The sequence below is a fragment of the Streptococcus oralis genome (assembly GCF_021497885.1).
Taxonomy (GTDB): Bacteria; Bacillota; Bacilli; order Lactobacillales; family Streptococcaceae; genus Streptococcus; species Streptococcus oralis_BQ.
Genome location: NZ_CP046523.1, coordinates 167501 through 225171, shown reverse-complemented (window position 1 = coordinate 225171; position 57671 = coordinate 167501). Strand labels below are relative to the sequence as shown.

Below are 57671 nucleotides of genomic sequence, written 5' to 3'. Positions count from 1 at the left end.
GGCAGCATTGAGTTTCGCTTCCTGAACTTGGCCATTTCCAGTTTCAATCTTGGTCAAAATATCCCGTTCTAAACTCATCATAGTGGTTTTCTTGGTTTTCGGATTGACTGTCAAAAGAATCATGGAATCACTATTCCCCGCCCAAGGGTCGGTACGTTCTACATTTCCCGTATCTACCCCCATCAAAAGAATGGTCAAAGGCTCTGTCGCCTCAATCACGTTGGTTTCTTCACCAATTTTCCTATAAGTTTTTTTACTTAAGGTTTCAGTTCCTTGATAATAAATAGTATAGGCATACGCACCTACACCTAAAGCCGTTACTGTTAGAAAAGCTAGTAGCATTCCGATTATTTTTTTTACCATCTTATCATTTATCTATCAGTCTACCCATCAGGTAAACGTCTAAAAATATCCCTTCTTTTAAATAGGCTCCTCTTTCTTGTAAGCCTTCTGTAACAAATCCAAATTTTGAATAGAGGTGGATAGCTGCCTCGTTGCGCTTTTGTACACTGAGCTGCAAACGACACAAAACTCCACTGGTTTTAGCCCACTCAATTCCCTCTTCAAGGAGTACGCTTCCTAAGCCATGATTCCAAAACTTCCTTTGGATGACCAAAAAGATATCCCCGATGTGGCGAATCCGTATACGTTGCTCTGCCGTGATGTTCAAAACACCTGCAATTTCATCATTCAGGAGGGCTAGGAGAGTGATTTGGTTATCTGAAGTCGCTTGCTTTTCAATAAAAAGCGCCATTTCAGAAGCTGTCATCAGGATACCATTTTCATCTAGACTGGTGAAATCTGTCTCCTGTCCAACTAAATCCAAGAATGCAACCAAAGCAGCTGCATCATGAGCTTCAGCCTCACGAATACAAAGTTCATACTCCATCTTGAAGCTCCTTAATCAATTCCTCAGCACGAGAACCCTGAGCGGTAAAATAGAGGCGACGACCCTCAGCCTCTTTCAAGAGTTCCAACTCCAAGTAAGAATCTGGTAAATCCTCACCCAAAAGATGGCCCCACTCAATAACGGTCACACCACCACCGAAGAGAAACTCATCCAAGTCAATCGAATCAGCATCCCCCTCAATCCGATAGACATCCAAGTGGTAGAGCGGAAGGCGACCCTCATACTCTCTCACGATGGTGTAAGTTGGACTTTTGATCATCTGACGAATACCCAAGCCCTTGGCAAGACCCTTTGTAAAGGTTGTTTTACCAGCACCCAATTCCCCAGACAAGATCAAAACATCATTTTTTTGGAGCAAGGTTCCTAGGCGTTCTCCCAGATTGATCAGCTCTTCTTCATTTTTTGTGTACATGCTACTATTATACCAAAAAGTTTTCTTTTGTGTGAATTTTCTTTACAAACTTACTATAACAACTTTGGTAAAATAAGGGATTTTTATTGATAGACAAGTGTTTTTAAAAAAATATACACATGGCGCTGACAAGTAAAATATCTCGGATTACATGCCCGTAAAAGGAAAATTCTCTTCTCATAGATTTTGGAAACAAAAACCGAGCAAAAATGAAGCCTAAACCAACATAAAAAACAATAGATAAAACCGTCATTGGATTTCTTAAGAACAGCAAGGTTGCCAGAACTGTTAGGATAACTGTTTTTTTCTTATTGAGAGTGGTTCCCAAATCTCGGCTGTATTTTTCAAATGGTAAAAAGACAAGTAAATCAATGCCAAACAAGAAAAAGAAGGAAGGCAAGAAAAGATCTACCAACTCTTGCTGAAAAGCTGTCTGTGTTAAGATAGTCTCCGATAACACCAGACAGACACCTACTAGGTTTAAGACCAACAAGATACTATAAAATAGTTTCACTTTTTTCTGACTGCTTATAATGCTATGAACATCCTGATCTCGAGTATAAAAGAAATTCATCCCTGCGCACAGACCTGATGCCAATACGATAAACACTAGAAAATAGGCGCTTGATTGCTTTAAGGTTAAGATGGCTCCCTTCCACAGTAAACAGCTACTCAGACTAATCTGGATCAAAGCCAGCAACAATAAGATGCGAATTGATTTTATCATTTTCAGTTCTCCCTTCGTATACATGATTATACTCTGCGAGAAAGATAAAATCCCTCCCCTCTTCTCAAATGTCCTGTTTTAACGCTCAACTGACAAAAATGGAAAATTATTAGTGAGGATTATTTTTAAGTTCTGACAGACCCCTATCCGATATTTTTTTACTTTTTGAAAATGAGCCATAAAAAATGGTTGAAGCGATTTGAGAGATATTGCGTCGTGCTCACCTAACCCCAATAGGCAGAAGTGTAAAACAAAAGAGAGCCCGAAGGCCCTCTTATTTGCTTTTTATTCTACTGTTTCCTCAACTTGGATCTCCACAGCATCCTCTACTGGAGCATTTTCTGTCTCTTCTTGTTCTGGAGCCAGATATGCTGCTTCATTGATAGCCTGTGGTTCAAGGTTACGGTAGCGAGCCATACCAGTACCTGCTGGGATGATCTTACCGATGATAACATTTTCCTTGAGTCCAAGGAGATGGTCTTTCTTACCACGGATAGCCGCATCTGTAAGGACACGAGTTGTTTCCTGGAAGGAAGCTGCTGACAAGAAACTGTTGGTTTCAAGTGAGGCTTTGGTGATTCCCATAAGGACTGGACGACCTGTCGCTGGAACTCCACCTGCGATAAGAACATCCTTGTTGGCATCTGTAAAGTCGTTGATATCCATGAGAGTACCCATGAGAAGATCTGTGTCACCTGGATCCATGACACGGACTTTACGGATCATTTGACGAACCATTACCTCGATGTGCTTATCACCGATTTCTACCCCTTGGCTACGGTAAACTTTTTGTACTTCACCGAGGAGGTAGGTTTCAACTGACAAGACATCGCGAACAGCAAGGAGACGTTTTGGTTGGATAGATCCTTCTGTAAGAGCTGCACCGCGAGAAACTTGGTCTCCAACTTCAACACGCATACGTGCTGTAAACGGAACGACGTATTCACCTTCGCCAGTTTCACCCTTAACAAAGACTTTCTTGGTACGAGTTGAAGCATCTTCTTCGATAGCTGTAACTTGTCCTTTGACCTCTGTAATAACTGCTTCCCCTTTTGGATTGCGGGCTTCAAAGATTTCTTGGACACGAGGAAGACCTTGAGTGATATCGGTATTTGAGGCAACCCCACCCGTGTGGAAGGTACGCATTGTAAGCTGTGTACCAGGTTCCCCGATAGATTGGGCAGCAATTGTACCAACTGCTTCACCAACTTCAACCGCATCACCAGTCGCCAAGTTGATACCGTAACAGTGACGGCAGACACCATGACGAGTGTTACATGTAAATACAGAGCGGATAGTAACTTCTTCCACACCAGCTTTGACAATTTCACGCGCCTTGTCTTCTGTAATCAACTCATTTGGACCGATGATCACTGCACCAGTTTCTGGATGTTTAACAGTTTTCTTAGTATAACGACCATTGAGACGTTCTTCGAGAGACTCGATCATCTCTTTTCCTTCTGCGATAGAACGGATCAAGAGACCACGGTCTGTTCCACAGTCGTCCTCACGGATGATAACGTCTTGGGCAACGTCAACCAAACGACGAGTCAAGTAACCTGAGTCGGCTGTCTTAAGGGCCGTATCGGTCATACCTTTACGGGCACCATGAGTTGAGAAGAACATTTCGAGTACTGACAAACCTTCGCGGAAGTTTGAAAGGATTGGCAATTCCATGATACGTCCATTCGGAGCGGCCATCAGACCACGCATACCGGCAAGCTGTGAGAAGTTTGAGATGTTACCACGGGCTCCAGAGTCCATCATCATAACGATTGGGTTCTTAGGATCTTGGTTGGCAACCAAACGTTTCTCCAATTTTTCACGGGCTGCACGCCATTCAGCTGTAACAGCGTTGTAGCGCTCGTCGTCTGTGATCATACCACGACGGAATTGTTTGGTGATTTGTTCTACACGTTTGTGTGATTCTTCGATGATTTCAGCCTTGTCTTCAACAACTGGGATATCGGCAATACCCACTGTCAAACCTGCAAGAGTTGAGTGGTGGTATCCGAGATTCTTCATGCGGTCAAGTAGGGCAGAAGTTTCTGTCGTACGGAAACGTTTGAAGATTTCGGCGATGATATTCCCAAGGTTTTTCTTCTTGAATGGAGGATTAAGTTCAAGGTTGCGAATAGCTTCCTTGATATCTCCACCTAGTGGCAAGAAGTACTTAGCTGGAACACCTTCTGTTAAGTTAGCATTTGTTGGTTCTTGCAAGTAAGGCAGACCCTCTGGCATGATGTCATTGAAGAGGATTTTACCAACTGTTGTCAGCAAGACCTTGTGTTTTTGTTCTTCAGTCCAAGGTTTGTTGAGACTATCTGTCGCGATACCAACACGTGAATGGAGGTGAACATAACCATTGCGGTAAGCCATAACCGCTTCGTCACGGTCTTTGAAGACCATTCCTTCCCCTTCACGACCAGCTTCTTCCATGGTCAAGTAGTAGTTACCCAAAACCATGTCCTGAGATGGAGTAACAACTGGTTTACCATCTTTCGGGTTCAAGATATGCTCAGCAGCCAACATCAAGATACGAGCTTCTGCTTGAGCTTCTTCTGAAAGCGGTACGTGGATGGCCATTTGGTCCCCGTCAAAGTCGGCATTGTAGGCTTCACAGACAAGCGGGTGCAAGCGAAGGGCCTTACCATCAATCAAGACTGGCTCGAAGGCTTGGATACCCAAACGGTGAAGGGTCGGTGCGCGGTTCAAAAGTACTGGGTGTTCTTTGATTACTTCTTCAAGAATATCCCAGATACGTTCATCTCCACGTTCTACCAAGCGTTTAGCAGCTTTGACGTTTTGCACAATGTCGCGGGCAACGATTTCACGCATGACGAATGGTTTAAAGAGCTCAATCGCCATTTCACGTGGCACACCACATTGGTACATCTTAAGAGTTGGACCAACGGCGATAACGGAACGTCCTGAGAAGTCAACACGTTTACCGAGCAAGTTTTGACGGAAGCGTCCTTGTTTACCTTTAAGCATGTGGCTCAATGATTTCAGTGGACGGCTACCTGGTCCTGTGATCGGACGACCACGACGACCGTTGTCAATTAAAGCGTCAACCGCTTCTTGAAGCATACGCTTCTCATTTTGAACGATGATACCTGGTGCATTCAACTCAAGCAAGCGAGCCAAACGGTTGTTACGGTTGATAACACGACGGTAAAGGTCATTCAAGTCAGATGAGGCAAAACGACCACCATCCAACTGCAACATTGGACGAAGATCTGGTGGAATAACCGGAAGGATGTTGAGAATCATCCATTCAGGTTTGTTTCCAGACTTGTAAAAGGCATCCAAAACATCCAAACGGCGGATGGCTTTGACACGTTTTTGTCCAGTAGCTGTTTTCAACTCTTCTTTGAGTTCAGCAATTTCTTTTTCAAGATCTACTTGTTTCAAAAGGTCTTGGATGGCTTCGGCACCCATTTTGGCAACGAATGAACCATAACCATACTCACGCAAGCGCTCACGGTATTCGCGCTCTGTCATGATAGACTTGTGCTCAAGTGGTGTATCCTTCGGATCAATCACCACGTAAGCCGCAAAGTAGATAACTTCCTCGAGGGCACGAGGGCTCATATCAAGGGTCAAGCCCATACGACTTGGAATCCCCTTGAAATACCAGATGTGAGATACAGGAGCTTTCAACTCGATGTGCCCCATACGCTCACGACGAACTTTCGTACGCGTTACTTCAACCCCACAGCGGTCACAAACAATTCCTCTGTAACGAATGCGTTTGTACTTCCCACAAGCACATTCCCAGTCCTTTGTAGGACCAAAGATGACTTCGTCAAAGAGTCCTTCACGTTCTGGTTTCAAGGTACGGTAATTGATTGTTTCAGGTTTTTTGACTTCTCCATAAGACCATGAACGGACTTTGCTTGGAGAAGCTAGGGTGATTTGCATACTTTTAAAACGATTTACATCAACCACTATTTCTTCCCTTTCTATTCTAAGTGAACTGCTTATTCTTGTTCAGCAGTTTCTTCTGTTGCTTCCGCTTTTGTTGCTTTCTCTGCTTCTTCAGCTTCAAAGGCTGCTTTAGCCTCTTGGGCTGCTTTTTCGCGGGCTTTTTCAAGGTCATCTACGTGGATGACATCTTCGTCCATTCCTTCATCCAAGTCGCGAAGTTCCACTTCTTGGTCATCTTCGTCAAGAACACGCATGTCAAGACCAAGAGATTGCAATTCTTTGACAAGAACTCGGAAGGATTCTGGAACACCTGGTTTTGGAATTGGTTTTCCTTTTGTAATAGCTTCATAAGCTTTCAAACGTCCGTTGATATCGTCAGACTTGTAAGTCAAGATTTCTTGAAGGACATTTGACGCACCGTAGGCTTCAAGAGCCCAAACCTCCATCTCACCGAAACGTTGTCCACCAAACTGAGCTTTACCTCCGAGTGGTTGTTGAGTAACGGTTGAGTATGGTCCGACTGAACGCGCGTGCAATTTATCATCAACCATGTGGTGGAGTTTGATCATGTACATGACACCAACTGATACACGGTTGTCAAACGGCTCACCTGTACGTCCGTCGTATAGGATTGTCTTAGCATCGCTGTCCATACCTGCTTCTTTAACAGTGTCCCAAAGGTCTTCAGAACTTGCTCCGTCAAAGACTGGTGTTGCGATGTGGATACCGAGAGTACGGGCTGCCATACCAAGGTGGAGTTCCATAACCTGACCGATATTCATACGTGATGGCACCCCAAGTGGGTTCAACATGATGTCGACTGGAGTTCCGTCTGGAAGGTAAGGCATGTCTTCTACAGGAACGATACGAGAGACAACCCCTTTGTTTCCGTGACGTCCGGCCATCTTATCTCCGACCTTGATCTTACGTTTTTGAGCGATGTAGACGCGAACCAGCATGTTGACACCTGATTGCAACTCATCTCCATTTGCACGTGTAAAGATCTTAACATCACGAACGACACCATCGGCACCGTGTGGTACACGAAGAGAAGTATCACGCACTTCACGAGACTTGTCTCCGAAGATAGCGTGCAAGAGACGTTCTTCAGCTGAGAGGTCTTTCTCACCTTTAGGGGTGACTTTACCTACAAGGATATCGCCTTCTTTAACCTCAGCACCGATACGGATAATCCCCATTTCGTCAAGGTCTTTAAGGGCATCTTCACCAACGTTTGGAATTTCACGAGTAATTTCTTCAGGCCCAAGCTTTGTATCGCGCGTTTCTGATTCGTATTCCTCAAGGTGGACAGATGTGTAGACATCGTCTTTGACCAAGCGTTCGCTCATGATAACGGCATCCTCGAAGTTGTAACCTTCCCATGTCATGTAGGCAACGATTGGGTTTTGTCCAAGCGCCATTTCCCCTTTTTCCATAGAAGGTCCGTCAGCGATAAAGTCGCCTTTTTCAACGACATCGCCAACTTTTACGAGAGTGCGTTGGTTGTAGGCAGTACCTGAGTTTGAACGACGGAATTTTTGGATGTGGTAAACGTCCAATGAACCATCTTCACGACGAACTTCTACCTTGTCAGCATCTGCGTATGTAACTTTACCATCATACTGAGCAATGACCGCTGCACCAGAGTCATGAGCTGCTTGGTATTCCATACCAGTACCAACGTAAGGTGCTTTTGGATCAATCAAAGGCACAGCCTGACGTTGCATGTTGGCACCCATGAGGGCACGGTTGGAGTCATCGTTTTCCAAGAAAGGAATACATGCAGTCGCAACGGCAACTACCTGTTTTGGTGACACATCCATGTAGTCAACCACTTCTGCTGGATACTCTTGGTTGACCCCTTGGTGACGTCCCATGACAACTTTCTCAGCAAAAGTACCATCTTCGTTGAGGCGAGAGTTAGCCTGCGCTACAGTAAATTCATCTTCTTCATCGGCTGTCAACCAAACGATTTCATTGGTAACAACACCTGTTTCACGGTCAACCTTACGGTATGGTGTTTGAACAAATCCATACTTGTTCAAGTGTCCGTAAGATGACAAGTTATTGATCAAACCGATGTTAGGTCCTTCAGGTGTCTCGATTGGACACATACGACCATAGTGAGTGTAATGCACGTCACGTACTTCATATCCAGCACGGTCACGTGTCAAACCACCAGGTCCCAAGGCTGACAAACGGCGTTTGTGAGACAACTCAGAAAGTGGATTGTGTTGGTCCATGAACTGTGACAACTGTGATGAACCAAAGAATTCTTTAACCGCAGCTGTTACAGGACGGATGTTGATGATTTGTTGTGGTGTTAAAACTTCATTGTCCTGAACAGACATACGTTCACGGACATTACGTTCCATACGAGAAAGTCCAAGACGTACTTGGTTAGCAAGCAATTCACCAACTGCACGGATACGACGGTTCCCAAGGTGGTCGATATCATCCACACGTCCAATACCTTCCGCCAAGTTGAGGAAGTAGCTCATCTCTGCAAGGATATCCGCAGGAGTTACAACACGAACCTTGTCGTCAGGATTGGCATTTCCGATGATGGTTACAACACGGTCTGGGTCCGTTGGGGCAACAACCTTGAATTTTTGAAGCACAACTGGTTCTGTAAGAACAGCTGCATCGTTTGGAATATAAACGATCTTGTTCAAGTCGCCATCCAAGTGACTCTCGATACTTTCGATCACGCTACGAGTCATAACGGTGCCAGCTTCTACCAAGATTTCACCAGTCTCTGGATCTACCAATGGCTCCGCAATGGTTTGGTTAAGCAAGCGTGTCTTGATGTTGAGTTTTTTATTGATCTTGTAACGACCAACGGCTGCCAAATCGTAGCGGCGTGGATCAAAGAAACGTGCCACAAGCAAGCTACGTGAGCTTTCAGCGGTCTTAGGTTCACCTGGACGAAGGCGTTCATAAATTTCTTTCAAGGCTTCGTCTGTACGAGAGTCCATTGGATTCTTGTGGATATCTTTTTCAACGGTATTGCGAACCAATTCGCTGTCACCGAAGATATCAAAGATTTCATCATCACCTGAGAAACCAAGCGCACGAACCAAGGTCGTAAATGGAATCTTACGAGTACGGTCAATACGAGTATAGGCGATGTCTTTTGAGTCACTTTCAAGTTCCAACCAAGCTCCACGGTTAGGGATAACAGTTGAACCGTAACCGACTTTCCCGTTTTTGTCCACTTTATCGTTAAAGTAAACACCTGGTGAGCGGACCAACTGAGATACGATAATACGTTCACCACCATTGATGATGAAAGTACCCATTTCGGTCATGATTGGGAAATCACCAAAGAAGACTTCTTGAGTCTTGATTTCGCCTGTTTCTTTATTGATCAAGCGGAAGGTTACAAAAATAGGTGCTGAGTAGCTAGCATCATGGATACGAGCTTCTTCTAGCGTGTATTTTGGTTCCTTGATTTCATAGCCAACAAATTCCAACTCCATAGTGTCTGTGAAGTTTGAAATTGGCAATACATCTTCAAACACTTCCTTAAGACCATGGTCTAGGAAAGCTTTGAATGAATCCGTTTGAATTTCAATCAAATTTGGTAAGTCAAGAACTTCTTTGATTCTTGAAAAACTACGACGGGTACGATGTTTCCCGTATTGAACGTCATGTCCTGCCAAGATGATTCTCCTTTGTAAATAAAGTTTCAAGCCTTGTCAATCAGGCTTTTCTAATCGTCATATGGTTTTAAAAAACCTTATCACCATGTCCTTCTGATGAATTTTCAGAATCTTTAAATCTTTGTTACAAGCACTCGAAAACCTGAAAAAAAGCACAAAAAGAGCAGCTAAATCTGACTTTTTCAGAAGATTTAACTGCTGTGAGTCTTGTCTGGACAATATTTCAGACAAAACCTACGACAAATGATTATTCATATTATACCTTATTTAGCTAGATTTTTCAAGATTTTTTTACTATTTTTTAAACAATCTTTTCCTATATATTATTTTAAAATTTCAAGAGAATGAAGCATTATATTTTCTCTCAAAAACTAGGAAAACGCTTGCACTAATGTTTACCTCGTGCTATACTGATAAGGAACAACTACACAAGGAGAATTGTGATGAAAAAGATCCCATCTCAAACTGAGAAAAAAATGATTTATGGTATCCGTTCCTTGAAGAACGGAACTGGTTCTGTCCTTATTGGTGCCAGCATTATCCTGCTTTCTGCTGCAATGCCAACTATTTCGGCTAACGAAAACCTGCCTCAAACTCAGGAAAATACCAGCGCTGTGATCAAGGCCCCTACTGAGACTGAAACGAGTCAAACTCAAAAGGAAACGCCTATTTCTGAACAAAAGAATGCAAACGCTTCCCTTGATTCTAAAAAAGAAGCTCCAGCTGTGGAAACTACTACAGCGCCAGAAACACCCAAAACAGAAGATGCTACTACAAGCCAGGCTAACAGCAAGGAAGAGAAAGTAGATAACAGCACTGCAACGCCAAGTTCTGATCAAAAACCACAAGCTGACACATCCTCTGAAGAACCCATCGCAGACAACCACTTCCGTATCCATGTAAAAAAACTCCCTGAAGAGAACAAAGATTCTCAAGGTCTTTGGACTTGGGACGATGTTGAAAAACCATCTGAAAACTGGCCCAATGGAGCCAAGTCCTTCAAGGATGCCAAGCAAGATGACTACGGCTATTATCTAGATATCAAACTCAAAAATGAGCAAGCCAAGAAAGTCAGCTTCCTCATCAACAATACCAAGGGGGATAACCTGACGGGAGACCGTTCTGTAGAGCGCCTCTCTCCAAAAATGAATGAGGCCTGGCTAGATGAAAACTACAAGGTATACAACTACCGCCCTCAACCAGCAGGAACTATTCGTGTCAACTACTACCGCACCGATGGAAACTATGACAAAAAATCTCTCTGGTATTGGGGCGATGTTAAGAATCCAAGCAGTGGAGAATGGCCTGACGGTACGGACTTTACCGCAACTGGAAAATATGGCCGTTACATTGATATCCCACTCAATGAAGCTGCAAGAGAATTTGGATTTTTATTACTAGACGAAAGCAAGAAAGGCGATGATGTGAAAATCAGAAAAGAAGATTATAAATTCACTGATCTAAAAAATCACAGTCAGATTTTCCTCAAAGATGATGACGAAACCATCTACACCAACCCCTACTACGTTCACGATATCCGTATGACTGGTGCCCAACACGTGGCTAAATCTCGTATCGAAAGCAGTTTTTCTACCCTCGTTGGAGCTAAGAAAGACGATATCCTCAAACACTCCAGCATCACTGATTACCAAGGGAATAAAGTAGCTATCACAGACGTGGAAGTGGATGAGGCAGGTAAAAAAGTGACCTACATCGGCGACTTCTCTGACACTCAACACCCTTACACTGTCAGCTACAATTCAGACCGCTTTACCACACGTTCAAGCTGGCGCCTCAAGGATGAGTCCTACAGTTACGATGGTCCACTCGGCGCAACTCTAAAAGAAGATGGCAAGCGTGTTGACCTCACTCTCTGGTCTCCAAGTGCTGATAAGGTTTCTGTCGTTGTCTACGACAAGAAAGACCCTGAAAAAGTAGTCGGAACTGTTGCCCTTGAAAAAAGAGAAAAAGGCACCTGGAAACAAACTCTGGATGCAAACTCAGGTCTCAGTATCAGCAACTACACTGGCTACTACTACCACTACCAAATCGAGCGCCAAGGTAAAACTGTCCTCGTTCTTGACCCTTATGCCAAATCATTAGCGGCTTGGAACAGTGACCTAGCAAAAACAGATGCCGCTCATAAGGTCGCTAAAGCTGCCTTCGTCGATCCATCCAAACTAGGTCCGCAAGACTTGACCTATGGGAAGATTCGCAACTTCAAATCGCGTGAAGATGCGGTCATCTATGAAGCTCATGTTCGTGACTTCACTTCGGATCCTGTCATCGCAAAAGATTTGACCAAGCCATTTGGTACCTTTGAAGCCTTTATCGAAAAACTAGACTATCTCAAAGACTTGGGTGTGACCCACATCCAGCTCCTTCCAGTCTTGTCCTACTACTTTGTCAATGAATTGAAAAACCATGAACGTTTGTCTGCATACGCTTCAAGCAACAGCAACTACAACTGGGGATATGACCCTCAAAACTACTTCTCCTTGACTGGTATGTACTCAAGCGATCCTAAGGATCCAGAAAAACGAATCGCAGAATTTAAAAACCTCATCAACGAAATCCACAAACGTGGCATGGGGGCTATCTTGGACGTGGTCTACAACCATACTGCAAATGTTGACATTTTTGAGGATATTGAGCCAAACTACTATCACTTTATGGACGCAGACGGAACTCCACGTACTAGCTTTGGAGGCGGTCGTTTGGGAACTACCCACTACATGTCTAAACGTGTCTTGGTAGACTCTATTAAGTATCTGGTTGAAACCTACAAAGTAGATGGTTTCCGCTTCGATATGATGGGTGATCACGATGCAGCTTCTATCGAAGAAGCATACAAGGCTGCACGCGCCCTCAATCCAAATCTTATCATGCTAGGTGAAGGCTGGAGAACCTATACTGGCGATGAAAATACGCCTGTACAACCTGCTGACCAAGATTGGATGAAGAAAACAGATACTGTCGCTGTCTTTTCAGACGACATCCGCAACAACCTCAAGTCTGGCTATCCAAACGAAGGCCAGCCTGCCTTTATCACAGGTGGCAAACGCGATATCAATACCATCTTTAAAAATCTCATTGCCCAACCAACTAACTTTGAAGCTGACAGTCCTGGAGATGTTATCCAGTATATCGCAGCCCATGATAACTTGACCCTCTTTGACATCATCGCCCAGTCTATCAAAAAAGACCCAAGCAAGGCTGAGAACTACGCTGAAATCCATCGCCGTTTGCGACTTGGAAATCTCATGGTCTTGACTGCTCAAGGAACTCCGTTTATCCATTCCGGTCAGGAATATGGACGTACCAAACAATTCCTTGATCCAGCCTACAAGACTCCTGTCTCAGAGGATAAGGTTCCAAACAAGTCTCACTTATTGCGTGATAAGGACGGCAAGCCGTTTGTCTATCCTTACTTTATCCATGATTCTTACGACTCTAGTGATGCTGTCAACAAGTTTGATTGGACCAAGGCTACAGATAGCAAAGCATATCCTGAAAATGTCAAGAGCCGTGACTACATGAAAGGTCTGATCGCTCTTCGTCAATCTACAGATGCCTTCCGACTCAAGAGCCTACAAGATATCAAAGAGCGCGTACGACTCATTACTGTCCCAGGCCAAAATGGTGTTGAAAAAGAAGACGTGGTCATCGGCTACCAAATCACTGCCCCAAATGGAGATATCTACGCTGTCTTTGTCAATGCGGATAGTAAGGCTCGCGAATTCAACTTGGGAACTGCCTTTGCTCACTTGAGAAAGGCCGAAGTTCTCGCAGATGAAAACCAAGCAGGACCAGTAGGAATTGCCAATCCTCAAGGTCTCGAATGGACCGAAAAAGGCTTGAAATTAAACGCTCTCACTGCTATCGTTCTCCGCTTGTCTCAAGGTGGTGCCATTGTCGCTCCAGCTGTGGAAGAAAAACCAGAATTTGATTTTCCTAGCTTGAAAGTTGAACCAGAACAAGGCCAAGCTCAAAACCTAGCAGCCAATCCTGAAACTCAAGAAACTGCTGCAGAGGCTCACTCTCAGAACCTCCTTCCAAACACAGGAACTGAGAGCAAATCCCTCCTTGCCCTTGCTGGATTCAGCATCCTTGCCCTTCTTGGACTTGGATGGTTGATAAAAAGCAAGAAAAAGAACTAACACTCAATGAAAGTCAAAGAATAAACTAGAAAGCTAGTCGCAGACTGCTCAAAGCACAGCTTTGAGGTTGTAGCTAAGGCGAAGCTGACCTGGTTTAAAGAGATTTTCGAAGAGTATAACCTAGCCCTCCTATAGAGAAAACACTTCATGATTAGAAAAATCTTCTAGTCATGGGGTGTTGTTTGCAGGCTCTATAATATTTGTAGTGGGTAAATCCCCTATGGATATTATGGAGCCTATTTTGTTGTAGAAAAAAAGTCCCATATGACCTATAATGAAAAGCGACTAAACAACTCATTAGAAAGATTCATATGGAACCATTACATTTTATCATAAAACTACTCGATATTAAAGACCCTAATATCCAGATTCTAGATATCATCAATATGGATACTCACAAGGAAATCACTGAAGAAATATGATTTTCAAAAACCGTCTAAGATTCCTTCCCCTGAAACGACTGGCATGCCTACTAGAATTCTCCTTAAAAACGCCGTTTAAAGTGCTATCATTGCTCAAAAACTAGTTGAAAAAACTTCTATGACCGATATCGCTCACCAGCTTTCCATTTCAACTTCAACCGTCATTCGGAAGCTCAATGACTTTAGTCGACTTCATAAGACTATGTCCTGAGACGAGTACGCCTTTAAAATGAGTTTTATCCGTACAAGGCTTTAAGAATCTCAATATTATCACTGTCCTTGAATGCAGAACACAAGCGATTATTCGAAATCACTTTCAGGCTGTCTTTCAAACCTTTCTCAAGGACAAAGAAAAAATCATTACTGCCCTTGAATCACTCTATTCCAAAGCCAAACTAGAAGCAACTAATCATCTCATAAAACTCATCAAACGCAATATCTTTGGCTTTCGGAACTTTGACAATTTTAAAACTAGAATTCTCGTCGCTTTGAATATCAAAAAGGAGAGGACTGATTTAGTCCTCTCCAGAGTATGACTTTTTGGTAATCCACTACAGTTGACAAATAGCCAAAAAAAGATACTCACTTAAGTATCTTAGTCAATAAATCAATCGGGAAGACAGGATTCGAACCTGCGACACCTTGGTCCCAAACCAAGTACTCTACCAAGCTGAGCTACTTCCCGAGTTAAATAGAAAAAATGCACCCTAGAGGATTCGAACCTCTAACCGCCTGATTCGTAGTCAGGTACTCTATCCAGTTGAGCTAAGGGTGCTCATTATTATATGCCGAGGACCGGGATCGAACCGGTACGATCGTTTCCAATCGCAGGATTTTAAGTCCTGTGCGTCTGCCAGTTCCGCCACCCCGGCCTCTCTAAGCGAACGACGGGATTCGAACCCGCGACCCCCACCTTGGCAAGGTGGTGTTCTACCACTGAACTACGTTCGCATCGACCTCTTCTAGTTCTAATGCCGGCTACATGACTTGAACACGCGACCCTCTGATTACAAATCAGATGCTCTACCAACTGAGCTAAGCCGGCTAATTTCTACTATGCGGGTTAAGGGACTTGAACCCCCACGCCGTTAAGCGCCAGATCCTAAATCTGGTGCGTCTGCCAATTCCGCCAAACCCGCAAATATGACCCGTACTGGGCTCGAACCAGTGACCCATTGATTAAAAGTCAATTGCTCTACCAACTGAGCTAACGAGTCTAAAATAACTTCTGTTATCTTACGGTCCCGACGGGAATCGAACCCGCGATCTTCGCCGTGACAGGGCGACGTGATAACCGCTACACTACGGGACCTATATGGGAGTTAACGGGATCGAACCGCTGACCCTCTGCTTGTAAGGCAGATGCTCTCCCAGCTGAGCTAAACTCCCTAGAGCTAAGCGACTTCCATATCTCACAGGGGGCAACCCCCAACTACTTCCGGCGTTCTAGGGCTTAACTGCTGTGTTCGGCATGGGTACAGGTGTATCTCCTAGGCTATCGTCACTTAACTCTGAGTAATACCTACTCAAAATTGAATATCTATCAAATAATTAGAAAAACCATACGCTAAGTTTTCTCAGTTACTTTGGATAAGTCCTCGAGCTATTAGTATTAGTCCGCTACATGTGTCACCACACTTCCACTTCTAACCTATCTACCTGATCATCTCTCAGGGCTCTTACTGATATATAATCATGGGAAATCTCATCTTGAGGTGGGTTTCACACTTAGATGCTTTCAGCGTTTATCCCGTCCCTACATAGCTACCCAGCGATGCCTTTGGCAAGACAACTGGTACACCAGCGGTAAGTCCACTCTGGTCCTCTCGTACTAGGAGCAGATCCTCTCAAATTTCCTACGCCCGCGACGGATAGGGACCGAACTGTCTCACGACGTTCTGAACCCAGCTCGCGTGCCGCTTTAATGGGCGAACAGCCCAACCCTTGGGACCGACTACAGCCCCAGGATGCGACGAGCCGACATCGAGGTGCCAAACCTCCCCGTCGATGTGAACTCTTGGGGGAGATAAGCCTGTTATCCCCAGGGTAGCTTTTATCCGTTGAGCGATGGCCCTTCCATGCGGAACCACCGGATCACTAAGCCCGACTTTCGTCCCTGCTCGAGTTGTAGCTCTCGCAGTCAAGCTCCCTTATACCTTTACACTCTGCGAATGATTTCCAACCATTCTGAGGGAACCTTTGGGCGCCTCCGTTACCTTTTAGGAGGCGACCGCCCCAGTCAAACTGCCCGTCAGACACTGTCTCCGATAGGGATAACCTATCCGGGTTAGAGTGGCCATAACACAAGGGTAGTATCCCAACAACGTCTCCTTCGAAACTGGCGTCCCGATCTCATAGACTCCTACCTATCCTGTACATGTGGTACAGACACTCAATATCAAACTGCAGTAAAGCTCCATGGGGTCTTTCCGTCCTGTCGCGGGTAACCTGCATCTTCACAGGTACTAAAATTTCACCGAGTCTCTCGTTGAGACAGTGCCCAAATCATTACGCCTTTCGTGCGGGTCGGAACTTACCCGACAAGGAATTTCGCTACCTTAGGACCGTTATAGTTACGGCCGCCGTTTACTGGGGCTTCAATTCATACCTTCGCGTTACCGCTAAGCACTCCTCTTAACCTTCCAGCACCGGGCAGGCGTCACCCCCTATACATCATCTTACGATTTAGCAGAGAGCTGTGTTTTTGATAAACAGTTGCTTGGGCCTATTCACTGCGGCTGACCTAAATCAGCACCCCTTCTCCCGAAGTTACGGGGTCATTTTGCCGAGTTCCTTAACGAGAGTTCTCTCGCTCACCTGAGGCTACTCGCCTCGACTACCTGTGTCGGTTTGCGGTACGGGTAGAGTATGTTTAACGCTAGAAGCTTTTCTTGGCAGTGTGACGTCACTAACTTCGCTACTAAACTTCGCTCCCCATCACAGCTCAATGTTATAGATATAAGCATTTGACTCATATCACACCTCACTGCTTAGACAGACACTTCCATTCGTCTGCTTTAGTTAGCCTACTGCGTCCCTCCATCACTACATACTCTAGTACAGGAATATCAACCTGTTGTCCATCGGATACACCTTTCGGTCTCTCCTTAGGTCCCGACTAACCCAGGGCGGACGAGCCTTCCCCTGGAAACCTTAGTCTTACGGTGGACAGGATTCTCACCTGTCTTTCGCTACTCATACCGGCATTCTCACTTCTATGCGTTCCAGCACTCCTCACGGTACACCTTCATCACACATAGAACGCTCTCCTACCATACCTATAAAGGTATCCACAGCTTCGGTAAATTGTTTTAGCCCCGGTACATTTTCGGCGCAGGGTCACTCGACTAGTGAGCTATTACGCACTCTTTGAATGAATAGCTGCTTCTAAGCTAACATCCTAGTTGTCTGTGCAACCCCACATCCTTTTCCACTTAACAATTATTTTGGGACCTTAGCTGGTGGTCTGGGCTGTTTCCCTTTCGACTACGGATCTTAGCACTCGCAGTCTGACTGCCGACCATAATTCTTTGGCATTCGGAGTTTATCTGAGATTGGTAATCCGGGATGGACCCCTCACCCAAACAGTGCTCTACCTCCAAGAATCTCTAATGTCGACGCTAGCCCTAAAGCTATTTCGGAGAGAACCAGCTATCTCCAAGTTCGTTTGGAATTTCTCCGCTACCCACAAGTCATCCAAGCACTTTTCAACGTGCCCTGGTTCGGTCCTCCAGTGCGTCTTACCGCACCTTCAACCTGCTCATGGGTAGGTCACATGGTTTCGGGTCTACGACATGATACTAATGCGCCCTATTCAGACTCGGTTTCCCTGCGGCTCCGTCTCTTCAACTTAACCTCGCATCATATCGTAACTCGCCGGTTCATTCTACAAAAGGCACGCTCTCACCCATTAACGGGCTCGAACTTGTTGTAGGCACACGGTTTCAGGTTCTATTTCACTCCCCTCCCGGGGTGCTTTTCACCTTTCCCTCACGGTACTGGTTCACTATCGGTCACTAGGGAGTATTTAGGGTTGGGAGATGGTCCTCCCAGATTCCGACGGGATTTCTCGTGTCCCGCCGTACTCAGGATACTGCTAGGTACAAAGACTATTTTAAATACGAGGCTATTACTCTCTTTGGCTGATCTTCCCAAATCATTCTTCTATAATCTTTGAGTCCACATTGCAGTCCTACAACCCCGAAGAGTAAACTCTTCGGTTTGCCCTCCTGCCGTTTCGCTCGCCGCTACTAAGGCAATCGCTTTTGCTTTCTCTTCCTGCAGCTACTTAGATGTTTCAGTTCACTGCGTCTTCCTCCTCATATCCTTAACAGATATGGGTAACAGGTAGTACCTGTTGGGTTCCCCCATTCGGAAATCCCTGGATCATCGCTCACTTACAGCTACCCAAGGCATATCGTCGTTTGTCACGTCCTTCTTCGGCTCCTAGTGCCAAGGCATCCACCGTGCGCCCTTATTAACTTAACCTTATTTTTGACCTTTCAGTCATAAACTCTTTTAATACTACAGCGTTTCGGTTTATTTTCTTGTTACTATTTGATATAGATATTCAATTTTCAATGTGCATTACTTGGTGATCTCTCACCAATGGAGCCTAGCGGGATCGAACCGCTGACCTCCTGCGTGCAAAGCAGGCGCTCTCCCAGCTGAGCTAAGGCCCCACAAGACCTCTCAAGACTAAACAAGACCAATGCGCAGTTCCTTATCCTTAGAAAGGAGGTGATCCAGCCGCACCTTCCGATACGGCTACCTTGTTACGACTTCACCCCAATCATCTATCCCACCTTAGGCGGCTGGCTCCTAAAAGGTTACCTCACCGACTTCGGGTGTTACAAACTCTCGTGGTGTGACGGGCGGTGTGTACAAGGCCCGGGAACGTATTCACCGCGGCGTGCTGATCCGCGATTACTAGCGATTCCGACTTCATGTAGGCGAGTTGCAGCCTACAATCCGAACTGAGACTGGCTTTAAGAGATTAGCTTGCCGTCACCGACTTGCGACTCGTTGTACCAGCCATTGTAGCACGTGTGTAGCCCAGGTCATAAGGGGCATGATGATTTGACGTCATCCCCACCTTCCTCCGGTTTATTACCGGCAGTCTCGCTAGAGTGCCCAACTAAATGATGGCAACTAACAATAGGGGTTGCGCTCGTTGCGGGACTTAACCCAACATCTCACGACACGAGCTGACGACAACCATGCACCACCTGTCACCTCTGTCCCGAAGGAAAACTCTATCTCTAGAGCGGTCAGAGGGATGTCAAGACCTGGTAAGGTTCTTCGCGTTGCTTCGAATTAAACCACATGCTCCACCGCTTGTGCGGGCCCCCGTCAATTCCTTTGAGTTTCAACCTTGCGGTCGTACTCCCCAGGCGGAGTGCTTAATGCGTTAGCTGCGGCACTAAACCCCGGAAAGGGTCTAACACCTAGCACTCATCGTTTACGGCGTGGACTACCAGGGTATCTAATCCTGTTTGCTCCCCACGCTTTCGAGCCTCAGCGTCAGTTACAAGCCAGAGAGCCGCTTTCGCCACCGGTGTTCCTCCATATATCTACGCATTTCACCGCTACACATGGAATTCCACTCTCCCCTCTTGCACTCAAGTTAAACAGTTTCCAAAGCGTACTATGGTTAAGCCACAGCCTTTAACTTCAGACTTATCTAACCGCCTGCGCTCGCTTTACGCCCAATAAATCCGGACAACGCTCGGGACCTACGTATTACCGCGGCTGCTGGCACGTAGTTAGCCGTCCCTTTCTGGTAAGATACCGTCACAGTGTGAACTTTCCACTCTCACACTCGTTCTTCTCTTACAACAGAGCTTTACGATCCGAAAACCTTCTTCACTCACGCGGCGTTGCTCGGTCAGACTTCCGTCCATTGCCGAAGATTCCCTACTGCTGCCTCCCGTAGGAGTCTGGGCCGTGTCTCAGTCCCAGTGTGGCCGATCACCCTCTCAGGTCGGCTATGTATCGTCGCCTTGGTGAGCCGTTACCCCACCAACTAGCTAATACAACGCAGGTCCATCTGGTAGTGATGCAATTGCACCTTTCAAACAGTTATCATGCAATAACTGCTATTATGCGGTATTAGCTATCGTTTCCAATAGTTATCCCCCGCTACCAGGCAGGTTACCTACGCGTTACTCACCCGTTCGCAACTCATCCAGAGAAGCAAGCTCCTCCTTCAGCGTTCTACTTGCATGTATTAGGCACGCCGCCAGCGTTCGTCCTGAGCCAGGATCAAACTCTCATTAAAAGTTTGAGTTCTCACTCATTTCTGTCACTGACAGATTTATTGTTTTTTCATTGTTCAGTACTACAACGTCAGTTGTAGCGCCCTGCACATTGGTTCGTCTTGTTCAGTTTTCAAAGGTCTTTGTCACTCAATCTCTCTCAAGCGACAACTATATTAGTATATCACAGCTGTCGACCTATGTCAACACTTTTTTGAAACTTTTTTGAACTTTTTTCATCAAGTGTTCCATCCGCAACATACCATAGTCCGTACGGGATTCGAACCCGTGTTACCGCCGTGAAAAGGCGGTGTCTTAACCCCTTGACCAACGGACCTTGAGTTTTTCAACTCTTTCTATTATACCTACTTTTTCCTCTTTGTCAAGGACTTTTTTGACTATCTTCAGTTTATCTAAAATCACTCAATACCACTCTTAATTCTCCTAGAAGTGCCTTACGTCCTTTGAAACATTCTCCTCCCATCAGACGTTCTAGTTGTTCTTGTTTTTCTTTCCCCTGACTTGCCTTGTAATTCTTTAGAAGCTCATGAAAGAGATAATAATCATCCAGTCTCAGGCTTTTTTCTCCTAGGCGATGGCTGATTTCGCTCACCTCCTCATAAGGTTCTTTATCGAAACGGCGCTTGTGACTTTCCTGTTTACGGATGTAGTCTAGGATGCGATTGCGGAATTTGGTTTTAAAGCACACATATAATCGGCGACGCTCACCCTCTAGTAACTCTGGATGGTGACTGACCAGCTCATACAGGCACATCATTCCCTCCTGCTCCCAGTCCTCTTTCTCCCACAGATGTAAATGGTATTCTTTGCGGCACTTGTTTACAATCCCTTTACTTTCTTCATACAACTCTTTCAGATTCATAGACCTCTCCTTTCTGCATTTAGTTTAACAAAATGCATCAAGCCTTTGATCTACTTCTCCTCTTCTGTACTTCTCGCTACCTCAACTGCATACAAAAAGAGAGGCATGGCCTCTCTGAGGTTATAATTCTGCAATTTGGTTGAGATTCACTTCTGCAATCGTGTCATTACCAAACATAGAGATAATCATCTTCACTTTGTTGTTATCAATTTCAGTAATTTTACCTGTATAGTCTGCAAAAGCACCATCAATGATGCGGACAGTCTGCCCAACTTCAACATCAATATCAAACTCTTGAACAGTTTGTCCCATTGAAACCAGAATATCACGGATTTCTTGCTCCAATAGTGGAGTTGGTTTTGATCTGTTTCCATGTGAGCCAACGAATCCTGTTACGTTAGGTGTGTTTCGAACGACGAACCATGCTTCATCGGTCATGACCATTTCTACAAGGACATAACCCGGAAAGCGATTCTCTTCAACTTCCTTTTTCTTTCCATTTTTCTCAACTTGCACGGTTTGTGTTGGAATCTCAACGCGTAGAATATTATCCAACATGTTATACGTTTGTGCACGTTGCAATAGATTTTCTTTTACCTTATTTTCATAGCCAGAATAAGTTTGTAGAACAAACCATCCTTTGTCAAAACTATCCATGATATTTCCTTTCATAATAGAAGAAAGCTAGCAGAAGTTCTCCGCTTTTCTTCTAAAAAATGTTAATAAATCGAATCAAACCTGATACAATCAACTGGTCAAAAATATAAATGATGACCACAAAGAAGGCTGTGTATTCCATAATAGAGCGAAAATCTCTCCAGCTTTCTTTGCGAGTCGGCCATGTTGTTTCTTTAAGAAGTTTAAAAATATCCTTAATAAAACCCATCGTTCTCTCCTATCTCGTTTCTCTATGTGTCGTATATTTCCCACAATGTTTACAAAATTTATTTACTTCTAGTCGTGTTGGCTTGGGGTTCCCACTAATTTTGATTGAATAATTTCTTGAACCGCAAACTGCACAAGCTAGGCTTGCTTTTTTTAGTGCCATAACGCCTCCATCTTATCTATTATAACAAGAAACCTAGGCTTTGACAAGCCTCTTAACGAAAGAGATTGACGAAAGAGTCCCAGATTGTCTGGGCTTTTTCTTTTATCTTTGCATCCGAAATCGCACGTCCCGCTTCGTCTACAAGATTTTGAGCTCGGCTACGAATATCTGTTAAAAGATCATCAGATTGTGTGTTGTCGCTATCTCTTGATTGTCTTTTAATGTTTTCTGGCGCAATGCCATTCTGCTTATAAGCATTCTCAACTGTAAAAGTGCTACCTGGAGTGTAAGGCAAAATGGTATTAGCCATACTTCTAAAGACATGGGCTGCTCCATTTGAGGTCGAACCTGCTAGATAATGATTCTCATCTGTTGTTGGGAAGCCGAGCCAATGGCTGATTACAACATCTGGAGTATAACCGATCACCCACTGGTCACTGGTATATTCAGGGTTGAAAACAGCCTCGGTAGTTCCTGTCTTCCCTGCCATGACATAATCTGCTGGCGACGAACTAATTCCTGTACCATTTGTAAAAGTACCCAACATCATACTGGTCATTTTATCAGCTACTGACTTATCTAGCACGCGTTTTTGAGAGTTTGCATGACTCTTGATGACTTGCCCACTGGCATTTTCAATACGAGTGATGAAATGTGCTTCAGGCATTAGACCTCCATTAGCAAAGGCTGCATAGGCTTGCGCCATCTGGAGAGGATTCGTCTCCACACCTCCACCAAGAGCAACTCCAAGAACTCGGTCAACTTTTTCCATATTCAGGCCAAATCTCTCCCCAGCGTCAAAAGCTTTGTCAATACCTAATTCATTTACAGTCGCAACTGCCGGTAGGTTGAGTGATTCTGCCAAGGCCTGATACATAGGTACTTCTGGAGATGTCTTAATACCCGCATAGTTGTCTACTTGATAACTGTCATACTGCATGGTGTGGTTGTCCAGTTGTTTGTTCAGAGCCCATCCGGCTTCCACAGCTGGAGTATAAACCACTAAAGGTTTGATAGTTGAACCCGGGCTACGCTTAGACTGGGTGGCATAGTTAAAATTACGGAATCCTGATTTGTCATCACCAGCTACGCGACCGACAACTCCACGCACCCCACCTGTTTTAGGCTCTAAAGCAACACTACCTGATTCAGCATGCGTTCCGTCTTCTGCTGTTGGAAATAGGGAAGTATTTTCGTAAATAACCTGCATGTTAGCTTGATAGTTTTGATCAAGTTCTGTATAGATTCGATAGCCGTTGTTGACAATCTCTTCTTCTGTGAGATTGTACTTGGATACTGCTTCGTTGACTACTGCGTCAAAATAAGATGGGTAACGATAATCAGAAATTTTACCCTCATACTTATCTTGCAGTTGAGAAGCCATATCTACCCCAGCCGCTTCGGTCTCCTGATTTTTATCAATATAGCCTGCCGCAACCATATTTTGCAAAACAGTATCCCTGCGGTTGGTCGAATCTTCAATGGAATTCAACGGATTATACAACTCTGGCCCCTTGAGCATTCCAGCTAGAGTCGCCGCCTGATTAAGGGTTAATTCTGCAGCGGATACACCAAAATATTTCTTACTTGCATCCTCTACACCCCAGACGCCATTTCCGAAGTAGGCGTTATTGAGATACATAGTAAGGATTTGCTCCTTGCTGTATTTCTTTGTCAATTCTAAGGCCAGGAAAAACTCCTTGGCCTTTCGTTCAACGGTTTGGTCCTGAGACAAATAGGCATTTTTTGCCAACTGTTGAGTGATGGTGGAGCCCCCTCCAGAACGACCCGCTGTGATAATAGCTAGAAAGAAACGACCGTAGTTAATCCCATCATTTTTATAAAAGGAACGGTCCTCTGTCGCGACGACAGCATTTTGCAAGTCTTTGCTGATACCTGCCAGCTCAACATAGGTTCCCTTTTGACCTGATAGGGCCCCCGCCTCTTTTTCTTCGCGGTCAAAAATCAGAGTTCGCGTTTTCAAGGCATTTTGCAAGTCATTGACATTGGTAGACTTGGCTATTGCAAATAGGTAGGTTCCTACGAGCAAACCTGCACTTAACCCTAAAATGATGACGATTTTTGTCAGATGATAACGACGCCAAAATTTCCGAATTGGGCCTACTTGGGACAATTTTTTTCTATCGCTCCGTGAACGACGCATGCTAGTAGAATCAGACTCCGCCGATTCACTCGTTTCTTTTTTAAAGAGAGAAAGGAACTTCTCAAATAATTTATCTAATTTCATGCGTTTATTTTATCATCTTCACCATAGGAACTCAAGAATTTAGCTACTCCCTATCCAAATAGGGCTTTTTTTGTTACAATATCTGTATGCAATTCACATTTACATTACCCGAATCCATGCCTCAAATGACGGTCAAACAATTCCTAGAGGAACAGCTCCTCATTCCTAGGAAGATTCGCCATTTTCTAAGAACCAAGAAGAATATCTTAATCAATCAAAAACAAGTTCACTGGAACGAGATGGTCAAACCAGGTGACGTTTGCCAGTTGACTTTCGACGAGGAAGATTATCCCAAAAAGGAAATCCTTTGGGGCAATCCAGACCTCGTTGAGGAAGTTTATCAAGACCAACATCTCATTATCGTCAACAAACCTGAGGGTATGAAAACCCACGGAAATCAACCTGATGAAATCGCCCTTCTTAACCATGTCTCTGCCTACGTTGGCCAAACCTGCTATGTCGTTCATCGCTTGGACATGGAAACAAGCGGTTTAGTACTTTTTGCTAAAAATCCTTTTATCCTTCCTATTCTCAATCGTTTATTGGAGAAAAAGGAAATCGCTCGTGAATACTGGGCATTCGTAGAGGGGCAAGTAGGGAGCAAAGAACTTATCTTCCGAGATAAAATTGGTCGTGATCGACACGATCGCAGAAAACGAGTAGTAGATTCTAAAAATGGGCAACAGGCTGAAACGCATATCAGTCGATTAAAGCAATTTCCAAACAAGACTTCTCTGGTTCGTTGCAAACTAAAGACCGGTCGAACGCATCAGATTCGTGTTCACCTCTCTTATCACAAGCATCCTATCCTAGGCGATCCTCTCTATAACTCTAGATCAAAAGCAAGCCGGCTAATGCTCCATGCCTTCCGACTATCCTTTACCCATCCACTCACCTTAGAAAAATTGAGTTTCACTGCCCTCTCAGATACTTTTGAAAGAGAATTAAAACAAAATGGATGACACTATCATCTATTTTTCTATACAAAAAAGCAAGACCAGAAGGTCTTGCTTTTATCGACTCAAGAATTATTTAGCGATTTTTGCGAAGTATTCAAGAGTACGTACAAGTTGTGCAGTGTATGACATTTCGTTGTCGTACCATGATACAACTTTAACCAATTGTTTACCATCAACATCAAGAACTTTAGTTTGAGTTGCGTCAAACAATGAACCGTAAGACATACCTACGATATCTGAAGATACGATTGGATCTTCTGTGTAACCGTATGATTCGTTAGCTGCTGCTTTCATAGCTGCGTTTACTTCATCAACAGTAACGTTCTTTTCAAGAACTGCTACCAATTCAGTAACTGATCCAGTTGGAGTTGGAACACGTTGTGCAGATCCGTCAAGTTTACCGTTCAATTCTGGGATTACAAGACCGATAGCTTTAGCAGCACCAGTTGAGTTAGGAACGATGTTTGCAGCACCAGCGCGAGCACGGCGAAGGTCACCACCACGGTGTGGTCCGTCAAGGATCATTTGGTCACCAGTGTAAGCGTGGATAGTTGTCATCAATCCTTCTACAACACCGAAGTTGTCTTGAAGAGCTTTAGCCATTGGAGCCAAGCAGTTTGTAGTACATGAAGCACCTGAGATAACTGTTTCAGTACCGTCAAGAACGTCGTGGTTAGTGTTGAATACAACTGTTTTAACGTCGTTTCCACCAGGAGCAGTGATAACAACTTTTTTAGCTCCGCCAGCGTGCAAGTGTTTTTCAGCCGCTGCTTTCTTAGCAAAGAAACCAGTTGCTTCAAGAACGATTTCTACACCGTCAGTAGCCCAGTCGATTTGTTCTGGATCACGTTCAGCAGAAACACGGATGAATTTACCGTTAACTTCAAATCCACCTTCTTTAACTTCTACAGTACCGTCGAAACGACCTTGAGTTGTGTCGTATTTCAACAAGTGTGCAAGCATAACTGGATCTGTAAGGTCGTTGATGCGAGTAACTTCAACACCTTCTACGTTTTGGATACGGCGGAAAGCAAGACGACCGATACGTCCGAAACCGTTAATACCAACTTTAACTACCATTAGTGATTTCCTCCTTATGAAAATCCTGAAAATTTTATTGTGAAAAGAGTAACTTGAATCACTACAAATCACCTTTCAACATTATTATTATATAACTATTTAAGTAGAATTGCAAGTACGGGCGTTGTTTTTCTCTCTTGCTTTTCTACTTTTCAATCCCCTTCATTCACCCAAGCTTTTATTTCTAGGACCTTCTATCCTATCCGCATAATCTTCTCTTCTCATAGTTCAACTCTAACTTCAGAAATAGGACTATGAAAAGAGACAGGATTACTCCTGCCTCTAGGCTGATAAACGATTATTTACGACGTCCTGGACGTTCTGCATAGCCATAGTAAGCATCTGCCATAATTTCTTCCATGTCGGCTACCATTGGCAAGCGTGGGTTTGCAGGTGAACATTGATCTTCATAAGCAAGCAAGGCGATTTCATGCAAGCTATCTTTCCAAACTTTTTCATCGATTCCAAAGCCTTTGAAGTTCATTGTGATTCCAACTGCTTCACCAAGATCGTAAACTGCTTTGGCATAAGCTTCAACTGCTTCTTCTGGAGTTGAGTGAGGCAATCCAAGCATTTTCGCGATGTCTTGGAATTTTTCATCAGCTTTCCAGTAGTTGTACTTAGGCCACGTAGTCGTCTTAGATGGACGAGTTCCGTTGTAACGGATAACGTATGGAAGCAAGATTGCATTTGTACGTCCGTGAACAGTATGGTGAACTCCACCGATCTTGTGGGCCATTGAGTGGCTCATACCAAGGAAGGCATTGGCGAAGGCCATACCAGCCATTGTAGATGCATTATGCATTTTTTCGCGAGCTTCTGGGTCAGCTGTCTTAACAGATTTTTCCAACCATTCAAAGACAAGCTTGATAGTTTGAAGCGCAATACCGTCTGTGTAGTCGTTAGCGAAGTTTGAAGTGTAGGCTTCAGTCGCGTGAGTCAAGACATCCATACCTGTATCAGCAGCGATGAAGTCTGGAACGGATTCAACCAAAGCAGGGTCAACAATGGCAATAGTTGGTGTCAATGAGTAGTCAGCCAATGGGTATTTACGGTTGTTTTTCTTATCAGAGATAACGGCAAATGGTGTTACTTCTGAACCTGTACCAGAAGTTGTTGGGATACCGATGTACTTCGCTTTCTTACCAAGTGATGGGAAGCGGAAGGCACGTTTACGGATGTCCATGAATTTTTGAACCAAGTCACGGAAGTCGATTTCTGGTTGTTCGTAGAAGAGCCACATTACTTTGGCTGCGTCCATTGGAGAACCACCACCAAGAGCGATAATTGTATCTGGTTCAAATGCTTTCATCACTTCAGCACCACGTTCTACAGTTGTGATGTCTGGATCTGGTTCAACATCTGAGAATACTTGGATCGTTACACGGTTGTTACGTGCGTTCAATTGATCGATAACACGTTGAACAAAACCAAGTTTTTCGATAGATTTGTCTGTAACGATCATAACGCGTTCAATATCTTCACAAGTTTGAAGGTATTGGATAGAATTGCGTTCGAAGTAAATTTTTGAAGGAACCTTAAACCATTGCATATTATTTCTACGTTTCCCTACTTTCTTGATGTTTAGAAGGTTAATAGCGCTCACGTTATCACCAACTGAGTTGCGTCCGTATGAACCACATCCAAGTGTCAATGATGGGATGAAGGCATTGTATACGTCACCGATACCACCGAAAGTAGATGGAGAGTTCCAGATAATACGCATTGCTTTGATTTCTGTACCAAAGCGTTTAGCAAGTGCTTCGTCTTTTGTATGGATAGCTGCTGAGTGACCAAGTCCGTTAAACTCAACCATTTGACGAGCTTTTTTAAGACCGTCTTCTGTATCCTCAGCTTTCAATACAGCGATTACTGGTGACAATTTTTCACGAGTCAATGGTTCTTTTGGTCCTACTTCTGCACATTCTGCAGCCAAGATGTTTGTTCCTTCTGGAACGCTGAATCCTGCTTGTTCTGCAATCCATGCTGCTGGTTTACCAACGATGTTTGCATTTAGTTTGGCGCCTGCACAGTTTTTGCTGTTGGCTTTCACGCCGAAACAGAATTCTTCAAGAAGGGCTTTTTCTTTTTTGTTTACAAAGTAAGTGTGGTATGATTTGAATTCTTCTACAAATTCGTCATAGACTTCTTTATCAATGATAACCGCTTACTCTGATGCACAGACCATACCATTGTCAAATGATTTAGACATGACGATATCATGGGCAGCTTGACGGAGGTCAGCAGATTTTTCTACATAAGCAGGAACGTTTCCGGCACCTACCCCAAGAGCTGGTTTCCCACATGAGTAAGCCGCCTTAACCATAGCATTACCACCAGTTGCAAGGATAGTTGCAACACCTTCGTGGTTCATAAGCGCTCCAGTTGCTTCCATAGATGGTTCTGTAATCCATTGAACACAGTTTTCAGGTGCTCCAGCCGCGATAGCTGCATCACGAACGATTTGTGCTGCGTGAGCAGAAGATTCTTGAGCTGATGGGTGGAAAGCAAACACGATTGGATTACGTGTTTTCAAAGCAATCAATGATTTGAAAATAGCTGTTGATGTTGGGTTCGTTGTTGGAGTGACACCACACACTACACCGACAGGTTCTGCAATTTTAGTCAAGCCTGTAACTGGATCATCTTCGATAACTCCAACAGTTTTAACACCACGCATATTATTCACAACGTGCTCACAGGCAAAAAGGTTTTTTTGTAGCCTTGTCTTCAAATACACCACGACCAGTTTCTTCAACTGCATGTTGTGCAAGGATACCGTGCGCATCAAGAGCTGCAACTGAAGCTTTCGCTACGATGTAGTCAACTTGCTCTTGATTCAACTTGCGCATTTCATCAAGCGCAACCAAGGCTTTTTTCACTAACCCGTCGACATGCTTTTCAGCAGAGAGTTGTTTTTCCTCAGGTGTTAACGTTTTTTTATCAGCCATATTGTCCTCCATAGCCTTCAAGGATTTAATCCTTTGTTAATTTTTTCACAATTTTATTATAACTCTTTTTCAAGACTTTGTAAACCGTTTCATAAGCATTTCACAAAGAAATTTTATGAGATTGTGATTTTTTTCTCAATACACCAGCACAATAGAGTTTTGTCTGGATGATTGTGAAATTATGAAAAATATTTTTTTATTTCACAAAGTTTTTCTATTTGATAGTTATTTCTCGAATCCAAGCGCGGAAAGCGCTTTCTTTTTCGCTTTTGAGAATAGTCCCCTAATCTGGAGACTATTGTTTTTGTTGAAAAACGCCTTGTTTAAAGCTTCCTTCATAGACAACCTCTTGCTCGGTAGTCAATTTTCCTTGACCTTCGGCCTGGCCATTTACAAAATCACCTTCGTATTTCCACCCAGCTTTTGATTGGAAAGTCCCTTTTCCATTAAAGGCCCCATTGTTGAACTCACCTGTGTATTGATCACCATTTTCAAAGGTCAGGGTTCCTTGACCATTCATCTTTCCTCTTACCACGGTTCCATCATAAACAAGTGCACCATTATCAAGTGTCAGAACACCCTGTTTAGGTGTGTTTAATAGAAAAACTGACACGGCACAGATAGCGATTAGAAAGACTGTTGCAATCTCTATACGCGGGCGAGTTAGATAAACTCGATATTTTTCAAAGATTTCTTTAAACTTTTCCATTGTCACTCTCATTTTCTAATCGATCTAGCCAGCTTTGACATCCACTTGTGATACGAGCATAGGTTTCCTCAAAATCTCCTGTATACCAAGGATCTGGAACACTTTCAGATGCAAAAGAGTAGATTTTATGCTGGAATTCCTGAGGACACATTTGACGCAAATCAGAAACATTTGAAGCATCCATACCGATAATATAATCAAATGACTCAAAATCTTCTCTACGAATCTGGAGTGATGTTTTGTCTTTGTCATAAGGAATCTGATATTGCTGGAAAATCCCTTGCGTTCCCTTATGAATCGGATTGCCATGTTCCCATGATGACGTGGCACGACTCTCAACCTGATAATCGCTCGTCATGGATTTCATTACAAACTCTGCCATGGGGCTACGGCAGATGTTCCCTAAGCACACAAATACTATTTTTTTCATCCCTTTTCCTCTCATCTCATAGAAAAACGGGAGTGATAGGATCCCGTTTTATTCTTCGATTGCTCCACTTTCATCGATAACTGCTCCTTCTGGTGTAACAGCTTCTTTGAGTGGCAACACTGTCTTGATAGCAGCTAATTCAAAAGTCAAATAAACGCCATCTACGTCCAATACGATTGTTCGTTTCTCAGTATCTACTTCATCCACTGTTCCGTAGAGTCCACCGATTGTGATCACTTCATAGCCTTTTTGAAGCTTGTTCAAGCTTTCCATACGCTTTTGAGCTTGTTTCTTTTGAGAACGTTGCATAAAGAACATCAAGGCCATCATCCCTACAAGCATGACAAAAAAAGTAATATTTGGATTCATTGTTTTCTCCTTTGTATTTTACATAGGACTACTATATCAAATTTCAACTACTTTTACAAGGTTGTGCCTTGTTTTTATGCCAATAAAAAAATCAGAGTTTTCACTCTGATTTCTGCAATTATTTCAAGTTTTGAACGACTTTGACTAGATTTTCAACTGTAAATCCGTACTCTGCCAATACTTTTGGTGCTGGGGCAGATGCTCCAAAGGTATCAATACCGAGAACGGCACCATCAAGACCAACATACTTGTACCAGTTTTGAGTTGCCCCCATTTCGACTGCAACACGACGGCGAACTGCATTTGGAAGGATTTCTTCCTTGTAAGCTGCATCTTGTGCGTCAAAGACATCTGTAGATGGCATGCTGACTACACGGACTTTGGCACCTTGGCTAGCCAATTCTTTGGCAGCTGCGACAGCCAAATTCACCTCTGAACCAGTTGCAATCAAGATAGTATCAAAGTCCGCTGCATTTTCATAGACAACATAGGCACCTTTTGCCACTTTGTCAAAGTCTGTCCCTTCTTCAACAGTCAAGTTTTGACGTGTCAAGACAAGGACAGTTGGTGTTTTCTCACTTGTCACTGCAAGGTACCAAGCTGCTTGAGTTTCACGAGCATCTGCTGGGCGGAAAACATTCAGATTTGGCATAGCACGGAGACCAGCTAAGTGTTCAACTGGTTCGTGAGTTGGACCATCTTCGCCAACCGCAATAGAGTCATGGGTGAAGACATAAGTCACAGGAAGTCCTTGCAAGGCTGACAAGCGGACAGCTGCTTTCACATAGTCAGAGAAGACGAAGAAAGTACCACCATATACACGAAGTCCACCGTGAAGGGCCATCCCGTTCAAGATCGTTCCCATTGCAAATTCACGAACACCAAACTGAATGTTGCGGTTCAAGCGATTGGCATCGTCTTGAAGTCCGTCCGTTTTGATATAAGTCATGTTTGAGTGAGCAAGGTCAGCTGAACCTCCTAAGAAGGTTGGCAACTTAGTCGCTACAACGTTTAAGGCATCCTGACTCGAGTTACGAGTTGCTTGAGAGGAGCCATTTTCTAATGCTGGAAAGTCTGCCGGAGTCACTTCAACTGGATCGCGTCCGTCAATGATTGCTTCTACTTCTGCTGCAAGTTCTGGATAAGCTTCTTTATAATCAGCGACTAGTTTTGTCCATGCTTCATAGGCTGATGCGCCACGGTCTGCAACATTTTCTTTGAAATCAGCATAAACTTCAGCTGGGATTTCAAATGGTTCATAGTCCCAACCAAGAGCTTGGCGAGTAGCCGCAGTTTCATCTGCTCCAAGAGGAGCACCGTGTACCGCATTAGTTCCTTGTTTGTTTGGAGAACCGTATCCAATCACAGTCTTCACTTCAATCAAAGATGGTTTTCCTGAAGCTTTGGCCGCTTCGATAGCCGCATGAATTGCTTCCAAGTCCGTTCCATCTTCAACCAAGGCAGTATGCCAACCGTAGGCATTGTAACGATCACGAACACTTTCTGTAAAGGAATCCTTTGTCTCACCATCCAAGTTGATGTCATTTGAATCATACAGAACAACCAACTTGTCGAGTTTTTGCAAGCCTGCGTATGAAGCTGCCTCACTTGAGACACCTTCCATCAAGTCTCCGTCACCACAGATCACATAAGTATAGTGGTCAAAGATATTGAAGCCTTCACGGTTATATTTTGCTGCAAGGAAACGTTCTGCTTGGGCAAAACCAGTGGCAGTCGAAACCCCTTGTCCTAGAGGACCAGTTGTCGCATCAACCCCTGCTGTATGCCCAAATTCTGGGTGACCTGGTGTTTTAGAACCCCATTGGCGGAAGTTCTTGACTTCATCCATGCTGACATCTTCAAAACCAGAAAGGTGAAGAAGGGCATAGAGAAGCATAGAGCCGTGTCCTGCTGAAAGAATAAAGCGATCGCGGTTGATCCAGTTTGGTTGAGCTGGATTGATACGAAGTTGCTTTGTAAAGAGGCTATAGGCCATAGGAGCAGCCCCCATAACCACCCCTGGGTGACCTGAGTTTGCTTTGTTGATGGCGTCAATACCTAGAAAACGAATTGCATTAACAGATAGATTTGACATAGAATTTCCTTTCTCTTTGAGGTGATTAATGAATCACACATCCTATTTTACTATTATATGAAAAAATGCATAGAATAGCAATAAAACAATTTGAGCTCCTCTAGTACATTTGATTTGTCTATCCTCTCGTCACCTCATAGTAAGGAAGTAGGAGAGTATAAGCGTCTTCTAGTTTCTCCAATATCGCTTCTACTGACTGATTTTCAATGAGGGAAACATCTGACTTAACCAACACTTTTCGGACTTCCTGACTTCTCACCTTCTCGCATAAAGTACGACGGTTCCCCTCAGTAGCCTCCACCTTATGACTTTCTCCATTTGAATAGACTAGATAATACATTCCTTCAACCACTGGAAGCTCTAAAATCTTGGCTTGCTTGTCTAAAGTCTGTTCGTCTTTCTTACGTTCGATGAAACTAACTTCTAGTGAAACACCAAAATCAGAAGAAGCTCCATATAAGCGCAGAGCTAACATAGGTTCTGATACCTTTCCCTCTCTCTGTAGATAGGCCCAAAAATGTGGTCGTAAGCGCTGCGCTTGGTTCATCCACTGACTAGTCTGTTGCAGTTTCCATTCTGGATGCTTAGCTTGAAAAGTTTTAGCCAATTCTGTAAAAGACTTCCGAGCCTCTTGACCTTTTTTCCGTAATTCCAGCATTTTTTCTCGTTCATCTCCAGCTTTATCTGGATTACGGTACTGGATTTCTGCGTAAGATAGATAGTTTCTGATTGCTTCCAACATTCGTCTCTTCTCCCTTTTTCTAACAAAAAATCAGGACAAGCCTGATTTTATTTATTCTGTGTCTACGACTACATAGCGATTTGGCTCATCACCCTCAGAATAACTCGTCACACCATCCATGCGCGAAATAATGCGATGGATAATCTTGCGTTCGCTATTTGACATTGGATCTGTTTGTTGGCTACGTCCTTCTTCTAAAACGCGAGTCGCCAATTTTTGAGCGTAGGTTTGCAAGACTTCTGCACGGTGTTCAACGTAATCATTGACGTTGATTGTGATATAGAAAGTTCTTGAATAGCGATTGTAGAGGTAGTTTTGCGCCAAAAGCTGAAGTGCTTTCAATACTTTCCCGTGATAGCCGATAATACGACCAGGTTCATTGGTATCAATTTGAAGATTGATAGTGCGACGATTGTAGTCGCTTGAAATTGTACCTTCAACATCCATATCATCCACAATGGTTTGAACATAGTTAGCCACTTGAGCTGCTACTTGTTCGATGTCATAACTCGGCTCCACCTTCAAGCCTAGATCTTCCAAAGACTGGCTTTCTACCGATTCTGACATAGATACAAATTCTTCACACTCTGCTGGGGCTTCCACTCCAGCATCTCCTGTCTGCAATTCATTTAAAATCGCGATGTGACCTGTTTCTTCTAAGATCGTGCTAGCATGTTTCTCATTTTTCAAGATTTCAGCCTTGATTTCATCAGAAACACCCTGACCTTCCTCTTCTATTTTTTTAATTGCCTCAACAACGTGACCAAGATCAACTGTCGCCTCTGTTACTGTCTTAACAGGTTCGTTTTGTTCATTGATTTCTTTTGGAACACCTTTTATAGCTTGTTGATTGGCCTTAATCACAGTCGTCTCACTAATCGCTTCAATATCAACTTGAGCCGGTTTTTTCCCAAACAGGCCTAAAAAACCTTTCTTCTCTTTGGACACGACCTTGATGTGGGTCTTCATTCTCGGAATACCTAACTCTTTCAATCCTTTCTGGATTGCTTCTTCAACAGTTGAACCTGTAAATAATACCATTACCAGATTCCTCCTTATTATTTCGTTTTCTGAGCCTTTTTCTTGGCTTTTCTTTTTCTATTTTCCAAATCTTTTTTAGCTTGTACTTCCGCCGCACGCGCTGCAATAATCTTAAAAGGATTATTTAAGAAGTAGGTTTGCAAAACTTGATAAGCATTGGATACTGCCCAGTACAAGGCTACGCCACTAGGTGAAGAGAGGGCAAAGATAAAGATCAGTACAGGCATCCCGTACATCATCCCTGTCATAGCTCCACTTCTTTCAGGTAAAGCCTTATTCGATAACCAACTACTTAAGAAGGTAAAGACTGCCGCCAAAATCGGAAGGATAAAGCTTGTGTCTACTCCCCCAAGGTTCACCCACAAAAAATGCCCTGTTTTCAAAAAGTCTACTCGAGTCAAGGCTTGGAAGAGAGCCAAGAGAACCGGCATTTGAATCAAAATCGGCCAGAGAGAAGAAGAGTGTTTGACCCCTAATTCTTTATAGACCTTGCGCATCTCCTGATCCAGCTTGGTTCTACTTTCCATATCACGACCTGGATATTGTTCTTGCAGAGCCTTGATGCGTGGTTGAGCCTCTTGCATTTTTCTAGAGGCTACCATCTGAGTCTGAAAAACTGGCAATAGAATCGTACGAATCAGGATCGTAAAGAGGATAATCCCCACTCCGATACTAATGTCAAAGGACAAGAAGCGGATGATTTCAGCAAAAAAATAGACAAATTTACTCCATATATCTGTAGAATCTGCTGCAACATCGCTTGTCCCACAGGCTGTCATAACAAATAAGGACAAGCCCAGCAAACTAGTCAACTGTAGTTTCTTTTTCACTCCTAATTCCTTCCCGGTAAATCTTTGATAACTTTAATACGTGGAGTAGATTTTTCTCCATTTCTGCATAATCCAAGCCTTCAACCCCTTTTCGAGCAATTACGACAAAATCAACGTTATCAGCTAACTGCTCCCTTACACTTAGCAAAATGTGTCGAATCCGTCTTTTAATTTGATTTCTAGTGACTGCATTCCCTAATTTCTTACTGACGGACAGCCCTACTCGAAAATGACTTTTCTGATTTTCCAATTGGTAGACAACAAATTTACGATTGGCAAAACTTGTTCCATCCGTGAAAATAGCCTTAAAATCTTTCTCTCTTTTTACACGAAAGCTTTTCTTCAAAACTCAACTCCATCTATTAAATTACTACTATTATACCATATTTTTCGAAAAAGCCAATAACAGCAAGGTTTTAGAGATTTCCCCAAGCAAAAAAGCTGGAGAGCAAACTCTCCAACTCTTTTTACATGTACATTAGTTCTTATTTTAGTTATTTTTTGAATCGTTCAACATCACGTGCGATGACCAATTCTTCATCTGTTGGGATCACCAAGACACGGATTTTCGCTGCGTCAGTTGAGATGTCTCCAGTCACACCAAAGACGTTCTTTTCTGGATCCACATCACATCCAAACCAAGAAATTCCTGAAATAACATCTCCACGTACTGCTGTGGCATTTTCACCAACACCAGCTGTAAAGATAATCGCATCTGCACCGTTCAAAACTGCCAAATACTGACCAATGTATTTTTGAATACGATCAATATACATCTCATAGGCCAAGGTCGCATTATGGTCGCCTGCCTTTACTGCAGCCATAACATCGCGCATGTCACTTGATTTTTCAGACACACCTAAAAGCCCAGACTCACGATTGAGAATACGACTGATATCTTCTGGTGTATTGAAGTCCTCTGTATATTGCATGAGATAAGGAATGATAGCGGGATCGATATCGCCTGTACGAGTCCCCATCATGATACCACCAAGTGGCGTGAATCCCATAGAAGTATCAACAGACTGACCGCCTTTGACAGCTGTAATAGAAGCACCATTACCAATATGGCAGGTAATCAGTTTCAAGTCCTCTAGTGGTCGACCCAAAACTTTAGCTGCTTCTTCTGCCACAAACTGATGGCTTGTCCCGTGAGCCCCATACTTACGAACTTTATTTTCAGTATAGTATTTGTTTGGAAGAGGATAGCGATATGCTTTCTCTGGCATGGTTGTATGGAATGATGTATCAAAAACAACAACGCTAGTAATATCTGGAAGCAATTCCTTGAAGGCACGAATTCCTGCCGCGTTGGCTGGGTTATGAAGAGGAGCCAAGAGGCCCAACTCTTCAACCTTTTCTAAAACATCTCCCTCTACCAAGGTTGACTCTTTGAAATATTCACCACCAGCCACGACACGGTGTCCGACACCAGTAATTTCATCATAACCTTTGATAATGTCAAAACGAATCAAATCATCCAACAAGATTTTAACGGCTTTTGTGTGGTCGTCAATATCAAGAATTTGTTGTTCAGAACGTCCGTCAAATTTTACAGTTGAAATAGAGCCCTTCAAGCCAATACGTTCAATCAAGCCTTTCGCCAATACTACTTCTTCTGGCATTTGATAGAGTTGCCATTTCAAACTTGAGCTTCCTGCATTGATTGCAATTGTTTTAGTCATAAGATGATACCCCTTTTAAGCGTTTTCAACTATTATAACAAAATTTACCTTACATTTCAGTACCTTTGCTCCATTTTTGAAAATTTTCTTTAAATTTCATTAGTGCAGCTGGATCTTGCAAACTTTCTAGCGGATAGATAAACGGAACCAACTCCTTTGCAGCTTTCTTTTGTAAAACAAAGATTGTCTTTGCTTGGCTAGCATGAGAAAATAGTGTCTCTGGCAAGCTAATCATCGCAACTAAGCTCGCTTTCTCTTTAAGCCAACCTTTTAACAAATTACTTTGAGGACTGGTTAGTAAATCACTCGGAGCTAGAAAAATAGCATAGCCATCTGACTTAAGGTACTTGAGGCCTTGTTCCATCAGCAAATGGTGGGCATAGGTATGCTCTTGACTAGAAGCCACTTGATAGCGAGAAGCGATGGCATCGTCTGGGTAATAGCCTACAGGCAAGTCGCTGATGACCACGTCGCTTTCTTTAAGCATTTGCGGACGAACGGCGTCTCCTTGGACAAAACCAGCTTGCAAACCAATCACATCTGCCATACTGGCTGCCAAATCAATCAGCAAGTCATCCACTTCGATTCCCAAGTAATCTACTTTTTTAGCAAGAGAAGTCAAGAAAGTAGCCCCCAAAATCCCCATACCAGAACCTATTTCGAGGATGCTAATTTCCTCTTGTTCAAACAATTCTTCCACAACAAGTACCAAGAGGAGAGCAATGGCATCTGGTGTAAACTGGTGATTGGCCTGTAAAGGCTCCGTTTGTCCTGCCTTCATCAAGAGAAACTGGTAGGTCTTGAGCCACTCTTCCTTGCGAAGTGCTAGGCGCTTAAGGGCTTGATTGTTCTCTTTTACCTTCTCTAACTCAGTCTCACCATCTAGGTAGATACTATTTTGCTCTACCAAGGCATCATAAAAGTTAGTCACCAAATCACTTTGGATGACTTGGACATTCTCTAGTAAATACGTATAAGCTTGTTCAATTTTTTCAAAATCCATATTCCTATCTTATCAAAATTCCCCTATTTTTTCCATCTGAAGAGAAAAAATCACTGCTTTAGTCAGCGAGTGATTTTTGGGCTACAGTTAAAAAGAGTTCTGCATAATTTCCTAGGAAAAGACCTTCAGCGCTATAGAGAATCTGACTGTCTATGCTTGAAAAACCAAACTGGGCGAGCTTGGTTTCCAGTTCAGCTAAATCAAAACCATGATGGTTGGTATCTATCTTGACAAAATCAGCAATGAGGACTTGACCATTCTCCCTAAGGTGATGGTAAAACATGGCAAGAGTTGCATCTAGATCAGGCATATGATGAAGAACCCGACTGACAACAATCAGGTCAAATTGCTGCTCCAAGGAATTTGCCAGTAAATCCTGCTCCAAGAGTTGAAGATTCCTGATTTCTTGGTCCTCTGCTTTCAAACGGGCTTGCTCCAGCATTTTCTCCGAGATGTCTACTAGGGTAACCGACTTGGCCTGCTTGGCTAGGGGTAAGGCTAACAGACCCGTTCCACCACCAAAGTCCAGTATTGCCTTGTCTGATAGAAAATTAATCTGTTTTTCAACTGCCTGACAAACCAAGTTTGCAAGGAAGATATTTTTGGGCGAATCAAAAGTTTCTGCTTTGTGATTAAAATCGTGTTTCATGTTTTTAGTGTATCACAAAGAAGTTGAATTGCCTAGGAATTGGCTTTCTTATCTGCCTTATCTTCTGTTTTTTGTTGATTTTGTTCTGGATTTGAATCAGTCACTAGCTGTTGCTTTTTATCCGTTTTCTTTTCCTTGGCTTTCATCGGAGGAAAGAGAAATTCATAGTTACCCTTATTCATACGAACACTTGTTGCAAAACCTGTTTTCGTATTTTGATATCTGACTTTTCCTAAGTTAAAGACTCGTTCTCCACTTTCTTGCTCAGCCTTATCCTTACTTCGCTTGGCCATGGCAAAAGCGATCAACTTTTCTTTGTTTAGGACAAAGTCTTTGTGATGAGCTACTTGCCGATTCAAATAAAACTGCAACAAAAGGCTAAAAATGGCTGCCATGGTGACTGCATATAAAAGAACGCCTGCCTTAACTTTTTGTTTTTTCCACACGATAGATGAACTCCCTTTCTAAGCCCTTTTGAAATTGGAAACGAAAGCGAACCAATTGATTTTCCTCTGTAATTTGAGCTGATTTGAGGCCATAAACCATCGGCTGATAGCCCCGTCCGCTGGTATCCGTTTTTCGAAAATCATCCGATTTAGACTTCCCTATAGAGATATCCTTACCATCTTGTTTTAAATAGAGGCGATTGCCTTCTACCTTTTCAAACTGCGAACGCTCTAACTCTGCCTCCAGTTGATCCACAAACAAGAGCCACTCCTTTTGCTCACTTTGCTGCTGGTAACGAACTTCTGAAATGAGGAGCTGACTCATAGCTTGAAAAAGGAGCAAACCTCCGCTAATGACGATAAGGGCAATCAGAGATTCTAATAGAGTGAACGCTCTTACCTTACTGCTCTTTAAGGTCGAGCAACTTCTCTGAACCATGGTAGACCTCCAATCCCTTTTCACTAGCAAACACCTGAACCTCCACTCCGTTTATGTTTACCTGATTTTGACCTGTCTGCAGAGCCATCTTCGCCACACGCAAGACTTCCTCTTTTTGCAAGATTTCTGCCTCTTCCTGCCTATTTTTCTGAATTTGCCCCAAAAGAAGGGTCGCAATGCTGGCAAACACAGCCAAAGCTACTACTGCTTCTAGTAAGATCACTGCCCTAATTTTTTGTTTCCTTAGTACGTTTAATTTTTCCATTTCCTAGATATAATTGATAGCGAATCGCTCCTTTGCTGGTCTGAAATTCAACCTTAGCCAGGGACGAATTGCCCCCAGCTCGGTCAAATATAATGCTTTGTCCTGATGGCGCCTGAATTCCTTTAGGAACGATCAAGTTTTGACTGCCATTGCTGATCGTCTGTCCATCTAAGTTCAAGCTGGTCTTTTGCTGACTAGCAACACTGCGCTTTTGGGTTTCCCGATAGAGTTCTTCAAATTCCATAAAGAAAATCTGCTCCTCTACCGCCGCAAAAGTGGACTGGACAGAACCTGATAAAGCCAAGGCAATGATACTCACAAGTCCCAAAACCAAGAGACTTTCCAGCATGGTAAAGGCCTTAATCCGCAACAGTTTGACTTGTTTTTTGTTTTGCATGGTATTCTTTATAAGCCTTGGCTTGCTCTGCTGTGATGCGACCATCCGCCTGTAATTTACTTAGGCTAGCATCTTCATTCTTGTCCAAACTATAGAGTTCTGCCTGGCTTTCCACGACCTTGACAACAGCAGCTTTTCCTTTGTCATCTACGGCATCCTTTTGCTTGGTCAAATTGGGCACAAAGAGCAAGAGAAGAACACTGATGATAAGCAAAACCACTAACATTTCTACCAAAGTGAAAGCTTTAACCTTGGCTTTTTTTAAATTTGTCACGAGTTTTTTCATTTTAAAAATTTACCTCCATATTTTGATACATGGGCATAAGCATTGCCGCATAAAGTAAAACGATAATCAGGGCCACAAAGATAAAAACCAGTGGCTGTACCAGATTCATGGTACGATTAACTCGGGTAAAAAAGACTTCCCAAGTTTTTTCAGCATAGATTTCCAACTCACTCCCCAGCTTGGACTTGACTTCTCCATACTCGATGATGAGACTCAACTCCTTTTTAAAGAAAGGATAGGTTCCTATAGTCTGAGAAAATTCGCGGCCATTTTGCAGGGCTTGAGCCAGATCTTGACCGATTTCTTTAAAGAGCTGAGAACCTTGTTCCTGCATGATCTGAAAAATCTGCGTCAGCTCCATTCCCTGTGAAACCATATTGCCCCATTCACGCGCGTAATAGGCTGTCAGATAGGTCTGGACAAAGATTCCTAGAAAGGGAATCCGTGCTAACATCGAGAAAACCCGCATCTTGGAACTTCTTTTGTAAAAAGTGAGAGCTAAAAGTAGAGACAGAGAGCAAACCAACACTAGTCCCAGAAAAATTTGTGGCAGATTGCCAATGATTTGGGTGGCGATATTGCTACTGTCCAGTTGGGGGAGTAGATAGTTTCTCAATCCCAGCATGATTAGCAGGAGAAATCCTAGCAAAATCAGGGGATAGGTCGCCACTTCGATTAACTTCTTCTTGACCTTGGACAAATTATCCAGATATTCTTCTATCTTCCCCAGACTCAGGTGAAGATTTCCATGCACTTCAGCTAGAGATAACTGGGTCACAATAGCACTTGAAAAGCCCAAGCTGTTCATCATTTCTGAGAATGATTTCCCCTGAGCCAAGCCTTGGTGCATCTGGGCCACATAGTCCTTTTCTAGCAGGGCACTTCTTCCCAAGAAAGAAATAATTTCCACCAAATGAAAGCCACTGGAGAAGAGGTTGTTAAACAAAGTGATGATTTTCTTCTGCTTAGCTGTAGCTAATTTTTTCCGTTTCAGCCTGAAGACTTGTGATATGTCCATCTTTAAGAAGCTGATCAATCTGCTCATTCCAGCTAGTTGGCTGGTGTTCTTGATAGTCTTTGTTTGCAAAGTCAACAATTCCTCCTCCCCCGATTAATCTCTGGTAACAGACGCCTTGCAGAACAACTGCTAGTTCCTCCTCCGTCACACCCAACTCCAGAAGGCGTTCATAAACACCTCGGATACTCTTGGCATGAATGGTTGAAAAAACTGTCGCACCTGTCAAACTGGCTCTGACAACCGCACGCGCCGTCTCACTGTCCCGAATTTCACCGATAATCAAGAGGTCAGGACGATGACGGAGAGACAGTTTAATCAGATTTTCATAGGTCAGTCCAATCGTCTCATTCAACTGCAACTGGAGCATGTCTTCTTGCTTGATCTCAACAGGATCTTCGATGGACATAACCTGCTGCCCCTTAAACAGAGACTTAGCTAATTCGTGCATCAGCGTCGTCTTGCCACTTCCGACTGGACCTGCAAATAGATAGAGACCCCTTTGTCTGTATTGCTTGCCCAGTTCTCCAATATCCTGAAACCAGAAATGCAGGTCCCGCTCCTCATCGTGTAACAAACGAATGACCAAACTCTCATGTCCCCGATAATCTCCCACGGTGGACAAACGCAGTGAAGAAACCTTTTCGTCATACTGATAATCACAAGAACCCAGCTGACTGCGACGCTTTTCTCCTACATTCATCCCAGCCACAAACTTGAAATGACTAATCACAGCAGCTAAAACATCAAACTCATAGGAGTCAACTAGACACCGTTCGTCTCCAATCCGCATGTGAAGCTCGTAGGACTTTTCCTTGGGGATAAAATAGATATCCTGAGCCTTCTTTTCTTTCGCAGTAGCAATAATTTTCTGTGCAATTTCTTGTACCATACCGCCCTCCTTATCTAACTATTCGCAAAAAAATAAAAAAGCAACTTAAAAAGTTACTTTTTTATCTCCATTTCATGCGGCAAGAACGATGCTTTTCTTGACCTGTTTGTTTTTCGTAGCCTGGGCGTAGCTTTTCATCGGGGATGACTTGCTCATCCTGTAAAAGTGCCAAAGAATGGTACTGCTGCAAATACTCATCGCACTCATCACACCAGCGTTGGTCAGCAGGATCCCAAAAGATAGTCATCAAATCACTCCGACTCTTATAAAGAGGATTCTTCTTTTCCAACTCAAACCAGCATGATTTATAATATTTTAGAGCATCATAATACTTGTCAAAAGATTGACTCATGATGACATCTTCTTCCCAGCCTTCTATAAACCACCACGGTTCAAAATCCCCATACATTTCTATAACACGATACATTTTCACTACTTCCTTTGTACCGTATATTATAACGAATTTTCTAGAACAATGAAAGGATTTTGCTTCATTATAGAACAATCCTCTAGCTTTCTGAAGATACCTCTAAATAGAAAAGCAAAGGCTGAGTCATCACAGCCTCTGCTTTTTACTATGCTTGATAACGTTTCACACCATCTAGGTAGGTTGCTACCAATTCCAAATCTTTATCTAGTACGATAAAGTCAGCGTCATAACCCTCGCGGATTTGACCACAGACATCATCGATGTGAACAGATTTTGCTGGGTTGAGGCTGGCCATCATGACTGCTTCATGCGGATTCGCAATGCCCCATTCGACCACATTCTTCAAACCGTCTTTGAGTTTGAGGATAGAACCTGCCAAATTGCCTGTAGATTTGAGGCGAGCAGTTCCATTAGCAACTACTACCGGGAATTCTCCCAACATGTAATCTCCATCTTCTAAGCCACCAGCTGTCATACAGTCTGTGATAAGGGCAATATTTTCAGTTCCCTTTTGCTTAAGCAAAATATCACAAGCCTTTGGATCTACGTGGTGACCATCACAAATCAATTCTGCGTAGGTATGAGGCAATTCATACATGGCACCAACCATACCGAGCTCACGGTGAGTCAACCCACGCATTCCATTGTAGGCATGTACCCAAACACTTGCTCCAGCATCGACTGCCTTTTTAGCTTCATCAAAAGTCGCATTTGAGTGTCCAAGAGCAACGGTCACACCTTCGCCCGTAATCGTACGAACAAAGTCTTCTACACCTTCACGTTCTGGCGCAAGGGCAATTTTATTTAGCAAACCATTAGCTGCTTTTTGCCAAGCACGAAACTCATCCATACGAGGGTCTTTCATATAGGCAGGGTTTTGAGCTCCTTTGTATTTCTCTGTGAAATACGGTCCTTCAAAATAGATTCCACGAATTTTGGCTCCACTTGCTTCTTGGTATCGAGCACCGATATTTTCTGTTACCGCAAGCAATTGCTCATAAGATGAGGTCAAAGTTGTCGGCAAGAAGCTCGTTACTCCCATGCTGAGGAGCCCTTCACTCATAGTATGAAGAGTTCCTTCGATATTATTATCCATGACATCCACACCACCAAATCCATGAATGTGGGTATCCACAAGTCCTGGAGCAATGCTGTAGCCTGTATAGTCAATCACCTCAGCTCCTTCAGGAATCTGTTCTACATGCTTTCCAAACTTGCCATCCACAAGTTCCAAGTAACCGCCACGGCGAACTCCGTGTGGGTAGAAAAACTGATCCGCTTTAATATAATTAGGCATAATGATAACCTCCTTGATAGATTGATTCTAGAATTTATTATGTCAATTACATTATAAACCTTTCTTTTTCATTTGTAAATGGTATAGACCTGTTTTTCGTGGATATTTTAAAAGAGCTGGATTTCTCCAACTCTTTGATCTTATTTTGATTTCACAGGCAATTCCTGAGCAGCCTTAACAGCAGCTGCAATCGTCTCTGCGTAAAGTTTAGCACCTTCTTCAATCATGTTGCTATCATTTCCAAAGTGGACTTGGTCGGTTCCAGCCCAGATTTCAGGGTGTTCCTTAGCAACCTTATTCCAGTCTGCGATGCTCACGTAAGGAGTCTTTTCTGCTAATTCTCGCGCATAAGTCGCATACTGCTCAACTGATTTGTAAGTCTCCTTGCTCTTGTCACCTTCATAAGGAGTTACAAGAATCAGATGGTGGCCTTTGGGAAGATTTTTAACGATCGTATCTAAGTCATCTTTATAATTCTCTGGTCCGTTTACACCCGTTGCAATGACAACTGTTTTTAGAAGTACCTTGTTCTGGCTGTTATTGAGCATGATGTCATTGGCTTGCTTGGTTGTCCGACTAACTTGAGCGTTGATATTTGCTTCAGGAAGGGCCTCTTGTAAGGCTGTATTAGCACGCAAGGCTACCGAATCTCCAATCAGACTCGTTCCCTCAGAAATTCCCAGTCGGCTAGCCTCTGCTTGCTCAGCAAGAGTCTTTGTTTGTCCTATATTGGTCTGGGCTTGTTTAAAACCATTCACCATCAAGTCTGTTTCAAAGGCTCCAACTTGAGGAGCCACAGCTATGATAATCAAGGTAATCAAGGTAAGAATGCCAGCACCACCAGCACTAATTGGTTTAATATGAGGTAATCGACTAATCTTCCGTATTAAAGGATTGGTCTTACCGGCAATCAATGGCTCAATAATATAGAAGGATAGGATAGCAAAGAAATAAGAAAAGATGATTGTCAGAATAACAGCAGGCAAATTACTCATCAACTGAGAAAAGATAATATAAAAAGGCCAGTGGAAGAGATAAACCGCATAGCTGGTATCCGCTAAAAATGTGATTATCCGTGGTTCTTGTATCTCAGACGTTTTCTCATGCAAGACACGCGCAGCAAAAATCATGATCACGGCCGCTAAACTTGCCAGTACGAAACCAAATAAATAAGCGAATAAGTAGGTGAACTTGACAAAGAAAGTCAAGAGCAATAACACCAAGAGACCTGCAGCAAATACCAGTAGATTCTGACGAAGATCCCACATCCGATCAAACTGCTTGACTAAATCGCTCGTCTGACGAACACCTACAACCGTCGCCAAAATGCTTCCTAAAAAGAAGGGATAGACATGGGTTAAACTTGAAAAGTAGACAGACGAATGGGAACTAGCCATTAGACTACCAATAAACATAGAGAAAAAGCTAATGATGAAAGCTCCCGTAGAAAGAAGAAATACCATCCCTTTCAATTGACTACTAGATTTTGAACGTTTCGATAAGAACCAAACCGCTAAGCCCCAAAGGATATAGTAGTGAACCTCAACAGCTAGACTCCAGTTGTGAACAAAGAGATGCGGAATGAACTGGGATTCATAACTGCCCCCTGTTAACATTTCGTAGAAGTTGGTCATAAAACCGAGAACTCCAGCTATCTGGCCACCAATTCCAGCAACATAGTCTTGACGAACCAAGAAAGTAAAAGGCATGGTCACCAAAACCATCAGCACCACAGGTGGCACGATGCGGTAAAACCGTCTCTTAAAAAAGCCCAACAAATCAATCTGATGTGCCTTCCCAAATTCTTCTAAAAGGAGGGAGGTGATCAAAAATCCTGAAAAAGTGAAAAAGACATCTACCCCAAAGAATCCTCCAGGAAAGATCGTTTGAAAGAAGTGGTACAAAAGCACCAAAAGTAAACCTGTAATCCTAATCAAGGAAAACCATTTAATACGCATACGAGTCTATTCTCCATTAAATTAGGAAGCAAAACACCACCTAATTTCCATTCCATTATACTCCCTATTCTATCAAAAAAATAGGAAAAATCCTAAGAGAAAACTTAGGATTTCAGTATTCTATTTTTACACTTTAGAAATTGCGTCCTGACTTGCTGTAGCCATATTTTTCCACAAAATACTCACGAAATTCCAAGAGATTGTCATCCATGATGGCTTGACGGACCTGCTTCATCAGGTTGAGCAAGAAGTAAAGATTGTGATAGCTAGTCAAGCGGATACCAAAGGTTTCGTCAGCCTTGAGCAGGTGACGAAGGTAGGCGCGTATGTAGTTCTTACATGTGTAGCAATCACACTCAGGATCCAGTGGCGTAAAGTCTTCGGCGAATTGGGCATTTTTGACAACCAAACGACCTTGACTGGTCATACAAGTTCCGTTACGAGCGATACGAGTCGGTAAGACACAGTCAAACATATCCACACCACGAATAACCCCATCAATCAAGCTATCTGGCGCTCCCACACCCATCAAATAGCGAGGTTTATTTTCAGGAAGAAGTTGGGTTGTGAAGTCCAAGACTGCATTCATTTCTTCGTGGGTTTCTCCCACTGCCAAACCACCGATAGAGTAGCCTGGGAAATCCATGCTGACAAGGTCGTGAGCTGACTGACGGCGAAGGTCTTCAAATCCTGCCCCCTGCACAATCCCAAATAATCCTTGATCATGCGGACGACGGTGAGCCTTCAAACCACGCTCAGCCCAACGGCTGGTACGCTCGATTGATTTCTTAACGTAGTCGTAAGGTTGGTAAAACTGAGGACATTCATCAAAAGACATCATGATGTCTGAGCCTAGATTGTTCTGAATAGAAATAGCCTTTTCTGGCGATAGGAACATCTTGGAACCATTGAGATGGTTTTTAAAGGTTACCCCTTCTTCTGTGATATTTCGGCTATCTGCTAGGGAATAAACCTGAAAACCACCACTATCCGTCAAAATAGGCTGGTCCCAGTTCATGAACTTGTGGAGACCACCTGCGCGCGCGATGAGTTCATCTCCTGGACGGAGCCACAAGTGATAGGTGTTGGACAGAATAATCCCTGAACCCATCTTCTTCAACTCCTCTGGTGACTGGGTTTTTACAGTAGCTTGGGTCCCAACTGGCATAAACATAGGCGTTGGAAAGGTCCCGTGCGGGGTGATGATTTCTCCCAGACGAGCTCCCGTGTGTTTTTCTTTCTTAATCAAGCGGTATTTGATTGGTGAATCTGTCATTTTCTACCTCCGAAGCTGGGAAAAACAGTCCCAGTTCATACTTTGTGCCCAAAGGCATACTGTATGATTTTATCAAAAAATCTAGGAACTGTCACGAACTATGGTATAATGAAAGAATGAAATACCCAAAAATTGATTTAAAAACCATTCGTCTGCAGACTAGGCAATTTCAGGCTGAAAATCCCCGCCTCTTTCTCGTCTATCTCTTACCTAGCATACTGGTCATCTTATCAGGCTTTCTCAACCCCTTGGCTCGTCTCCAAGAAAGTGTTTTAGAGCAATCCTTTTTCAGCATGCTGGCACAAGTGCTCCAAGCCTATCTCTTCCCGCTAGTGGTTTCTTTTATGAGCACGATTTTTCTAGCTGGTGCTGCCTTTGCGACACTCCGACTCCTCAAAGATCCTGATACGGAACTCTCAGTAAAATCAAGCCTGACCCTCTTTGCTGAAGAGCGCTTCTCGCAAACCTTCCTAACCCTGCTCCTCAAACGTTTCTACCTCTTTTTATGGAGCATTCCAAACTTAGTAGGCGTTTATTTTCTTTTTTATAGCAATCTCTTGGCTCGGAGATTTGTCGCCCTACATCCTGAATTTCCAAAATTAGACCTCTCATCCGTTGAAACGGAGCAGTTCCTTCTGACCTTTGGGCTCTACTTTTTCGCGAGTCTCATCTTGATGATTGTGGGAAACATCCTCTACATTCCACAACATTATGCCTACTCGCAGGTAGAATTCCTCCTCTGCGACACTCTGGATTTAGGACATGCTAAACCCCGTCAAATCCTGAAAACTAGCCGTTTCTTGATGAAGGGTTACAAATTCCAGCGCTTTGTCCTCGACCTACAACTACTCCCTTGGTACTTCCTTAACTGGATCACCTTTGGAATTGCTAGCTTTTCACTCCTTCCCTATATCCAAAACAATCACATCTTCTTTTACAGAGCCCTACTAGCCCGTAAACGTCGAAATGGATAAGAACCTACAAAAACCAGCATCTTTCAGGACACTGGTTTTCTTATTTCAAAAGCAACATACTCAGCAGAGCCAAAATAGCGGGCCCACCTTGCTTTAGAAGAATCTTCTTATCTGCTGTTAGAGAACCGTAGGTCGCTGCACCAAGAACAAATAGAATAAAAATAGTCACAATTTCCAAGCTTTGCGAAAAATAAATTCCGTATAAGAGAAAGACACCCAGCAAAGCATTATAAATCCCTTGGTTTTTAAACAGTGAGGTGACAGAGGGTCTAGTCAACTCTTCCTTGTCCATATTAAAGACTCGGCTGGTTGCATCTGATTGGGTTGCCATACTCTCCAAATAAAAGATATAAAAATGCTCGAGGGCAACAAGGGTTGCTAAAATAGTAGTAATGATTGACATCGTTTTCTCCTTAAAATTCTATTTTTTCTAGACCTGACACTAGTTTCGTCAGTAAAGTTGTTAGCTCTTTCTGCTCGACTGTCGATAAGATGCTCTCCATCTGTTCCTTCACTCGCAAATGATGTTTAGGCGGACTGACTAAGAGTTGATTCTTGGCTTCTTGGGTTAATTCAACTAAGACTTCTCGCTGATTGCCCGGATTACGCTTGCGACTGACATAGCCCTCTGACTCTAGTATCTTAAAATGACGGGTCAAGGCCGCCTGGTCGATTTGCAACTTCTCCTGAACGGCAATCTGGTTGCAGGGTGACTGCTGCAGTAAAAACTGCAAGATTTGATAGCGGGTCAAACTAATTCCCAATTGTTTCTCAAAGAGTTGAGTGATCATCTGATCTGTTAAATGGAGCTGGTACAGTAAGTCGTTAATTTTTTTCATTTCTACCTCCTTGCGTACGCTTGATTTATCAACTATTGACTTATCAATTATATTACAGAAAGATTAAAAACGCAACCATTTTGCTTACTCACGAAAAATAGCCTCTTGGTTTCAATCCCAAAAGGCTATTATTTCTATATTCTAGATAAAATCCAGCACTAACCTACCAAATCTGCTCGAAGGATTTCTCCCTCTTTATCAATGACAACTTCGATGGCATGACCTGCAAAAATTTCCTCGCTATCATCATAGTAGAGGGTCAATTCCCCGTCTTCGTTGATCGATAGTTCACTCAAGGAAAGAGAGTTGGTAAAATACTCTTCTGTTAACTCCACGTCATTTTCATCTGAATCTATCCAGTCTTGAGCTGTTTCCCACAGTTCTTTGACAATATAGTCTTTAATCCGAGTATCTTGAACTTGGAAAGTTCCCATAAATTTCTTTAGATCATCAAAACAACTTGGAGGGAGACTTTCATCTGCACTCGCAGCAAAGATAGCATGAATCTTACCACCACCCTCGTAAGTGATAAATCCTTCAAACCAAGAATAGGCTCTGTTTAAGGTGAATTCGCCAATATCGTCTTGAATGATGACAGGTTTTTGATAGGTTTCAATCAAGGTCTCTAACCTAGAGTCTGAGGATTGGTCATCTAGGTATTCCAGCAAGTGGTAGCAGTTATTAGCTACTTCTGACATATATGGCTCTAACTCCATGAAGGGGCGTTTTTGACATTTGATATGATGAATTTTGTAGGGTTCAAAACTAAAGCCCCATCTCTTTTCTTCAAATTCCTCAGGAGTCAATACCCATTCCAAACGTCCCTCACGTTCAGAGAATTCCTGGGTTGCAACATTGACACTAGCTTTAAAATGAACGGACGGCATTTTACAACCATCTTTTAAAGAAGCGGCCCCAGTTACATTTTGGAGGGTAAAAATCAAGAATTCGACAATTTCACCACAAAATTCCTCTTCAAAATCATCTCTTGTTTTCTCAAATGGAGTTTTTAATCGATTTGTCATTCACTTCATCCCTTCTCTCTATGCTTAAAAGCGTTAGTATGGTTTTGTATTCGCTTACATTTTAACATGTTTTAGATTTTATTTCACTTATCAATACTATTTTACACAAAAAGAAGCTACACTTTTAAATGTATAGCTTCTTATTATTCTTAATTCATAGATACGTGAACGTTGTCATAGTGGTTTTCGGTTACGCTACCACGGTCTGGCATTGGATTCCATGTGTAAGCTGGTCCATATTTGCTATCATATGGAGCGTAGAAGCGTTGCTTCCAGATGATATAGTTGATGCCACGGCTAGCCATATTTTGGGCTGCATATTCTGCAATTTGATCTCCGAGTGCTGAACTCACTGGAACCATAAAGTCAATGGCCAAACCTTTACCATGGTCCCCACTGTCACCAGGACGGTAGCCACTAAAGGATGTAATGCCAAACAAGTTGGCGATTTCTTCCTTAAAGGCAGCCGTTTGTGGTTGAAGACCAGCATTCTCAGACTTAGCTACAGCAAGTCCTGCATAGTTAGGAGCCGCTGGAGCTGAATAAGTTCTTGAAGGAGTTTGACTTTGCTCTGCTTGATAAGTCGAAGTTGCAGTCTCAGAAGTTGCTATTGATGCCGCTGTTTCTTCTGTTGCACTTGTTCCTGTTGTATCAGCAGGCATTTCAGTTGCTGGAGCAGCTGCTACTGGTGCTTCTGCTGGAGTTGTTGCTGCCGTTTCTTCGGTAGCTGGAGTAATCGCTTGAGGAGCTTCTTCTTCAACTGGGCGAGTTGTTTCTGCTACTGGTACTTTCGCTGGAGTCGTTTCAGGGTGTTTCTTCAACTACAGGTGTTTCTGTAGATGGTGTCTCTTCAGCAACTGTCGCTATCTCAGAAACTTCTGAACTTGGCGCTACTTCTGTTGGTTTTTCAGTCTCTGTTGTACTTGGTACTTCCTCAATTGGTTGAGAAAGGTCTGCAATCTGAACAGTTTGATCATCAACAGTCACTTGATTTGTCGTCAAATTAGCTGTCGCAGTCGTCACTTCTTCACTAGCATTTGCTTGAGGAGTTTGGATTTCAACTTCCGTTACCTCTTCTTTCTCATTGACAGTTGTAGTGAGGACAGTATCTGGGAAAATCAAGTCCATATTGGTGATTTTATTCAAATTAGCAAGAACCGTCACATCTACTCCCAAAGCTTCTGCAATCGTGCTCAGGGTATCACCATACTGAACTGTATAGCTGTTTTTGTTCTCGTTTTTCGTCACATCATTTTTAATTTGCTCAACGCTACGAGCAGTCCAAAGGATCTCCTCTGCTTGAGTTGCCAAAACTGGGGCAAGAGACAAGGCTACTGTTGAAGCTAAAATAATTCTTTTCTTCATTCTTTCCTATTCCTTTCAAATGAATACCTGTCTATCATAACACAAAAAAAGCAGAAAGAAAGCCCTCTCGGGCCTATTTAACAGAACTGTCTATTCCTTGTAACAAACTCGATTACTTGAAATAGTTTGTTAGGTTTCTGTCACGCGACTGACACAATTTTTTTATTGCTCAGCACCAAAAATGCGAGGAATATCTGCTAACTCTTGAATCATGTGATTCCCTTCATAAGACGACTCTAAAAAATTGATGCTTTGAATACCGCTATTCTGGGCAAATTCCACATCCAAAGTTCGGTCCCCTATATAATAGGTCTTCTCAGGATCCAGCTGATACTTGTATAGCAGATAGTTAGCTGCTTCTGAATTAGGCTTACGCGCAAAACCACTCTGATTAGTTAGAATTTCTGTAAAATAACATTCCAAACCCAAGTCTCTTAGAATGGTATAAGCATTGTCTCCCTTATGAGTATAGACAAACTGCTGAATCCCTGCTTGGTCTGCCCAAGCTAGCACTTCACGCGCACCTGGCATCAAAACTACCTGGGCATTCTTCTCAGACAGGCTCTGGGCACGCACCTGATTGAGCACTTCCGCATCCAACTTTCGCTCTTCTGCCACCTGCTCCAGCAAATCCTGCACCGAAAATTTGAGGATAAACTCTCTCACTTTTTCCTTATCATAAGGAATAGCAAACTGAGCAAAGGTCTCCTCAATCCCTGACAAAATCGCTTCGTAAGAATCCAATAAGGTCCCGTCTAAATCCCAAATAAAAGCTATTTTTTGCATCTCCTATCCTTTCAACATCATATAACGCTGGTAACGGTAACGTAGAAATAACCAGCGAAAACCATTATCCAAAAGGGTTCCTGCCCAAATACCAGGCAAGCCCCAACCAAGAACAATACCCATCAGATAAGCTGTCCCTATACGGATACACCACATCCCAATACTTGTCGCATAAAAGGGGAGGCGAGCATTTCCCAATCCCTGCCAAACTGCCGTATATATAACTGTCCCTGTCGCCATGGGGGTTCCTAGTAGAGAGAACAGTGCCACCAAAACGCTCGCTTCAACCGCTACAGGATCGGTCGTATAGAGATGAGTCAATGGTGTCCCCAAGGCATAGACACTGAGAGTTAAGGGCAACATGAGAAGCAGGGAAAGCCAAAAGGTTTGCTTGCTCAAATCATCTACTCTTTCCCAGTTATCCTCTCCAACTGCTCGAGCTACCTGCATGACCGTCGCCGTAGCGACGCCAAAGGCAGGCATATAGTTAAACTGGGTCAAGACTTCTCCGACTGCATTCCCCGCTACTGCCTCCGTCCCAAAAGAAACAACCAAGGCAATGATCACTACATCTCCAGCTCGCATCATGAGACGTTCTCCTGCCGCTGGCAAAGCCAAGGTCAATAGTTCCTTATCTAAACCAAAAGTCGGTTTCTCAAAAGGCAGCTTTAATTGCGACCACAAAATCACAAGACCGACTAAGCGAGACAAGATAGTCCCCCAAGCAACACCCGCTATGCCCATATCAAGGACAAAAATAGCTAGACTTGAAAAAAGAATATTCAAGGCATTGGATAAAAGACTAACATAGAGAGGCAGACGTGGATTATGCGTTGCACGAATCAAGGCACCTAGACTCGTCATCAAGCCCAAGAGAACAATCGATCCACCCACCAAAGATAGGTAGAGTCCACCACTCTCAGCCACCTCCTGCTCAGTTCCCAAAAGTCCTATCATCTCTTGCCCAGCAAAGATGGATAAGGCGCCTAAAAGTGCACTCAGCAATAGGGTTATCTTGAGAGCTTCTGTCACGTGATAAGCCAACTTGGACTGATCTTTCTGCCCCAAACTTTTTGAAATAACACTGGAGATAGCAGCTCCCAGAGCGATAAAAATTGCCTGGTAAATGGTGATAATATTGCCAGCCACTGAAACACCTGAAATAGCGATTAAGCCCAAGTGAGCGACCAAGTAACTATCCACCATGCCCATGAGCATTTGCAAAAAGTTTTCGCCCATAGCTGGCAGTGCAATATTAAGAATGTCTTTATTTTTCTTAAACAATCCTTCCTCCTGATGAAAAGAAACTCAGTTGGTTTCCCAACCGAGTTTACTCTCTCTGCCTTAAAGTCCTAGATAAGCCTCAACCGCTGCTTGCATGTCAGCAGCTGCTACAGTTGTCTTGTGACGAACAGGAGCTGTTTCAAGGCCATCAACTGCTGGTGGCACTGCCACTCCTGAAATGTCATGTAATTGAGCCAAGGCTTCAAAGTCAGTTAAGCCTGCTTTTCCTGTTACCGCTTCTACGGCAACCACTGGGAACTTGTAGGGACTAGCTGTTGAAGCAATCACTGTCTTAGTCGCATCGCCAGTAGCAGCTTGGTATTTTCTATAAACTGCTGAGGCAACCGCCGTATGTGGATCCTCGATGTAGGCATCTGTTTGATAAACACGTTTGATTTCTGCCGAGGTTTCTTCCTCAGTCGCATATTCAGCTGCAAAGAGTTCCAGAATCGCTGCATCAAAGTCTGTCAATTCATATTGTCCTTGTGTACTCAAGGCATTCATGAGTTCAGCTGTCTTAACCGCATCATTCCCCAAAAGATGGAAAATCAAACGCTCCAAGTTTGAAGATACCAAGATATCCATAGATGGACTAGTTGTTACTTTAAACTCACGTTTCTTGTCGTAAACACGAGTTTTAAAGAAGTCAGTTAAAACATTATTGTCATTTGAAGCACAGATCAATTTGCCAACTGGCAGACCAATTTGTTTAGCATAGAAGGCAGCCAAGATATTTCCAAAGTTTCCTGTTGGTACTGTGAAGTTGACCTTTTCTCCAGCCACAATATCACCAGACTTGACCAACTGAGCGTAAGCATAGACATAATAAACAATCTGTGGTACCAAACGACCAATGTTCATAGAGTTAGCTGATGAAAATTGCAACTTGTTCGCTGCCAATTTTTCACGAAGAGCTACATCGTTGAACATGTGCTTCACATTTGTTTGCGCATCATCAAAGTTACCATCAATAGCAATAACATGAGTATTGTCGCCAGTCTGAGTAGTCATTTGCAACTCTTGTACCTTGCTGACACCATCCTTTGGATAAAAGACGATAATTTCAGTTCCAGGCACATCCGCAAATCCTGCCATAGCAGCTTTTCCAGTATCACCAGATGTCGCTGTCAAAATGACAATCTTGTTCTCTAAACCATGCTTTTTAGCGGCTGTCGTCATAAAGTATGGCAAGATAGACAAGGCCATATCCTTAAAGGCAATCGTTGAACCATGGAAGAGTTCCAAGTTGTATTGCCCATCCAGTTTCACCAATGGCGCAATAGCTGGGGTATCAAATTTGCTATCGTAGGCATTGTTGATACAGTAGTCCAACTCCTCTGCTGTAAAGTCATCTAAAAATGCTGACAAAACTAACTTAGCCACTTCCTGGTAAGAAGCATCTTTCAATTTTTCAAAGTCCAAATCTACCTTTGGATAAGTAAGCGGTGTAAACAGACCACCATCCGTCGCCAAACCTTGCAAAATAGCTTGGCTGGCAGTTACTGTATTATTGGCATCACGCGTTGATTGATAAACTAATGTCATGAATCTCTATCCTTTATCTATAGTCTCTTCCATTATATCATGATTTTTCAGAAAATTCTCCCTTTATAAGAGAAATTATAAACCCAATTCTTTCTTCAAAGGCTCTAAGTAAATCATTTCTTGCTTGCCTCTCTTCTCCAGTCCTTCCTCAGCTAGAAGGAGTAAGCCTTTTGAAAACTCAACAATTGCAGATTCTTCCTCATATGTGAGTTTTTTCTTAGAAAATTGCCGTCTCAATGACTTGTAATCACGACCAAATGTGATAAAAAATGGAGCCTTTTGCAAGTAAGCTTCTAATTGATCTAAATTAACTAATAATCCCAAGTGAAAGGCAGCAGAAGCAAAAGTCCTATCAAGCGGCTGAGTACACACACTACGAAACTCAACTGTTCCTCGAGTTGTTAAGTCTTGGTACTGGTAACTACGATGGGTTTGGAAATCTTCCTCTTGGGGATAGATCGATATCTCATCCCCATTAAGAGCAAATGCCTGAATTTCAGGTGTATCCAAATAGTCCCTAGCTTGAATAGGATAAAAATAATAGGTTTCACCATCCCGCTCTGCTGTAAAAATCGCAGAATGATTTAGATAGTCAAAAAAATCAGCCTCATCTTTAAAGAGTCTAGCATTGACACCTACATTCTCCGGATAAATCCCATGCATAGACTCTTCCCAAAAAATATCCCTTGAAACTTTAGTATCCCAGTCTGCCCCCGAAAACACAGAATTGGCAAACAAATAGGCTTTTGCTGCTTCAATTTGCGTAAAAGCATTGATAACACGCAGGTAGTTAGACTTTGAAACGTCCAGTTGAACTTGGCTCCCACAAATAAAAGCACCATATTGCGGGTAATCGTGTAAATCCGTTCTTGGAACGGTTCTGCTCAACTTCAAATAGTTCATTAACATCTGATAGCGGGGATAAGTCACTGGACAATTCTCATTTTTATCCCAGTTGGGATGAATGCCACAGCCAACAATAGCATGATTTGTTTCACCCAACTTTTTCTGAACCAGATCCATGTAGTCTCTAAAACGCTCTTCAACCTCTTGGATGGATTTAGCCCTACCAAAGGCAAACTCAACGGTCGTATAAGCAACTTCAAATAAGATTGTATCCTGACTGACCGGATCTAGTAACTGAATTGGATTTCCAAAATCATCAACTTTCTCAACTGTAAACTTCAGAACAGAAGATAAATACCGAAACAGTTCCTTAACAACCTCAATATCCGTAACCTTACCCTCTAAATTTACAACAGGATACTCCAGCTCAACCCCAACAAATAAATCAGGCTTCTCTTTTATATTTTCTAAGTAGCGCTTCTTAAGCAAGTCAACCGAACGAGACATTAACCACCAAACTCTTTCATAATCTACATAAAATGTGAATAAGTAATATTATACCAAAAATACACTAAAAATGATTAGAATAAGAAGAAAAAGATCATTCATCAGTTATCTGTACTTAAAGAAAAATATCAAAATCTTCACTAAATCAAAAAACAAGGTCCGAAAACCTTGTCTTTAATACTATACCGGCGGCCGGGGTCGAACCGGCACGTCCTTGCGGACACTGGATTTTGAGTCCAGCGCGTCTGCCAATTCCGCCACGCCGGCAAATAGTAACTGGGGTAGCTGGATTCGAACCAACGCATGAGGGAGTCAAAGTCCCTTGCCTTACCGCTTGGCTATACCCCAATAATATAAAATAGGCGAGTGATGGGGATCGAACCCACGCATGCCAGAGCCACAATCTGGTGTGTTAACCACTTCACCACACCCGCCATAATTCTATAAACACGGGCAGTAGGAATTGAACCCACACTGAAGGTTTTGGAGACCTTAGTTCTACCTTTAAACTATGCCCGTAACTAAAGGAATGGAAGGGGAGGGATTCGAACCCCCGAACCCGAAGGAGCGGATTTACAGTCCGCCGCGTTTAGC

General features: G+C 43.2%; 44 protein-coding genes, 16 tRNA genes, 3 rRNA genes and 3 pseudogenes (2 of these 66 running past the window's edge). 4 read left to right on the top strand and 62 right to left on the bottom strand.

The features are described from left to right. The 6 genes from brpA to rpoB form a co-directional block, all read right to left on the bottom strand. Positions 1-363, bottom strand: the 5' portion of a protein-coding gene (gene brpA / locus GOM48_RS01160; RefSeq protein ID WP_235097835.1) for a biofilm formation/cell division transcriptional regulator BrpA. It extends 672 nt beyond the left edge of the window; the window shows 363 of its 1035 coding nt (coding positions 1-363); it begins with the start codon at positions 361-363; the stop codon falls past the left edge of the window. A 4-nt stretch (positions 364-367) separates the two neighbouring features. Beyond that, a complete protein-coding gene (locus GOM48_RS01155; RefSeq protein WP_235097833.1) occupies positions 368-889 on the bottom strand; it encodes a GNAT family N-acetyltransferase in 522 nt (173 codons plus the stop codon). Beyond that, a complete protein-coding gene (gene tsaE / locus GOM48_RS01150; protein WP_061417733.1) occupies positions 879-1322 on the bottom strand; it encodes a tRNA (adenosine(37)-N6)-threonylcarbamoyltransferase complex ATPase subunit type 1 TsaE in 444 nt (147 codons plus the stop codon). Before tsaE ends, GOM48_RS01155 begins: the two co-directional genes overlap by 11 nt. Before the next feature lie 103 nt (positions 1323-1425). Then, positions 1426-2049: a hypothetical protein gene (locus GOM48_RS01145; protein WP_235097832.1), complete on the bottom strand. Its 624-nt coding sequence runs from the start codon at positions 2047-2049 to the stop codon at positions 1426-1428. A gap of 285 nt (positions 2050-2334) precedes the next feature. Beyond that, on the bottom strand, positions 2335-6000 hold the full coding sequence (gene rpoC, locus GOM48_RS01140) for a DNA-directed RNA polymerase subunit beta' (protein WP_235097830.1): 3666 nt from the start codon (positions 5998-6000) through the stop codon (positions 2335-2337). Between the two features lie 32 nt (positions 6001-6032). Further along, positions 6033-9644: a DNA-directed RNA polymerase subunit beta gene (gene rpoB, locus GOM48_RS01135; protein ID WP_235097829.1), complete on the bottom strand. Its 3612-nt coding sequence runs from the start codon at positions 9642-9644 to the stop codon at positions 6033-6035. A 443-nt stretch (positions 9645-10087) separates the two neighbouring features. On the opposite strand from rpoB, the gene GOM48_RS01130 reads away from it, so the two are divergent. Together GOM48_RS01130 and GOM48_RS01125 are read left to right on the top strand one after the other, a co-directional pair. Further along, the gene (locus tag GOM48_RS01130) at positions 10088-13804 is read left to right on the top strand and encodes a pullulanase (RefSeq protein ID WP_235097827.1); all 3717 of its coding nucleotides are present in this window, start codon (positions 10088-10090) and stop codon (positions 13802-13804) included. A gap of 311 nt (positions 13805-14115) precedes the next feature. Beyond that, positions 14116-14762, top strand: a pseudogene (locus tag GOM48_RS01125) (transposase). A 75-nt stretch (positions 14763-14837) separates the two neighbouring features. Here GOM48_RS01125 and GOM48_RS01120 read toward each other — a convergent pair. The 19 genes from GOM48_RS01120 to pbp2a form a co-directional block, all read right to left on the bottom strand. Then, a tRNA-Pro gene (locus GOM48_RS01120) sits at positions 14838-14911 on the bottom strand. Between the two features lie 16 nt (positions 14912-14927). Next, positions 14928-15001, bottom strand: a tRNA-Arg gene (locus GOM48_RS01115). A gap of 11 nt (positions 15002-15012) precedes the next feature. Then, positions 15013-15098: transfer RNA gene (locus GOM48_RS01110), tRNA-Leu, on the bottom strand. Between the two features lie 7 nt (positions 15099-15105). Then, positions 15106-15177, bottom strand: a tRNA-Gly gene (locus tag GOM48_RS01105). A 21-nt stretch (positions 15178-15198) separates the two neighbouring features. Next, a tRNA-Thr gene (locus GOM48_RS01100) sits at positions 15199-15271 on the bottom strand. A 12-nt stretch (positions 15272-15283) separates the two neighbouring features. After that, positions 15284-15365, bottom strand: a tRNA-Leu gene (locus GOM48_RS01095). A gap of 5 nt (positions 15366-15370) precedes the next feature. Then, positions 15371-15443, bottom strand: a tRNA-Lys gene (locus GOM48_RS01090). 22 nt (positions 15444-15465) lie between these two features. Beyond that, a tRNA-Asp gene (locus GOM48_RS01085) sits at positions 15466-15538 on the bottom strand. Positions 15539-15542: 4 nt separating this feature from the next. Next, positions 15543-15615, bottom strand: a tRNA-Val gene (locus GOM48_RS01080). Positions 15616-15619: 4 nt separating this feature from the next. Further along, positions 15620-15735: ribosomal RNA gene (gene rrf, locus GOM48_RS01075) — 5S ribosomal RNA — on the bottom strand. A 77-nt stretch (positions 15736-15812) separates the two neighbouring features. After that, positions 15813-18714 (bottom strand): 23S ribosomal RNA (locus tag GOM48_RS01070). Positions 18715-18835: 121 nt separating this feature from the next. Further along, a tRNA-Ala gene (locus GOM48_RS01065) sits at positions 18836-18908 on the bottom strand. Positions 18909-18959: 51 nt separating this feature from the next. Next, positions 18960-20506, bottom strand: a 16S ribosomal RNA gene (locus GOM48_RS01060). The 16S, 23S and 5S rRNA genes sit together here with 11 tRNA genes alongside, the layout of an rRNA operon. A 242-nt stretch (positions 20507-20748) precedes the next feature. Then, a tRNA-Glu gene (locus tag GOM48_RS01055) sits at positions 20749-20820 on the bottom strand. Between the two features lie 72 nt (positions 20821-20892). Beyond that, positions 20893-21366 (bottom strand): sigma-70 family RNA polymerase sigma factor, encoded by a 474-nt coding sequence (locus GOM48_RS01050; protein ID WP_235097825.1) that lies wholly within the window; start codon positions 21364-21366, stop codon positions 20893-20895. Between the two features lie 120 nt (positions 21367-21486). Further along, a complete protein-coding gene (gene nusG / locus GOM48_RS01045) occupies positions 21487-22023 on the bottom strand; it encodes a transcription termination/antitermination protein NusG (RefSeq protein WP_000376732.1) in 537 nt (178 codons plus the stop codon). 52 nt (positions 22024-22075) lie between these two features. After that, complete coding sequence (gene secE, locus GOM48_RS01040; RefSeq protein ID WP_000505776.1) at positions 22076-22252, bottom strand: preprotein translocase subunit SecE; 177 nt, start codon at positions 22250-22252, stop codon at positions 22076-22078. 9 nt (positions 22253-22261) lie between these two features. Further along, positions 22262-22414 (bottom strand): 50S ribosomal protein L33, encoded by a 153-nt coding sequence (gene rpmG, locus GOM48_RS01035; protein WP_001809375.1) that lies wholly within the window; start codon positions 22412-22414, stop codon positions 22262-22264. 52 nt (positions 22415-22466) lie between these two features. Then, complete coding sequence (gene pbp2a / locus GOM48_RS01030; protein WP_235097823.1) at positions 22467-24662, bottom strand: penicillin-binding protein PBP2A; 2196 nt, start codon at positions 24660-24662, stop codon at positions 22467-22469. Positions 24663-24748: 86 nt separating this feature from the next. Here pbp2a and GOM48_RS01025 point away from each other — a divergent pair, with 86 nt between their 5' ends. Next, complete coding sequence (locus tag GOM48_RS01025; protein WP_223329166.1) at positions 24749-25624, top strand: RluA family pseudouridine synthase; 876 nt, start codon at positions 24749-24751, stop codon at positions 25622-25624. A 66-nt stretch (positions 25625-25690) separates the two neighbouring features. On the opposite strand, the gene gap is transcribed toward GOM48_RS01025, so the two are convergent. The 24 genes and pseudogenes from gap to tgt form a co-directional block, all read right to left on the bottom strand. Next, a complete protein-coding gene (gene gap / locus GOM48_RS01020; protein WP_000260669.1) occupies positions 25691-26701 on the bottom strand; it encodes a type I glyceraldehyde-3-phosphate dehydrogenase in 1011 nt (336 codons plus the stop codon). Between the two features lie 298 nt (positions 26702-26999). Then, positions 27000-29652, bottom strand: a pseudogene (gene adhE, locus GOM48_RS01015) (bifunctional acetaldehyde-CoA/alcohol dehydrogenase). A gap of 295 nt (positions 29653-29947) precedes the next feature. Continuing rightward, positions 29948-30361: an MORN repeat-containing protein gene (locus GOM48_RS01010; RefSeq protein ID WP_084975641.1), complete on the bottom strand. Its 414-nt coding sequence runs from the start codon at positions 30359-30361 to the stop codon at positions 29948-29950. Further along, positions 30348-30791: a low molecular weight protein-tyrosine-phosphatase gene (locus GOM48_RS01005; RefSeq protein WP_235097821.1), complete on the bottom strand. Its 444-nt coding sequence runs from the start codon at positions 30789-30791 to the stop codon at positions 30348-30350. The genes GOM48_RS01010 and GOM48_RS01005 overlap by 14 nt, the downstream gene beginning before the upstream one ends. 48 nt (positions 30792-30839) lie before the next feature. Further along, positions 30840-31160 (bottom strand): preprotein translocase subunit YajC, encoded by a 321-nt coding sequence (yajC, locus tag GOM48_RS01000; protein WP_235097819.1) that lies wholly within the window; start codon positions 31158-31160, stop codon positions 30840-30842. A 118-nt stretch (positions 31161-31278) separates the two neighbouring features. Then, positions 31279-33255: a transketolase gene (gene tkt / locus GOM48_RS00995; protein WP_235097817.1), complete on the bottom strand. Its 1977-nt coding sequence runs from the start codon at positions 33253-33255 to the stop codon at positions 31279-31281. A 118-nt stretch (positions 33256-33373) separates the two neighbouring features. After that, a complete protein-coding gene (locus tag GOM48_RS00990) occupies positions 33374-33997 on the bottom strand; it encodes a ribonuclease P (RefSeq protein WP_235097814.1) in 624 nt (207 codons plus the stop codon). Between the two features lie 51 nt (positions 33998-34048). After that, positions 34049-35038, bottom strand: coding sequence for an RNA-binding cell elongation regulator Jag/EloR (gene jag / locus GOM48_RS00985; protein WP_235097812.1), 990 nt, complete (start codon positions 35036-35038; stop codon positions 34049-34051). 17 nt (positions 35039-35055) lie between these two features. Further along, a complete protein-coding gene (locus tag GOM48_RS00980; protein WP_235097810.1) occupies positions 35056-35868 on the bottom strand; it encodes a YidC/Oxa1 family membrane protein insertase in 813 nt (270 codons plus the stop codon). Beyond that, positions 35843-36214 carry a ribonuclease P protein component gene (gene rnpA / locus GOM48_RS00975; RefSeq protein ID WP_000748124.1) on the bottom strand — a complete coding sequence of 124 codons (372 nt, stop codon included), beginning with the start codon at positions 36212-36214 and terminating at the stop codon, positions 35843-35845. Before rnpA ends, GOM48_RS00980 begins: the two co-directional genes overlap by 26 nt. 148 nt (positions 36215-36362) lie before the next feature. Next, positions 36363-37553, bottom strand: a complete 1191-nt coding sequence (locus GOM48_RS00970) for an acetate kinase (protein WP_235097808.1) — start codon at positions 37551-37553, stop codon at positions 36363-36365. A 49-nt stretch (positions 37554-37602) separates the two neighbouring features. Further along, a complete protein-coding gene (locus GOM48_RS00965) occupies positions 37603-38556 on the bottom strand; it encodes a class I SAM-dependent methyltransferase (RefSeq protein WP_235097806.1) in 954 nt (317 codons plus the stop codon). 58 nt (positions 38557-38614) lie between these two features. Next, positions 38615-39205: a class I SAM-dependent methyltransferase gene (locus tag GOM48_RS00960; protein WP_235097805.1), complete on the bottom strand. Its 591-nt coding sequence runs from the start codon at positions 39203-39205 to the stop codon at positions 38615-38617. Between the two features lie 32 nt (positions 39206-39237). After that, positions 39238-39651, bottom strand: coding sequence for a competence type IV pilus minor pilin ComGG (gene comGG / locus GOM48_RS00955; protein ID WP_235097802.1), 414 nt, complete (start codon positions 39649-39651; stop codon positions 39238-39240). Further along, a complete protein-coding gene (comGF, locus tag GOM48_RS00950; RefSeq protein ID WP_002875275.1) occupies positions 39629-40090 on the bottom strand; it encodes a competence type IV pilus minor pilin ComGF in 462 nt (153 codons plus the stop codon). Before comGF ends, comGG begins: the two co-directional genes overlap by 23 nt. Further along, on the bottom strand, positions 40053-40355 hold the full coding sequence (gene comGE / locus GOM48_RS00945) for a competence type IV pilus minor pilin ComGE (protein WP_235097800.1): 303 nt from the start codon (positions 40353-40355) through the stop codon (positions 40053-40055). Before comGE ends, comGF begins: the two co-directional genes overlap by 38 nt. Then, the gene (gene comGD, locus GOM48_RS00940; RefSeq protein WP_235097798.1) at positions 40318-40752 is read right to left on the bottom strand and encodes a competence type IV pilus minor pilin ComGD; all 435 of its coding nucleotides are present in this window, start codon (positions 40750-40752) and stop codon (positions 40318-40320) included. The genes comGE and comGD overlap by 38 nt, the downstream gene beginning before the upstream one ends. Beyond that, a complete protein-coding gene (comGC, locus tag GOM48_RS00935; RefSeq protein ID WP_235097796.1) occupies positions 40715-41038 on the bottom strand; it encodes a competence type IV pilus major pilin ComGC in 324 nt (107 codons plus the stop codon). Before comGC ends, comGD begins: the two co-directional genes overlap by 38 nt. A gap of 1 nt (position 41039) precedes the next feature. Then, a complete protein-coding gene (gene comGB, locus GOM48_RS00930) occupies positions 41040-42056 on the bottom strand; it encodes a competence type IV pilus assembly protein ComGB (protein ID WP_235097794.1) in 1017 nt (338 codons plus the stop codon). Continuing rightward, positions 42004-42945: a competence type IV pilus ATPase ComGA gene (gene comGA / locus GOM48_RS00925; protein ID WP_235097792.1), complete on the bottom strand. Its 942-nt coding sequence runs from the start codon at positions 42943-42945 to the stop codon at positions 42004-42006. Before comGA ends, comGB begins: the two co-directional genes overlap by 53 nt. Before the next feature lie 61 nt (positions 42946-43006). Next, on the bottom strand, positions 43007-43372 hold the full coding sequence (locus tag GOM48_RS00920; RefSeq protein WP_000286399.1) for a DUF1033 family protein: 366 nt from the start codon (positions 43370-43372) through the stop codon (positions 43007-43009). 148 nt (positions 43373-43520) lie between these two features. After that, positions 43521-44672 (bottom strand): N-acetylglucosamine-6-phosphate deacetylase, encoded by a 1152-nt coding sequence (gene nagA / locus GOM48_RS00915; RefSeq protein ID WP_084945412.1) that lies wholly within the window; start codon positions 44670-44672, stop codon positions 43521-43523. A 140-nt stretch (positions 44673-44812) separates the two neighbouring features. Next, on the bottom strand, positions 44813-46630 hold the full coding sequence (locus GOM48_RS00910; RefSeq protein WP_084946820.1) for an acyltransferase family protein: 1818 nt from the start codon (positions 46628-46630) through the stop codon (positions 44813-44815). Between the two features lie 133 nt (positions 46631-46763). Beyond that, entirely contained in the window at positions 46764-47906 is a 1143-nt protein-coding gene (tgt, locus tag GOM48_RS00905; protein ID WP_084946823.1) for a tRNA guanosine(34) transglycosylase Tgt, read from the bottom strand. Between the two features lie 116 nt (positions 47907-48022). Between tgt and GOM48_RS00900 the strand changes: the two genes are divergently transcribed. Next, the gene (locus GOM48_RS00900) at positions 48023-48880 is read left to right on the top strand and encodes a DUF975 family protein (RefSeq protein WP_084946826.1); all 858 of its coding nucleotides are present in this window, start codon (positions 48023-48025) and stop codon (positions 48878-48880) included. A 40-nt stretch (positions 48881-48920) separates the two neighbouring features. Here the strand turns inward: GOM48_RS00900 and GOM48_RS00895 are convergent, their stop codons facing one another. From GOM48_RS00895 to GOM48_RS00835, 13 genes and pseudogenes are all read right to left on the bottom strand, one after another. After that, positions 48921-49283: a DUF1304 domain-containing protein gene (locus GOM48_RS00895; protein ID WP_235097790.1), complete on the bottom strand. Its 363-nt coding sequence runs from the start codon at positions 49281-49283 to the stop codon at positions 48921-48923. 10 nt (positions 49284-49293) lie between these two features. Next, positions 49294-49719: a MarR family winged helix-turn-helix transcriptional regulator gene (locus GOM48_RS00890; RefSeq protein ID WP_235097788.1), complete on the bottom strand. Its 426-nt coding sequence runs from the start codon at positions 49717-49719 to the stop codon at positions 49294-49296. A gap of 158 nt (positions 49720-49877) precedes the next feature. After that, positions 49878-50744: a DUF2262 domain-containing protein gene (locus GOM48_RS00885; protein WP_235097787.1), complete on the bottom strand. Its 867-nt coding sequence runs from the start codon at positions 50742-50744 to the stop codon at positions 49878-49880. 149 nt (positions 50745-50893) lie between these two features. Then, positions 50894-52109, bottom strand: a pseudogene (locus tag GOM48_RS00880) (LysM peptidoglycan-binding domain-containing protein). Between the two features lie 162 nt (positions 52110-52271). Further along, entirely contained in the window at positions 52272-52895 is a 624-nt protein-coding gene (locus GOM48_RS00875; RefSeq protein ID WP_235097785.1) for an HAD family hydrolase, read from the bottom strand. 3 nt (positions 52896-52898) lie between these two features. Further along, positions 52899-54179: an MATE family efflux transporter gene (locus tag GOM48_RS00870; protein WP_235097783.1), complete on the bottom strand. Its 1281-nt coding sequence runs from the start codon at positions 54177-54179 to the stop codon at positions 52899-52901. Between the two features lie 60 nt (positions 54180-54239). Then, positions 54240-55724 (bottom strand): threonine synthase, encoded by a 1485-nt coding sequence (gene thrC, locus GOM48_RS00865; protein ID WP_235097780.1) that lies wholly within the window; start codon positions 55722-55724, stop codon positions 54240-54242. 75 nt (positions 55725-55799) lie between these two features. Then, entirely contained in the window at positions 55800-57077 is a 1278-nt protein-coding gene (locus GOM48_RS00860; RefSeq protein WP_235097778.1) for a gamma-glutamylcysteine synthetase, read from the bottom strand. Between the two features lie 183 nt (positions 57078-57260). Then, positions 57261-57344: transfer RNA gene (locus GOM48_RS00855), tRNA-Leu, on the bottom strand. Positions 57345-57353: 9 nt separating this feature from the next. Next, positions 57354-57425: transfer RNA gene (locus GOM48_RS00850), tRNA-Gln, on the bottom strand. A 13-nt stretch (positions 57426-57438) separates the two neighbouring features. Further along, positions 57439-57511 (bottom strand) — tRNA-His (locus GOM48_RS00845). Between the two features lie 14 nt (positions 57512-57525). Beyond that, positions 57526-57596, bottom strand: a tRNA-Trp gene (locus GOM48_RS00840). Positions 57597-57607: 11 nt separating this feature from the next. After that, positions 57608-57671 (bottom strand) — tRNA-Tyr (locus tag GOM48_RS00835); it runs 17 nt beyond the window's last position.

What these genes read in the sequence shown, in the direction of transcription:
- GOM48_RS01155 (WP_235097833.1), bottom strand. Translation starts at nt 889, where the DNA reads ATGGAGTATGAACTTTGTATTCGTGAGGCTGAAGCTCATGATGCAGCT.
- tsaE (WP_061417733.1), bottom strand. Translation starts at nt 1,322, where the DNA reads ATGTACACAAAAAATGAAGAAGAGCTGATCAATCTGGGAGAACGCCTA.
- GOM48_RS01145 (WP_235097832.1), bottom strand. Translation starts at nt 2,049, where the DNA reads ATGATAAAATCAATTCGCATCTTATTGTTGCTGGCTTTGATCCAGATT.
- GOM48_RS01130 (WP_235097827.1), top strand. Translation starts at nt 10,088, where the DNA reads ATGAAAAAGATCCCATCTCAAACTGAGAAAAAAATGATTTATGGTATC.
- GOM48_RS01050 (WP_235097825.1), bottom strand. Translation starts at nt 21,366, where the DNA reads ATGAATCTGAAAGAGTTGTATGAAGAAAGTAAAGGGATTGTAAACAAG.
- nusG (WP_000376732.1), bottom strand. Translation starts at nt 22,023, where the DNA reads ATGGATAGTTTTGACAAAGGATGGTTTGTTCTACAAACTTATTCTGGC.
- secE (WP_000505776.1), bottom strand. Translation starts at nt 22,252, where the DNA reads ATGGGTTTTATTAAGGATATTTTTAAACTTCTTAAAGAAACAACATGG.
- rpmG (WP_001809375.1), bottom strand. Translation starts at nt 22,414, where the DNA reads ATGGCACTAAAAAAAGCAAGCCTAGCTTGTGCAGTTTGCGGTTCAAGA.
- pbp2a (WP_235097823.1), bottom strand. Translation starts at nt 24,662, where the DNA reads ATGAAATTAGATAAATTATTTGAGAAGTTCCTTTCTCTCTTTAAAAAA.
- GOM48_RS01025 (WP_223329166.1), top strand. Translation starts at nt 24,749, where the DNA reads ATGCAATTCACATTTACATTACCCGAATCCATGCCTCAAATGACGGTC.
- gap (WP_000260669.1), bottom strand. Translation starts at nt 26,701, where the DNA reads ATGGTAGTTAAAGTTGGTATTAACGGTTTCGGACGTATCGGTCGTCTT.
- GOM48_RS01010 (WP_084975641.1), bottom strand. Translation starts at nt 30,361, where the DNA reads ATGGAAAAGTTTAAAGAAATCTTTGAAAAATATCGAGTTTATCTAACT.
- GOM48_RS01005 (WP_235097821.1), bottom strand. Translation starts at nt 30,791, where the DNA reads ATGAAAAAAATAGTATTTGTGTGCTTAGGGAACATCTGCCGTAGCCCC.
- yajC (WP_235097819.1), bottom strand. Translation starts at nt 31,160, where the DNA reads ATGAATCCAAATATTACTTTTTTTGTCATGCTTGTAGGGATGATGGCC.
- tkt (WP_235097817.1), bottom strand. Translation starts at nt 33,255, where the DNA reads ATGTCAAATCTATCTGTTAATGCAATTCGTTTTCTAGGTATTGACGCC.
- GOM48_RS00990 (WP_235097814.1), bottom strand. Translation starts at nt 33,997, where the DNA reads ATGTTGGAAGCAATCAGAAACTATCTATCTTACGCAGAAATCCAGTAC.
- jag (WP_235097812.1), bottom strand. Translation starts at nt 35,038, where the DNA reads ATGGTATTATTTACAGGTTCAACTGTTGAAGAAGCAATCCAGAAAGGA.
- GOM48_RS00970 (WP_235097808.1), bottom strand. Translation starts at nt 37,553, where the DNA reads ATGACTAAAACAATTGCAATCAATGCAGGAAGCTCAAGTTTGAAATGG.
- GOM48_RS00965 (WP_235097806.1), bottom strand. Translation starts at nt 38,556, where the DNA reads ATGGATTTTGAAAAAATTGAACAAGCTTATACGTATTTACTAGAGAAT.
- GOM48_RS00960 (WP_235097805.1), bottom strand. Translation starts at nt 39,205, where the DNA reads ATGAAACACGATTTTAATCACAAAGCAGAAACTTTTGATTCGCCCAAA.
- comGF (WP_002875275.1), bottom strand. Translation starts at nt 40,090, where the DNA reads ATGGTTCAGAGAAGTTGCTCGACCTTAAAGAGCAGTAAGGTAAGAGCG.
- comGE (WP_235097800.1), bottom strand. Translation starts at nt 40,355, where the DNA reads ATGGAAAAATTAAACGTACTAAGGAAACAAAAAATTAGGGCAGTGATC.
- comGD (WP_235097798.1), bottom strand. Translation starts at nt 40,752, where the DNA reads ATGCAAAACAAAAAACAAGTCAAACTGTTGCGGATTAAGGCCTTTACC.
- comGC (WP_235097796.1), bottom strand. Translation starts at nt 41,038, where the DNA reads ATGAAAAAACTCGTGACAAATTTAAAAAAAGCCAAGGTTAAAGCTTTC.
- comGB (WP_235097794.1), bottom strand. Translation starts at nt 42,056, where the DNA reads ATGGACATATCACAAGTCTTCAGGCTGAAACGGAAAAAATTAGCTACA.
- comGA (WP_235097792.1), bottom strand. Translation starts at nt 42,945, where the DNA reads ATGGTACAAGAAATTGCACAGAAAATTATTGCTACTGCGAAAGAAAAG.
- GOM48_RS00920 (WP_000286399.1), bottom strand. Translation starts at nt 43,372, where the DNA reads ATGTATCGTGTTATAGAAATGTATGGGGATTTTGAACCGTGGTGGTTT.
- nagA (WP_084945412.1), bottom strand. Translation starts at nt 44,672, where the DNA reads ATGCCTAATTATATTAAAGCGGATCAGTTTTTCTACCCACACGGAGTT.
- GOM48_RS00910 (WP_084946820.1), bottom strand. Translation starts at nt 46,630, where the DNA reads ATGCGTATTAAATGGTTTTCCTTGATTAGGATTACAGGTTTACTTTTG.
- tgt (WP_084946823.1), bottom strand. Translation starts at nt 47,906, where the DNA reads ATGACAGATTCACCAATCAAATACCGCTTGATTAAGAAAGAAAAACAC.
- GOM48_RS00900 (WP_084946826.1), top strand. Translation starts at nt 48,023, where the DNA reads ATGAAATACCCAAAAATTGATTTAAAAACCATTCGTCTGCAGACTAGG.
- GOM48_RS00895 (WP_235097790.1), bottom strand. Translation starts at nt 49,283, where the DNA reads ATGTCAATCATTACTACTATTTTAGCAACCCTTGTTGCCCTCGAGCAT.
- GOM48_RS00890 (WP_235097788.1), bottom strand. Translation starts at nt 49,719, where the DNA reads ATGAAAAAAATTAACGACTTACTGTACCAGCTCCATTTAACAGATCAG.
- GOM48_RS00885 (WP_235097787.1), bottom strand. Translation starts at nt 50,744, where the DNA reads ATGACAAATCGATTAAAAACTCCATTTGAGAAAACAAGAGATGATTTT.
- GOM48_RS00875 (WP_235097785.1), bottom strand. Translation starts at nt 52,895, where the DNA reads ATGCAAAAAATAGCTTTTATTTGGGATTTAGACGGGACCTTATTGGAT.
- thrC (WP_235097780.1), bottom strand. Translation starts at nt 55,724, where the DNA reads ATGACATTAGTTTATCAATCAACGCGTGATGCCAATAATACAGTAACT.
- GOM48_RS00860 (WP_235097778.1), bottom strand. Translation starts at nt 57,077, where the DNA reads ATGTCTCGTTCGGTTGACTTGCTTAAGAAGCGCTACTTAGAAAATATA.